49 protein-coding genes and 3 pseudogenes are annotated in these 57671 nt (G+C 72.5%); 43 read left to right on the forward strand and 9 right to left on the reverse strand.

The features are described 5' to 3' along the window. Nucleotides 1-122: 122 nt before the first annotated feature. Entirely contained in the window at nt 123-644 is a 522-nt protein-coding gene (locus WD794_08580; protein ID MEX2290365.1) for a GNAT family N-acetyltransferase, read from the reverse strand. A 44-nt stretch (nt 645-688) separates the two neighbouring features. Between WD794_08580 and WD794_08585 the strand changes: the two genes are divergently transcribed. Both WD794_08585 and WD794_08590 read left to right on the forward strand, forming a co-directional pair. After that, on the forward strand, nt 689-2101 hold the full coding sequence (locus WD794_08585) for an NADP-dependent succinic semialdehyde dehydrogenase (protein ID MEX2290366.1): 1413 nt from the start codon (nt 689-691) through the stop codon (nt 2099-2101). A 33-nt stretch (nt 2102-2134) separates the two neighbouring features. Beyond that, nucleotides 2135-3340 (forward strand): crosslink repair DNA glycosylase YcaQ family protein, encoded by a 1206-nt coding sequence (locus tag WD794_08590; GenBank protein MEX2290367.1) that lies wholly within the window; start codon nt 2135-2137, stop codon nt 3338-3340. A gap of 48 nt (nt 3341-3388) precedes the next feature. On the opposite strand, the gene WD794_08595 is transcribed toward WD794_08590, so the two are convergent. Then, nucleotides 3389-4324 (reverse strand): DMT family transporter, encoded by a 936-nt coding sequence (locus tag WD794_08595; protein ID MEX2290368.1) that lies wholly within the window; start codon nt 4322-4324, stop codon nt 3389-3391. A gap of 156 nt (nt 4325-4480) precedes the next feature. Between WD794_08595 and thyX the strand changes: the two genes are divergently transcribed. The 11 genes from thyX to WD794_08650 all read left to right on the forward strand — a co-directional run bounded on the left by thyX (nt 4481) and on the right by WD794_08650 (nt 16714). Beyond that, nucleotides 4481-5233: an FAD-dependent thymidylate synthase gene (gene thyX, locus WD794_08600; protein MEX2290369.1), complete on the forward strand. Its 753-nt coding sequence runs from the start codon at nt 4481-4483 to the stop codon at nt 5231-5233. A 46-nt stretch (nt 5234-5279) separates the two neighbouring features. Then, nucleotides 5280-6185 (forward strand): 4-hydroxy-tetrahydrodipicolinate synthase, encoded by a 906-nt coding sequence (gene dapA, locus WD794_08605; protein ID MEX2290370.1) that lies wholly within the window; start codon nt 5280-5282, stop codon nt 6183-6185. Beyond that, entirely contained in the window at nt 6182-7870 is a 1689-nt protein-coding gene (locus WD794_08610; GenBank protein ID MEX2290371.1) for a ribonuclease J, read from the forward strand. Before dapA ends, WD794_08610 begins: the two co-directional genes overlap by 4 nt. A gap of 98 nt (nt 7871-7968) precedes the next feature. Continuing rightward, nucleotides 7969-10440 (forward strand): DNA translocase FtsK, encoded by a 2472-nt coding sequence (locus tag WD794_08615; protein ID MEX2290372.1) that lies wholly within the window; start codon nt 7969-7971, stop codon nt 10438-10440. Nucleotides 10441-10506: 66 nt separating this feature from the next. After that, nucleotides 10507-11925 carry a 30S ribosomal protein S12 methylthiotransferase RimO gene (gene rimO, locus WD794_08620; protein MEX2290373.1) on the forward strand — a complete coding sequence of 473 codons (1419 nt, stop codon included), beginning with the start codon at nt 10507-10509 and terminating at the stop codon, nt 11923-11925. Between the two features lie 14 nt (nt 11926-11939). Further along, the gene (gene pgsA / locus WD794_08625; GenBank protein ID MEX2290374.1) at nt 11940-12536 is read left to right on the forward strand and encodes a CDP-diacylglycerol--glycerol-3-phosphate 3-phosphatidyltransferase; all 597 of its coding nucleotides are present in this window, start codon (nt 11940-11942) and stop codon (nt 12534-12536) included. Then, nucleotides 12533-13777, forward strand: coding sequence for a competence/damage-inducible protein A (locus WD794_08630; protein ID MEX2290375.1), 1245 nt, complete (start codon nt 12533-12535; stop codon nt 13775-13777). The genes pgsA and WD794_08630 overlap by 4 nt, the downstream gene beginning before the upstream one ends. 99 nt (nt 13778-13876) lie before the next feature. Continuing rightward, nucleotides 13877-14242, forward strand: a complete 366-nt coding sequence (locus WD794_08635) for a helix-turn-helix transcriptional regulator (protein MEX2290376.1) — start codon at nt 13877-13879, stop codon at nt 14240-14242. A 56-nt stretch (nt 14243-14298) separates the two neighbouring features. Continuing rightward, on the forward strand, nt 14299-15147 hold the full coding sequence (locus tag WD794_08640) for a PspA/IM30 family protein (GenBank protein MEX2290377.1): 849 nt from the start codon (nt 14299-14301) through the stop codon (nt 15145-15147). A 6-nt stretch (nt 15148-15153) separates the two neighbouring features. After that, on the forward strand, nt 15154-15873 hold the full coding sequence (locus WD794_08645; protein ID MEX2290378.1) for a hypothetical protein: 720 nt from the start codon (nt 15154-15156) through the stop codon (nt 15871-15873). Between the two features lie 61 nt (nt 15874-15934). After that, the gene (locus WD794_08650) at nt 15935-16714 is read left to right on the forward strand and encodes an aldo/keto reductase (protein ID MEX2290379.1); all 780 of its coding nucleotides are present in this window, start codon (nt 15935-15937) and stop codon (nt 16712-16714) included. On the opposite strand, the gene WD794_08655 is transcribed toward WD794_08650, so the two are convergent. Continuing rightward, the gene (locus tag WD794_08655) at nt 16671-17492 is read right to left on the reverse strand and encodes a DNA-formamidopyrimidine glycosylase family protein (GenBank protein MEX2290380.1); all 822 of its coding nucleotides are present in this window, start codon (nt 17490-17492) and stop codon (nt 16671-16673) included. The genes WD794_08650 and WD794_08655 overlap by 44 nt on opposite strands. A gap of 196 nt (nt 17493-17688) precedes the next feature. Between WD794_08655 and WD794_08660 the strand changes: the two genes are divergently transcribed. Next, a complete protein-coding gene (locus tag WD794_08660) occupies nt 17689-20937 on the forward strand; it encodes a S8 family serine peptidase (protein ID MEX2290381.1) in 3249 nt (1082 codons plus the stop codon). Nucleotides 20938-21094: 157 nt separating this feature from the next. Here WD794_08660 and WD794_08665 read toward each other — a convergent pair whose 3' ends face one another. Both WD794_08665 and WD794_08670 read right to left on the reverse strand, forming a co-directional pair. After that, entirely contained in the window at nt 21095-25744 is a 4650-nt protein-coding gene (locus tag WD794_08665; GenBank protein MEX2290382.1) for an ATP-dependent helicase, read from the reverse strand. Next, the gene (locus WD794_08670; protein MEX2290383.1) at nt 25741-26013 is read right to left on the reverse strand and encodes a GNAT family N-acetyltransferase; all 273 of its coding nucleotides are present in this window, start codon (nt 26011-26013) and stop codon (nt 25741-25743) included. The genes WD794_08665 and WD794_08670 overlap by 4 nt, the downstream gene beginning before the upstream one ends. Before the next feature lie 115 nt (nt 26014-26128). Here WD794_08670 and WD794_08675 point away from each other — a divergent pair, with 115 nt between their 5' ends. From WD794_08675 to WD794_08715, 9 genes and pseudogenes are all read left to right on the forward strand, one after another. After that, nucleotides 26129-26341, forward strand: a complete 213-nt coding sequence (locus WD794_08675; protein ID MEX2290384.1) for a DUF3046 domain-containing protein — start codon at nt 26129-26131, stop codon at nt 26339-26341. 168 nt (nt 26342-26509) lie between these two features. Continuing rightward, nucleotides 26510-26725 (forward strand): annotated as a pseudogene (locus tag WD794_08680) (DNA recombination/repair protein RecA). Between the two features lie 3 nt (nt 26726-26728). Beyond that, a pseudogene (locus tag WD794_08685) lies at nt 26729-28018 on the forward strand (LAGLIDADG family homing endonuclease). Between the two features lie 3 nt (nt 28019-28021). Then, a pseudogene (gene recA, locus WD794_08690) lies at nt 28022-28849 on the forward strand (recombinase RecA). Next, nucleotides 28849-29469 carry a regulatory protein RecX gene (locus tag WD794_08695; protein MEX2290385.1) on the forward strand — a complete coding sequence of 207 codons (621 nt, stop codon included), beginning with the start codon at nt 28849-28851 and terminating at the stop codon, nt 29467-29469. The pseudogene recA and the gene WD794_08695 overlap by 1 nt, the downstream one beginning before the upstream one ends. Before the next feature lie 221 nt (nt 29470-29690). Then, nucleotides 29691-30050, forward strand: a complete 360-nt coding sequence (locus WD794_08700) for a hypothetical protein (GenBank protein ID MEX2290386.1) — start codon at nt 29691-29693, stop codon at nt 30048-30050. Nucleotides 30051-30613: 563 nt separating this feature from the next. After that, nucleotides 30614-30904: a hypothetical protein gene (locus tag WD794_08705; GenBank protein MEX2290387.1), complete on the forward strand. Its 291-nt coding sequence runs from the start codon at nt 30614-30616 to the stop codon at nt 30902-30904. 124 nt (nt 30905-31028) lie between these two features. Continuing rightward, the gene (locus tag WD794_08710; GenBank protein MEX2290388.1) at nt 31029-32756 is read left to right on the forward strand and encodes an ABC transporter; all 1728 of its coding nucleotides are present in this window, start codon (nt 31029-31031) and stop codon (nt 32754-32756) included. Nucleotides 32757-32784: 28 nt separating this feature from the next. After that, nucleotides 32785-34359, forward strand: a complete 1575-nt coding sequence (locus tag WD794_08715) for a GTPase (protein MEX2290389.1) — start codon at nt 32785-32787, stop codon at nt 34357-34359. 116 nt (nt 34360-34475) lie between these two features. Here WD794_08715 and WD794_08720 read toward each other — a convergent pair whose 3' ends face one another. Continuing rightward, nucleotides 34476-35792 (reverse strand): hypothetical protein, encoded by a 1317-nt coding sequence (locus WD794_08720; protein MEX2290390.1) that lies wholly within the window; start codon nt 35790-35792, stop codon nt 34476-34478. After that, a complete protein-coding gene (locus WD794_08725) occupies nt 35785-36279 on the reverse strand; it encodes a SigE family RNA polymerase sigma factor (GenBank protein ID MEX2290391.1) in 495 nt (164 codons plus the stop codon). Before WD794_08725 ends, WD794_08720 begins: the two co-directional genes overlap by 8 nt. A gap of 110 nt (nt 36280-36389) precedes the next feature. On the opposite strand from WD794_08725, the gene WD794_08730 reads away from it, so the two are divergent. Then, nucleotides 36390-37511, forward strand: a complete 1122-nt coding sequence (locus WD794_08730) for a cysteine--1-D-myo-inosityl 2-amino-2-deoxy-alpha-D-glucopyranoside ligase (GenBank protein ID MEX2290392.1) — start codon at nt 36390-36392, stop codon at nt 37509-37511. A 30-nt stretch (nt 37512-37541) separates the two neighbouring features. On the opposite strand, the gene WD794_08735 is transcribed toward WD794_08730, so the two are convergent. Beyond that, complete coding sequence (locus WD794_08735; protein MEX2290393.1) at nt 37542-39395, reverse strand: S8 family serine peptidase; 1854 nt, start codon at nt 39393-39395, stop codon at nt 37542-37544. Between the two features lie 164 nt (nt 39396-39559). Between WD794_08735 and ectA the strand changes: the two genes are divergently transcribed. The 10 genes from ectA to WD794_08785 all read left to right on the forward strand — a co-directional run bounded on the left by ectA (nt 39560) and on the right by WD794_08785 (nt 49141). Next, a complete protein-coding gene (ectA, locus tag WD794_08740) occupies nt 39560-40069 on the forward strand; it encodes a diaminobutyrate acetyltransferase (GenBank protein MEX2290394.1) in 510 nt (169 codons plus the stop codon). 330 nt (nt 40070-40399) lie between these two features. Continuing rightward, a complete protein-coding gene (ectB, locus tag WD794_08745; protein ID MEX2290395.1) occupies nt 40400-41662 on the forward strand; it encodes a diaminobutyrate--2-oxoglutarate transaminase in 1263 nt (420 codons plus the stop codon). Nucleotides 41663-41683: 21 nt separating this feature from the next. After that, a complete protein-coding gene (locus WD794_08750; protein ID MEX2290396.1) occupies nt 41684-42112 on the forward strand; it encodes an ectoine synthase in 429 nt (142 codons plus the stop codon). Beyond that, nucleotides 42109-43011: an ectoine hydroxylase gene (gene thpD / locus WD794_08755; GenBank protein ID MEX2290397.1), complete on the forward strand. Its 903-nt coding sequence runs from the start codon at nt 42109-42111 to the stop codon at nt 43009-43011. Before WD794_08750 ends, thpD begins: the two co-directional genes overlap by 4 nt. Nucleotides 43012-43045: 34 nt before the next feature. After that, complete coding sequence (locus tag WD794_08760; GenBank protein ID MEX2290398.1) at nt 43046-43594, forward strand: thermonuclease family protein; 549 nt, start codon at nt 43046-43048, stop codon at nt 43592-43594. Between the two features lie 238 nt (nt 43595-43832). Continuing rightward, nucleotides 43833-45305, forward strand: coding sequence for a tRNA (N6-isopentenyl adenosine(37)-C2)-methylthiotransferase MiaB (gene miaB / locus WD794_08765; protein ID MEX2290399.1), 1473 nt, complete (start codon nt 43833-43835; stop codon nt 45303-45305). Nucleotides 45306-45449: 144 nt separating this feature from the next. Further along, entirely contained in the window at nt 45450-45737 is a 288-nt protein-coding gene (locus WD794_08770) for a hypothetical protein (GenBank protein MEX2290400.1), read from the forward strand. Nucleotides 45738-45772: 35 nt separating this feature from the next. Further along, nucleotides 45773-46567, forward strand: a complete 795-nt coding sequence (locus WD794_08775) for a hypothetical protein (protein ID MEX2290401.1) — start codon at nt 45773-45775, stop codon at nt 46565-46567. A 31-nt stretch (nt 46568-46598) separates the two neighbouring features. Beyond that, on the forward strand, nt 46599-48395 hold the full coding sequence (locus WD794_08780; protein ID MEX2290402.1) for a fumarate reductase/succinate dehydrogenase flavoprotein subunit: 1797 nt from the start codon (nt 46599-46601) through the stop codon (nt 48393-48395). Then, nucleotides 48392-49141: a succinate dehydrogenase/fumarate reductase iron-sulfur subunit gene (locus tag WD794_08785; GenBank protein ID MEX2290403.1), complete on the forward strand. Its 750-nt coding sequence runs from the start codon at nt 48392-48394 to the stop codon at nt 49139-49141. Before WD794_08780 ends, WD794_08785 begins: the two co-directional genes overlap by 4 nt. 9 nt (nt 49142-49150) lie before the next feature. Here WD794_08785 and WD794_08790 read toward each other — a convergent pair whose 3' ends face one another. Further along, nucleotides 49151-49360, reverse strand: coding sequence for a dodecin (locus tag WD794_08790; protein ID MEX2290404.1), 210 nt, complete (start codon nt 49358-49360; stop codon nt 49151-49153). Nucleotides 49361-49552: 192 nt separating this feature from the next. Between WD794_08790 and WD794_08795 the strand changes: the two genes are divergently transcribed. From WD794_08795 to WD794_08835, 9 genes are all read left to right on the forward strand, one after another. Then, a complete protein-coding gene (locus tag WD794_08795; GenBank protein ID MEX2290405.1) occupies nt 49553-50293 on the forward strand; it encodes an amino acid ABC transporter ATP-binding protein in 741 nt (246 codons plus the stop codon). A 56-nt stretch (nt 50294-50349) separates the two neighbouring features. Continuing rightward, on the forward strand, nt 50350-51243 hold the full coding sequence (locus WD794_08800) for a glutamate ABC transporter substrate-binding protein (GenBank protein MEX2290406.1): 894 nt from the start codon (nt 50350-50352) through the stop codon (nt 51241-51243). Between the two features lie 33 nt (nt 51244-51276). Continuing rightward, nucleotides 51277-51924 (forward strand): amino acid ABC transporter permease, encoded by a 648-nt coding sequence (locus tag WD794_08805; GenBank protein ID MEX2290407.1) that lies wholly within the window; start codon nt 51277-51279, stop codon nt 51922-51924. Then, nucleotides 51921-52772, forward strand: a complete 852-nt coding sequence (locus tag WD794_08810) for an amino acid ABC transporter permease (GenBank protein ID MEX2290408.1) — start codon at nt 51921-51923, stop codon at nt 52770-52772. Before WD794_08805 ends, WD794_08810 begins: the two co-directional genes overlap by 4 nt. 8 nt (nt 52773-52780) lie before the next feature. Then, the gene (gene miaA, locus WD794_08815; GenBank protein ID MEX2290409.1) at nt 52781-53668 is read left to right on the forward strand and encodes a tRNA (adenosine(37)-N6)-dimethylallyltransferase MiaA; all 888 of its coding nucleotides are present in this window, start codon (nt 52781-52783) and stop codon (nt 53666-53668) included. Nucleotides 53669-53684: 16 nt separating this feature from the next. Further along, nucleotides 53685-54479: a diaminopimelate epimerase gene (gene dapF, locus WD794_08820; GenBank protein ID MEX2290410.1), complete on the forward strand. Its 795-nt coding sequence runs from the start codon at nt 53685-53687 to the stop codon at nt 54477-54479. Further along, the gene (locus WD794_08825) at nt 54464-55204 is read left to right on the forward strand and encodes a hypothetical protein (GenBank protein MEX2290411.1); all 741 of its coding nucleotides are present in this window, start codon (nt 54464-54466) and stop codon (nt 55202-55204) included. The genes dapF and WD794_08825 overlap by 16 nt, the downstream gene beginning before the upstream one ends. A gap of 184 nt (nt 55205-55388) precedes the next feature. Beyond that, on the forward strand, nt 55389-56873 hold the full coding sequence (hflX, locus tag WD794_08830) for a GTPase HflX (GenBank protein MEX2290412.1): 1485 nt from the start codon (nt 55389-55391) through the stop codon (nt 56871-56873). Between the two features lie 92 nt (nt 56874-56965). Further along, nucleotides 56966-57508, forward strand: a complete 543-nt coding sequence (locus WD794_08835; GenBank protein MEX2290413.1) for a DUF6318 family protein — start codon at nt 56966-56968, stop codon at nt 57506-57508. The last annotated feature ends 163 nt before the right edge of the window (nt 57509-57671 follow it).

A 57671-nucleotide genomic window follows, 5' to 3' on the forward strand; every position in this document is an offset into this window, starting at 1 on the left:
GCGCCCGAGGCGGGGAACAGCAGGTCTCTCACAGCAAGAAACGTACGTCCGTCCACCGACAAAATCAGAAGCCGAAAGCGGCTGCGGCGAAAGAGTTTCTCGTCGGGGCCGACCTACGTGGCTCACTCCTCCCGCAGGTCGGTGTGGAAGCGCAGCTGGCGCTGCACGCGCGGCCCGGTGTCCAGCCCGCGGACCATGCCGTCCGGCTCCCAGCCGGAGCTGGCCAGGAACGAGCGCGTCGCGGGGTCGCGCTCCCACGCCCAGGCGACCGCGCGGGTGAAACTGTCGCCGCGCCAGTGCTCGACGCTGGCCGCGACCAGCCGCGAGCCGTGCCCGCGCCGGCCCCAGCGCGGCTCGACCAGCAGCGTCATCAGCTCGACGGTCGTGCCATCCAGCTCTGGATCAGGCCCACTGGCCGCGAAGCCGACCAGCTCGTCGCGCTCCATGGCCACCAGCAGCCGGTGGCGGGGCGAGGGCGGCGACTCCACCGCACCGAGCCACAGGGCCGCCGCCTGCACCTCGGGCACGTCGAGCGCCTCGGCCGGCAGCAGGTCGCCGTACGCGGTGCGCCAGGTGCTGAGCTGGACCCGCGCGACCCGCTCGGCGTCCTCGGGTCGGGCGGGGCGCACGCTGACGTCGGCCACGCCGCAAGCCTAGGGTCGGCAGGACGACCACCCGGAGGAGCAGCATGGCGATCGCGACCATCAACCCCACGACCGGCAAGACGCTGCAGACGTTCGCGCCGCTGACGGACGCCGAGCTCGAGGACCGGCTGGCCCGCGCCGCTGCTGCCTTCGCCGCCTACCGCCGCACGTCGTACGACCAGCGCGCCGGCTGGATGCGCAACGCCGCCGATGTGCTGGACACCGACGCCGACGCGCTGGCCGAGCTGATGACGACCGAGATGGGCAAGACCGTCAAGGCCGCCAAGGCCGAGATCGGCAAGTGCGCGGCCGCCTGTCGGTACTACGCCGACTCCGCCGCCCGGATGCTCGCCGACGCGCCGGTCGACCCGGAGACGGTCAAGGCGACACGGGCGTACGTCCGGTGGCAGCCGCTCGGTCCGGTCCTCGCGGTGATGCCCTGGAACTTCCCGATGTGGCAGGCGATGCGCTTCGCGGCCCCGGCGCTGATGGCCGGCAACGTCGGGCTGCTCAAGCATGCCAGCAACGTCCCGCAGACTGCGCTGTGGATGGAGCAGCTGTTCCGGCGGGCGGGCTTTCCCGACGACGTCTTCCAGACGCTGCTCATCGGCAGCGACAAGGTCGAGCAGGTGATCCGGGACGAGCGGGTGGTGGCGGCCACCCTCACCGGCAGCACCCCCGCCGGTCGCTCGGTGGCGAGCATCTCCGGCGACGCGCTGAAGCCGACGGTGCTCGAGCTCGGCGGCAGCGACCCGTTCGTCGTCATGCCGTCGGCCGACCTGGAGAAGGCGGCTGAGGTGGCCGCCACCGCGCGCTGCCAGAACAACGGGCAGAGCTGCATCGCGGCCAAGCGCTTCATCGTGCATGCCGAGGTCGCGGAGCGCTTCCAGGAGCTGTTCGCCCAGGCGCTGTCGAAGCTGGTCGTCGGCGACCCGATGGACGACGGCACCGACGTCGGCCCGCTCGCGACCGAGCAGGGCCGCGCCGACGTGGTCGAGCTGGTGGAGGACGCCGTGAGCAAGGGCGCGACCGTCGCTCTCGGCGGCGACGTCCCGGACCGGCCCGGCTGGTTCTATCCCCCGACGCTGCTGACCGGCGTCAGGCCGGACATGCGGATGTTCCGCGAGGAGGTCTTCGGGCCGGTCGCCCAGCTGCATGTCGTCGGCGGGATCGACGAGGCGCTGGAGCTGGCCAACGACACCGAGTTCGGGCTGGGCAGCAACGCCTGGACCAACGACGCGCAGGAGCAGGAGCGGTTCGCCCGCGACCTGGAGGCCGGCATGGTGTTCATCAACGGGATGACCGCCTCCTACCCGCAGCTGCCGTTCGGCGGCGTCAAGGCCTCCGGCTTCGGCCGGGAGCTGTCCGACCTCGGGATCCGCGAGTTCTGCAACGCCAAGACGGTCTGGGTGGGCGAGTCGTCCTCCGTCGACACCGGCAGCGCCCGGCCCGAGTAGGGCTCAGCGCCTCGGCTGCGGCACGATGCCGGCGTGCCGCCCGCTGCGTCGTTGTCGCTGCTCACCGCGCGGCGCATCGCGCTGGCGGCGCAGGGCTTCGCCGACCCGCGCCCGGCCGGAGGCGTCGACCGCCGGCACCTCAGGCGCGTCGTCGGCCGCACCGGGCTGCTGCAGATCGACAGCGTCAACGTCTTCGAGCGGGCCCACCACCTGCCACTGTTCAGCCGGCTCGGCCCGTACGACCGCGAGCTGCTGGCGCGCGCGGCGTACGTCCACCGCGACCTGTTCGAGTACTGGGGGCACGAGGCGTCGCTGCTGCCGGTGGACACCCATCGGCTGCTGCGCTGGCGGATGGAGCGCGCCGCCGCCGGGGAGGAGGGCTGGGGCCGCACGGTGCGGATCCTGCGGGAGCGGCCGGACTTCGTCGCGCACGTGCTCCAGCGCATCGTCGAGGAGGGGCCCGCGACCGCCGGCGAGCTGCACGAGGGCGAGCGCCCGACCGGCCCTTGGTGGGACTGGTCGTTGACGAAAGTTGCCCTGGAGCATTTGTTCTGGGCCGGCCGGGTCACGACGTCGACCCGGCGCGGGTTCGAGCGGGTCTACGACGTGCCGGAGCGGGTGCTGCCGCCGCGGGTGCTGGCCGCGCCCACGCCGCCGCGGGAGGAGGCGCAGCGCGAGCTGGTACGGATCGCCGCCCGGGCGCACGGCGTCGCGACCGGGCGCGACCTGCGCGACTACTTCCGGCTCCGGGTCGACGAGGCCGCGGCGGCGGTGCGCTCGCTGGTCGAGGCGGGCGAGCTGCTCGCGGTGCAGGTCGAGGGGTGGCGCGGCCCGGCCTACTTGTGGCCCGGCAGCCGGGTGCCGCGCCGGGTGCGCGCCTCGGCCCTGCTGTCGCCGTTCGACCCGCTGGTCTGGGAGCGCAGCCGCACCTCCCGGCTGTTCGGCTTCGACTACCGGATCGAGATCTACGTGCCCGCGCCGAAGCGGGTGCACGGCTACTACGTCCTGCCGTTCCTGCACGACGAGGCACTGCGCGCGCGGGTCGATCTCAAGTCCGACCGCAGGGCCGGCGTCCTGCGGGTCCTCGCGTCGTGGCTCGAGCCGGGCAGCGATGCCGCGGACACCGCGGAGGCGCTGGCCGCAGAGCTGCGCGAAGCGGCCTGCTGGCAGGGCCTGACGGACGTCGTCGTCGAGCCGCTGGGTGACCTCGCGCCGGCGCTCGCCGCCGCCTGCAGATGACGGCGGGCCGCCCGCAGCGTGCTGCGGACGGCCCGGCCTTTCCTGGAGCTAGACGGGACCGACGTGGGTGACGCCCCCGACCTCCTCGGCGACGTCCTGGTCGCCGGGCCGGCGCGGGCCCAGCTCGACCAGGTACATCGCGCCGAGGACGAGCGCGCCACCGACGACCACCCGCGGGCCGAGCCGCTCGCCGCCGAACAGCACGGCGAACAGCGCCGCCCACACCGGCTCCATCGTCATGATGATCGCGGCTCGGGTCGCGGCCAGGTGCGCCTGCGCCCAGGTCTGGACGACCAGGGCGAGCGCGCCGGCCAGCAGCGCCATGAAGACCAGCGCGGACCAGTCGGCGCCGGTCTGCGGCAGCACGATCCCGCCGGGAGCGGCGGTCACCCCGCACACCGCCGTGATGGTCAGCAGCTGCACCACCGTCAGGCCCAGGGCGTTGTTGCCGGTGCTCCACACGCCCAGCCCGACGATGTGCGCGGCGTACAGCACGGCCGAGGCCAGGGTCAGCGCCTCTCCGCTCCCGATGGCGAGACCCTGCAGGGAGAGCGCCGCGAGCCCTGCCGTGGCCAGGGCGACCGCCACCCACACGATGCGCCCGATCCGGGCCCGCAGCAGCACCGCGCCGAGCAGCGGCGTGAACACGACGTACATGCCGGTGACGAAGCCGGAGACGGACGCCGCGGTCGTCTGCAGGCCGACCGTCTGCAGCAGCTGGGCGAGCCCGTAGACCAGGCCGAGCAGCACGCCGGAGCGGCGCTGGACCGGGGTCAGCCGGGCGACCGAGCGGGGTGCGAGCAACCAGACGGCGAGCGTGGCCAGCGCGAAGCGTGCAGCCAGGAAGTCGCTGACCGGCACCCGCTCGACGACGTCCTTGATCAGGAAGAAGGTGGAACCCCAGGCCGCCGTCACCCCCAGCAGGCCGACGGCGGCCAGCGTCGAGGAGGAGGTGCGACGGCGGACGCGGGCGGTCGTCGGCACGCGGTCGATGTCACCACACGAGCGGCACATCCCGGGCCGCTGGGCGGCGGGACGGGCGGCCCCGGCGGGTCGGGACCCGCACGGGCGCACCGGCGGCTAGCCTGACTCCCGGCCCGGCTTCCCCCGCCACCGAGGGCCTCGTCGTACGGAGAAGACGTGCCCGAGCTCGCCCCGCTGTCGGTCCAGGTCATCGGCTACACCCACTTCGAGCCGCCGGCCGGCGTGCCGTGGGAGACCGACGTCGACGGGGGGCAGGCGCTCGCCGAGTTCGCCGGGCGGGCCTGCTACCAGTCGTGGAACAAACCCAATCCGGCCACGGCGACCAACTCTGGCTACCTGCGGCACATCCTCGAGGTGGGCCACCTGTCGGTGCTCGAGCACGGCAGCGTGACCTTCTACCTCACCGGCATCTCCCGTTCGCTGACGCACGAGCTGATCCGGCACCGGCACTTCAGCTACAGCCAGCTGTCCCAGCGCTACGTCCCCGAGCGGGACGCCGCGATGGTGGAGCCGGCGGTCATCGCGGAGGACCCCGAGCTGCACGCGATGTTCGAGGAGGCCAGCGAGCAGGCCCTCGCGTCGTACACCAAGCTGCTCGAGGGGCTGGAGAAGAAGTTCGCCGACGTCGAGAACCTCACCAGCCGGCGCAAGCAGGCCCGGCAGGCGGCGCGGGCGGTGCTGCCCAACGCCACCGAGACCCGCATCGTGGTGACCGGCAACTACCGGGCGATGCGGCACTTCGTCGCGATGCGGGCGAGCGAACACGCCGACGTGGAGATCCGTGAGCTGGCCATCGCCATGTTGCGCGAGCTGCAGCGGGTGGCACCGAACGCCTTCGCCGACTTCGAGATCACCTCGCTGCCCGACGGCACCGAGGTCGCCTCCAGTCCGCTGGTCGGCGAGGGCTAGGTCCCGGACGGGAAGCCGGGCGGCGGCTGGTGGGTAACCTGACCGCATGACGCTGCCTTTCGCACCTTTCGGTCGGGTGCTGACGGCCATGGTCACGCCGTTCACGGCGGACGGCGCGCTCGACCTCGGCGGGGCCGCCGACCTGGCCCGCCATCTCGTCGACGCGGGCAACGAGGGGCTCGTCGTGTCCGGGACGACCGGCGAGTCGCCGACGACCAGCGATGCCGAGAAGAGCGATCTGCTGCGGGCGGTCGTCGACGCGGTCGGTGACCGCGCAGCCGTCCTCGCGGGCGTCGGTACCGCCGACACGCGGCACTCCGTCGAGCTGGCCCGGGCGGCCGGGAAGGCCGGTGCCAGCGGCCTGTTGCTCGTCACGCCCTACTACAACAGGCCTCCCCAGGCAGGCATCGTCGCCCACATGCAGGCCGTCGCGGGCGCCGGCGACCTGCCGGTGATGCTGTACGACATTCCCGGTCGCAGTGCCATGGCGCTGGAGACGTCCACGATCGTCCAACTGGCGGCCCATCCGCAGATCGTGGCGCTCAAGGACGCCAAGCTGGACCTCGAGGCCACCTCCTGGGTGCTGCGGGAGACCGACCTGGCCTACTACTGCGGGCATGACCCGTGGGTGCTGCCGCTGCTCGCGGTCGGCGCGGCCGGCGTCGTCGGCACCAGTACGCACTTCACCGCCGGTGGCACGCGCCGGCTGGTCGACGCCTTCCTGGCCGGCGACGTCGACGGCGCCCGGGCTCAGCACAGGACGCTGCTGCCGGCCTACTCCGGCATCTTCCGCACCCAGGGCACGATCCTGGTCAAGGCGGGCCTGCGGCGGCGGGGACTGCCGGGCGGGCCGGTCCGGTTGCCCCTCGTCGATGCGACCGACGAGCAGCTGGCGGCGCTGGAGTGCGACTTCGCCCTCGCCGGCATCGCGCTGACGGCGCAGGCCGCATGAGCCACCCGCACCCCGAGCTCGGGCCTCCGCCGACGATGCCGGCCGGCGCGCTGCGGGTCGTCGCCCTCGGCGGCCTCGGCGAGATCGGCCGCAACATGACCGTCTTCGAGCACGCCGGGCGGTTGCTGATCGTCGACTGCGGTGTGCTGTTCCCCGAGGTGGACCAGCCGGGCATCGACCTGATCCTGCCGGACTTCTCCTACATCCGGGACCGGCTGGACGACGTCGAGGCGGTCGTCCTGACGCACGGGCACGAGGACCACCTCGGCGCGGTGCCCTACCTGTTGCGGGAGCGTCGCGACCTGCCGATCTTGGGCAGCCGCTTCACGCTGGCGCTGCTGGCCGCGAAGCTGCGCGAGCACCGCATCGAGCCGGTGCTGCGGCCGGTTGCCGAGGAGCAGACGGTGACCCTGGGGCCGTTCGGGCTCGAGTTCTTCGCGGTCAACCATTCGATCCCCGACGGGCTCGCCGTCGCGATCCGCACCGGGGCCGGGCTGGTCCTGCACACCGGTGACTTCAAGATGGACCAGCTGCCGCTGGACGGCCGGTTGACCGACCTCGGCGGTTTCGCGCGGCTCGGCCGCGAGGGTGTGGACCTGCTGCTGTCGGACTCGACGAACGCCGAGGTGCCCGGCTTCGTCACCCCCGAACGGGAGATCGGCCCGGTGGTCGACGAGGTGATGCGCACCTCGTCGGGCCGGGTCATCGTGGCCTGCTTCGCCTCGCACGTGCACCGCGTCCAGCAGGTGCTCGACGCCGCCGCCGCGCACGGTCGGTCGGTCGCCTTCGTCGGCCGCTCGATGGTGCGCAACATGGGTGTCGCCCGCGACCTGGGCTACCTGCGGGTACCGCCCGGCCTGATGATCGACCTGAAGGACGTCGAGCACCTGCCGGCGAGCAAGGTCGTGCTGGTCTCCACCGGGTCGCAGGGCGAGCCGCTGTCGGCGCTGTCCCGGATGGCCAACCGCAGCCACCACCAGATCCGGATCGCGGCCGCCGACACCGTCGTGCTCGCCTCGTCGCTGATCCCCGGCAACGAGAACGCCGTCTACCGGGTCATCAACGGGCTGTCCCGCTGGGGCGCCCGCGTGGTGCACAAGGGCGTGGCCAAGGTGCACGTCTCCGGGCACGCCCCCGCCGGCGAGCTGCTCTACCTGCTGAACGCCACCAAGCCCAGCAACCTCATGCCGGTGCACGGTGAGTGGCGTCACCTGCGGGCGCACGCCGAGCTGGCCCGGCTGACGGGCGTCCCCGAGGAGCGCATCGTGCTGGCCGAGGACGGGGTCGTGGTCGACCTCGTGGACGGCAAGGCCTCCATCGTGGGCGCCGTGCCGTGCGGCTACGTCTACGTCGACGGTCTCGAGGTCGGCGACGTCGGCGAGAGCACGCTCAAGGACCGCCGCATCCTCGGCGACGAGGGCTTCATCTCGGTGACGCTCGCGGTCGACAGCGTCACCGGCAAGATCGCCGGCGGTCCGGACATCTCCGCGCGCGGCTTCACCGACGACCGGGCGGCCTTCGATCCGGTGCGCGCGCTGATCGAGGACGAGCTGGACCGCTCCGCCGGCGAGGGCGTGGCCGACGCGCACGAGATCGCGCAGAGCGTCCGCCGGATCGTCGGCCGCTGGGTCAGCGACACCTACCGGCGGCGCCCGATGATCGTCCCGGTCGTCATCGAGGTCTGACGGAACAGGCTGCTGCGACCGCGCCGATCCTCGGCCGCTCCGGCGTGTCAGGACCTGTGACAGGTGTGACGGGTGGTAGCGGGCGGTAGCGTCCCGCCATGGCCAGCCGCTCGTCCACGCAGACCCGCCCGCGCACCGGGAGCAGGCCGGCGGCGCGCAAGGCGCCCGGCCGCGCGGCGCCGGCCCGCAAGCCCGCGCAGCAGCGCCGGCCGCCGGCCAGGCGCGGCCCGGGGCTGGTCGCGCGCACCGCGTACGGCATCGGCCTGCTGGTCCGCGCTGCCTTCCGGCTCGTCGTCGGCCTGTTCACGCTGAGCGCACACGCCGTCGGCGGCGTCAGCCGCGCCGCCGGCACCGGCGCCCGCGAGATCGACCCGGCGCACCGGCGCGACGGGCTCGGCCTGCTGCTGCTGGCCGGCGCACTGGTCGCCGCGGGTGGCGCCTGGTGGCACGCCGGGGGTGCCGGGGAGAGCGTCGACGAGCTGCTCACCGTGTTCCTCGGCAAGGGTGCGCTGCTGCTGCCCGTGCTGCTCGCGCTCGGCGCCTGGCGGGTTCTGCGGCACCCGCAGAGCCGGGGCGGGCGGGGCCGGCTGGCCATCGGCTGGGCCGCCCTGGCGCTCGGCGCCCTCGGCATCCTGCACGTCGTCCGGGACGGCGCCCCCGGTGACGAGAAGGGCGGCCTGGTCGGCTTCCTGCTGGGCGATCCGTTGCAGCAGGGCCTCACCGGCTGGCTCGCGGTGCCCCTGCTCACGTTGCTCTCCCTCTTCGGGCTGCTCGTCGTGACGGCCACGCCGCTGCACCAGGTTCCCGAGGGGCTGAAGGCGCTTCGGGACACCCTCCTGCGCCGCAGCCCGGCGCAGGATCCGGCCGCAGCAGAGCCGTCCCCGCCGCTGGAGCCGCTGCGCCGCAGAGGACCGCGCCGCCGGGTCGGCTCGCTGGCCGAGCAGGGCAACCCCGAGGACGCCTCGCCCGTCGTCGTCGAGCCGGTGGCGCTCGCGCCTGATCCCGAGCCGGCTCCGGAGGCCGCCCCTGGTCCGCGGCCGTTCGCCCCGCTGCCCACGACCGCCGAGCAGCTGCAGCTGGCCCCCCTCGAGGGCGGCTACCAGCTGCCGCCGCCGGACATCCTGGCCGCCGGGACGCCGCCGAAGAAGCGCAGCGCGGTCAACGACGAGGTCATCGCCGCCCTCACCGGTGTGCTCGAGGACTTCCAGGTCGACGCGCGGGTCACCGGCTTCAGCCGCGGCCCCACCGTCACCCGCTACGAGGTCGAGCTGGGCCCGGCGGTCAAGGTCGAGCGGATCATCCAGCTGTCCCGCAACATCGCCTACGCCGTGAAGTCCCCGGACGTGCGGATCCTGTCGCCGATCCCGGGCAAGAGCGCGGTCGGCATCGAGATCCCCAACACAGACCGGGAGAACGTCAGCCTCGGCGACATCCTGCGCAGCAACGTCGCCACCAGCGACCACCATCCGATGCTCGTCGCGCTCGGCAAGGACATCGAGGGCGGTTACGTCTGCGCCAACATCGCCAAGACCCCGCACATCCTCATCGCCGGTGCGACCGGCGCCGGCAAGTCGGTCTGCATCAACTCGCTGCTCGTCAGCGTGCTGACCCGCGCCACCCCCGACGAGGTCCGCATGGTGCTGGTCGACCCCAAGCGGGTCGAGCTGACGGCGTACGAAGGAATCCCGCACCTCATCACGCCGATCATCACCAACCCCAAGAAGGCAGCGGAGGCGCTGCAGTGGGTCGTGCGCGAGATGGACATGCGCTACGACGATCTGGCCGCCTCCGGCTTCCGGCACGTCGACGACTTCAACCGGGCCGTACGCGCAGGTGAGCTCGTGGCGCCGCCGGGCAGCGAGCGGGTCTACCAGCCGTACCCCTACCTCATGGTGATCATCGACGAGCTGGCCGACCTGATGATGGTGGCGCCGCGCGACGTCGAGGACTCGATCGTGCGCATCACCCAGCTGGCCCGCGCCGCCGGCATCCACCTGGTCATCGCCACCCAGCGGCCCAGCGTCGACGTCGTCACCGGCCTGATCAAGGCCAACGTCCCCTCGCGGCTGGCCTTCGCGACCTCCAGCGGCACCGACTCCAAGGTCATCCTCGACCAGCCCGGTGCGGAGAAGCTGATCGGCAAGGGCGACAGCCTGTTCCTGCCGATGGGCGCCAGCAAGCCGATGCGGATCCAGGGGGCGCTGGTCACCGACGCCGAGGTCGCGGCGGTCGTGCGGCACTGCAAGGAGCAGCGCCAGCCGGCCTTCCGCGAGGACGTCGTCGCGACCCCCGAGAGCAGGCGCGAGGTCGACGAGGAGATCGGCGACGACCTCGACGTGCTCTGCCAGGCGGTGGAGCTGGTGGTCACCACGCAGTTCGGCTCCACCTCGATGCTGCAGCGCAAGCTGCGGGTCGGCTTCGCCAAGGCGGGGCGGCTGATGGACCTGATGGAGAGCCGCGGCATCGTCGGGCCGTCCGAGGGCAGCAAGGCGCGCGACGTGCTGATCCGTCCGGACGAGCTGGACAGCGTGCTCGTCGTGCTGCGCGGCGGCGACCCGGTCGAGGTCTGAGCCCGCGGCGGGTGCTGTGCCGATCCGGCCGGGTCAGCGGCAGCAGCCCGGCCGTAGACTCGCCGGATGACCGCTCCGCGCCGCGTCTCGCTGGTGACGCTGGGCTGCGCCCGTAACGAGGTCGACTCCGAGGAGCTGGCCGGCCGGCTCGACGCGGCCGGGTGGGAGCTGTCCGACCAGGCCCCGGACGTCGTCGTGGTCAACACCTGCGGCTTCGTCGAGAGTGCCAAGAAGGACTCGATCGACACGCTGCTCGCCGCCTCCGACACCGGGGCGAAGGTCGTCGCCGTCGGCTGTCTGGCCGAGCGGTACGGCGAACAGCTCGCCGAACAGCTGCCCGAGGCGGATGCGGTGCTGGGCTTCGACGCCTACACGGCGCTGCCCGATTCGCTCGGGGCGGTCCTGCGCGGGGAGGCCGTCGCCAGCCACACCCCCGGCGACCGCCGCACGCTGCTGCCGATCAGCCCGGTCGAGCGGGCGAGGGCCGTCGAGCCGGGGGTGATCGACATCGGCCTGCCCGGCCACGCGGGCGGGCCGACCGTCCTGCGCCGCCGGCTGGACGACAGCCCGGTCGCGCCGCTGAAGCTGGCCTCCGGCTGCGACCGCCGCTGCGCGTTCTGCGCCATCCCGAGCTTTCGCGGCTCGTTCGTCTCCCGGCGGCCCTCCGACGTGCTCGCCGAGGCGCGCTGGCTGGCCGGGCACGGCGTCCGCGAGCTCGTGCTGGTGAGCGAGAACTCCACGTCCTACGGCAAGGATCTCGGTGACCTGCGGCTGCTCGAGACGCTGCTCCCCGAGCTGGCGGCGCTGGACGGCGTCGAGCGGGTGCGGCTGTCCTACCTGCAGCCGGCGGAGATGCGGCCGGGTCTGGTCGAGGTGCTGACCGGCACGCCGGGCGTCGCGCCGTACTTCGACATGAGCTTCCAGCACGCCTCGCCGTCGGTGCTGCGCCGGATGCGCCGCTTCGGCAGCACCGAGACGTTCCTGGCGCTGCTGGAGCAGATCCGGGCCGGCGACCCGGCCGCCGCCGTCCGCAGCAACGTCATCGTCGGCTTTCCCGGCGAGACCGAGGACGACGTCGCGGAGCTCGAGCGGTTCCTGGTCGCGGCCCGGCTCGATGCGGTCGGCGTCTTCGGCTACTCCGACGAGGACGGCACCGAGGCCGAGTCGCTGCCGGACCACCTGCCGCAGGAGGTCATCGATGCCCGCGTCACCCGGCTGACCCGCCTGGTCGAGGAGCTGACCAGCCAGCGGGCGGAGGAGCGCGTGGGGGAGGTGGTCGAGGTGCTCGTGGAGTCCGTCGGCGACGGCGTCGTCGAGGGCCGCACCGCCGGCCAGGCGCCGGAGGTGGACGGCGCGACGACGCTGACCGGTCCGGGCCTTGACCGGTTGGCCGTGGGCGACCTCGTGCGCGTCCGGGTCGCCCGCAGCGAGGGCGTCGATCTGGTCGCCGAGCTGGCCGAGCTGCACAGCCCCGCGCTGGCGTGATCGGCCCTGATCCCGTGGCGGCCGCCGCGCCGGTCAGCCCGTGGAACCTGGCGAACTACCTCACCGTCCTGCGCCTGCTGCTCGTCCCGGTCTTCCTCGCCGTGCTGTTCGCGCGCGGCGGTCAGGACGCCGGGTTACGGCTGATTGCCGCCGCGGTCTTCGTCCTCGCTGCGCTGACCGACCGCATCGACGGCCAGATCGCCCGCAGCCGTGGGCTGGTCACCTCCTTCGGCAAGCTGATGGACCCGATCGCCGACAAGGCGCTGATCGGTGCGGCGCTGATCGGGCTGTCGCTGCTCGGCGAGCTGCCGTGGTGGGTGACGGTGCTGGTCCTCGTGCGGGAGATCGGCGTGACGCTGCTGCGGCTGGTCGTGCTGCGCCACGGCGTCCTGCCTTCCGGCCGCGGCGGCAAGCTCAAGACGGCGCTCCAGGGCGTGGCTCTCACGCTCTACCTGCTGCCGCTGAGCGGTGTCCTGCACACCGGGGCCGGCGTCCTGATGGCGGTTGCGGTGCTGCTGACCGTCGTCACCGGCGTCGAGATCGTGGTCCGGGCCCTGGTGCTGCGGGCCACCTCCGAGCGGGCCGAGACGAAGCGGCGACGCCGCGCGTGAGGTCTGCCGTCGTCGCGGTGGGTGACGAGCTGCTGCTCGGCGACATCGTCAACGGCAACGCGGCCTGGCTCGGTGCCGAGCTGGCCGCCGTCGGTGCGCCCGTCGTGCACTCCTCGATGGTCGGGGACGACGCGACCCGCATCGTCACGGCGGTACGACGGGCCCTCGAGGACGCCGACGTCGTGGTCGTCACCGGCGGCCTGGGGCCGACCGTCGACGACCTCACCCGGCACGCGGTCGCCGAGGTCGCGGGCGTGCCGCTGGATCGGCAGGCCCACCTCGAGGAGCGGCTGCGGGGTCAGTTCGCGGCCTACGGCTACGACCTGCCGGACGCGGCCCTGCAGCAGGCCGACCTGCCGCGGGGCGCGACCGCGCTGGAGAACCCGGTCGGCACCGCCCCCGGGCTGCGGGTGGAGCTGGGGGACCGGCTGGTCTTCGCCCTGCCCGGCCCGCCGCACGAGCTGGCCGCGGTCATGAGTGGCGGGGTGCTCGCCGAGATCGCCGCCCGCAGCGGCCAGGTGGTGCTGACCCGGACGTTGCACTGCGCCGGGCTCGGCGAGAGCGCCGTCGCCGGTCTGGTCGATGCGGCCGTTCCCGTGCCCGCCGGAGTCGCGCTGGCCTACCTCGCCGCAGGCGGCATCGTGCGGGTCCGCCTGACGACGGCTGCGGCCGGTGCGGCGGAGGCCGACCGGGTCCTGCACCCGCTGGTGGAGGCCGCCCGCGAGGTCCTGGGTGACAGCGTGTTCGGCCACGACGCCGACAACCTCGCGGCGGTCGTCGTCCGGCGGCTCGCGGCGGCCGGCGCCACCCTGGCCGTGGCCGAATCGCTGACCGCCGGGCTGCTGGGCGCGGCCGTGACGGAGATCCCCGGCAGCAGCGCGGTCTTCCGCGGCGGGGTGCAGGTCTATGCGAGCGACCTCAAGGTGAGCCTGGCCGGTGTGCCGGAGCAGGTGCTCGCCGCGCACGGCGCGGTCTCCTCGCCGACCGCCGCCGCCCTGGCCGACGGTGTCCGCGCGCGGCTCGGTGCGACGTACGGCCTGGGGCTCACCGGCGTGGCCGGGCCGGACCTGCAGGAGGGGCAGCCGGCCGGGACGCTGCACGTCGGCCTGTCCGGGCCGGCCGGCACGACGATCCGCTCGCTGCGCGTGCCGGGGGACCGGTCCAGGGTCCGGCTGCTGGCGGTGACCGCCGCCCTGGACCTGCTGCGGCGGGCGCTCCCGGCGGAATCCGGCGGCGGCTGAGCGGGTTCTTACGCTGGCAGCGGACGCAGGCGCATCCGCACAGCTCTCGCTGGGCAGGACGGCGGCGAGTAACGTGGCGGCGGACGAGGAGGTGGGAACGTGGCGGTGCTCCGCACCCTGCTGGGCGAGGCCCTGCGCACCAGTCGACTGAGCCAGGAGCGCACCCTGCGCGAGGTCTCCTCGGCGGCGCGGGTCAGCCTGGGCTACCTCTCGGAGGTCGAGCGCGGACAGAAGGAGGCCTCCTCGGAGCTGCTGGCCAGCATCTGCCGTGCGCTGGGCGTCCGGCTGTCCGATGTCCTGCGCGAGGTCAGCGAGAGCCTGTCGGTGCTGGAGCCCGAGCCGGCGCCCGGCCCGCAGACCCTCCCCGCCCGGCTGCCGGCGCTGGAGCCGGTCGGTGCGCACGGCCCGCCCGTGCCGCGGCGCGCCGGCGTGCCCGCGGTGCACGACGTGGTCGCCGCTGCCTGAGGCGGCCGGGCTGCCAGACTGCGCACCAGGTAGTACGAGCGAACAGGAGCACCGAGATGGCCAACCCCTTCGTCAAGGGCTGGAAGTACCTGATGGCGCTGCTGTCCGGGAAGCTGGACGAGTACAGCGATCCCAAGATCCAGATCCAGCAGGCGATCGAGGAGGCCCAGCGGTCGCATCAGCAGCTGACACAGCAGGCGGCGGCCGTCATCGGCAACCAGCGCCAGCTGGAGATGAAGCTGGCCCGCCAGATGAGCGAGGTCGAGAAGCTGCAGGGCTCCGCGCGCCAGGCGCTCGTGCTGGCCGACCAGTCCCGCGCCGCGGGCGACGAGGCCAAGGCACAGCAGTACGAGCAGACCGCCAACACCTTCGCCACCCAGCTGGTCGCCGGGGAGCAGTCGATGGAGGACCTGAAGAGCCTGCACGACCAGGCGCTGCGGGCCGCGGAGCAGGCCAAGACGGCCGTCGAGCAGAACGCCCAGCACGTCCAGCAGAAGCTGGCCGAGCGCAGCCAGCTGCTCACCCAGCTCGAGCAGGCCAAGATGCAGGAGCAGGTCTCGGCCAGCCTGTCCTCGATGTCGGAGCTGTCCGCGCCGGGCAGCACGCCGAACCTCAACGAGGTGCGCGACAAGATCGAGGCGCGCTACGCCAAGGCCCTCGGCACCGCCGAGCTCGCCCAGAACAGCGTCGAAGGGCGGATGCGCGAGGTGCAGACCTCCTCGCTGGAGATGGCGGGTGCCTCACGGCTGGACCAGATCCGCGCCAGCATGGCCGGTCACCAGCTCAGCGCCCCGCCGGCCGCCTCCCCGTCGCTGACCAGCGGGACGCCCACCGCCGCACCGGCCGACAGCGGGACGCCCAGCATCGCACCGGCCACCGAGGCCGACCCCGACAAGGCCCCCTAGAGCGCCGTGCTCCCGGGAGCCGGCGACCGGCAGCTGGCCTGGCGGCTGTCGCGTCGTGCGCGGGTCGCCTCGCGGGCGCAGGCTCGCACCGAGGCGGCCCTCGCCCGGGCCGCGCAGCGGCGCGAGCGCCGGCGGGACAAGGCCCGCGCTGCGCTGCCGAAGCAGGCGGCCGCCTTCGCGGTGCTCGGGCTGGCCAGCATTGCGCTCGACGGGGGGCCGCAGGCGCTCGTGGGCGGCGTCGCGTTCTTCTCCGGTCTGGCCGCCGCGCGGTCCTTCAGCATCCTGTACAGCCCGGAGCCGCTGCTGTTCCGGGCGCTGCCGGCGGCCACGGCCCCCGCTGCGCCCGTACCGCTGCCGCCGGCGGTGGGGAGTGTGGCGTTCCCCTTCGTCCGCCGGCTGGAGGTCGTCCGCGAGGAGCTGCGCCGGCTGGTGCCGCTCGTCTCGCCCGCCGGTCGGGAGGCCGCCGAGGAGGCGTGGCAGGCCGCGGCCGAGGCCGACACCGCGCTGCGCTGGCAGGCGGTGCGGCTGGCCGCCGTCGAGCCGCACCGCGGCGCCGACCCGGCGCTGCTGCGTGCCCTCGAGGAGGGCGTGGGCTGCCAGGAACGGCTGGTGACCGCGGTCGCCGACCTGGTCGCCGCCAGCGCGGACCCGCTCGCGACCAGCCGGCTCCAGGAGGCCGCCGACCGGCTGCACGGGCTGGCGCAGGGCCTGCGCGAGGTGTCCTGACCCGGCGCGCCGGAAGTGCGCGGACGTTTTCCGTCCGCCGGCTGCCGGGCAGGGACGCGGGATGACTCCTGCCGTCCCCGCCCTGTCCGCGTCGCTCCCGTCCGGCGGCGCCATCCCGCTGCTGGGCTTCGGGACCTGGCGGCTCGAGGGCCCGGCCGCTCAGCAGTCGGTCGAGCAGGCGTTGGAGGCGGGCTACCGGCACCTGGACACCGCCACGATCTACGGCAACGAGCGGGAGGTGGGCGCGGGGCTGCGCTCGTCGGGAGTGCCCCGCGAGGAGGTCTTCGTGACCACGAAGTGCCCGCCGGACAGGGCCACCGAGGCGCGGGTCGTGCTGGAGCAGTCGCTGGAGGCGCTCGGCCTGGACGCGGTGGACCTGTGGCTCGTCCACTGGCCGCCTGCGGCGCCGGTGCCGCTGTGGGAGCACTTCCTGCACGCTCGTGAGCACGGGCTCGCCACGGACGTGGGTGTCAGCAACTTCAGCCTGGAGCAGCTGGACGAGCTGGAGCAGGCGACGGGGGTGCTGCCGGCCGTGAACCAGGTCAAGTGGAGCCCACTGCTGTACGACCAGGCCGTCGAGAACGGCCACCGCGAGCGGGGCGTCGTCCTGGAGGGCTACAGCGGCCTCAAGGGCGGCACCCTGGAGCACCCCGTCGTCACCGGCACCGCCGCGCGGCTGGGGCGGACCCCGGCGCAGGTCGTCAACCGCTGGCACCTGCAGCACGGCGTGGTCACGATCCCGAAGTCGTCCACCCCGGAGCGGATCCGGTCCAACGCCGACCTCGACGGCTTCTCGCTCAGCCCCGAGGACCTGGCCGCGCTGGACGCTCTGGGCCGATAGGGCCCAGCTGGCAGCGCGGGCACCAGTAGGTCAGCCGTGCGGCGGGCGGCTCGCCCTGCTCCGCCGACAGGACGCGGGTGCCGCAGCGCCGGCACGGACGACCGGCCCGTTCGAACACCCAGTGCTGCTCACCGCCCCGCAGCGAGCCGGTCGTGGACTGCTCCCAGTGCTCGCGGTTGGCCAGCATCAGCCGGCGGCCCTTCTCCACCAGCCCGGGCAGGTCGGGCACGTCCCCGACGGCCACCCACGGCGTCAGGCCGCGCAGGAAGAGCACCTCTGTGCGGTAGAGGTTGCCGAGCCCGGCCAGGTTGCGCTGGTCCAGCAGCGCCAGCCCCACCTCACGCGCCGGGTCGGCTCTGAGCCGGTGCAGCGCCTCCTCGAGGTCCCAGTCCTCGGCGAGCAGGTCCGGGCCGAGGTGCCCCACCGCGGCGCTCTCGTCGGTCACCAGCTCGACGACCGGCAGCCGGTAACCGACCGCCTGCCGGTCGGCGGTCTCGAGGACCACGCGCACCTGCCAGGCCGGCCCGCCGGTCCACCGGTCGCCCGGCCGGTAGAGGTGCCAGGACCCGTCCATCCGGAAGTGGGTGTGCAGCGTCAGCCCGCCGGACAGCCGGGTGAGCAGGTGCTTGCCCCGGGGCACCACCGCGAGCACCGTCCGGCCCGCCAGGTCCACCGTCGCCAGTGACGGGACCCGGAAGTCGCTGCGCGTGAGCCGCTGCCCGGCGAGCGCCTCGTGCAGCCGCTTCGCCGCGAGCCAGACGGTGTCGCCCTCAGGCACGTGCGGATCTCATCGGCCCATCCTGCCGCCCCTGCCGCGCCCCGGAGCCGGAGCAGGCCCGGGCGAGCTTTCCGGGAGTCTCCTCGACCGGTCACCGGGACCGCCGACGCCACAGCAGCAGGAGGTCGGGGGTCCCGCGTCGAACACCACCGGGTGCGCGGCTCGCGCGCCGCACGTTGTGGAAGGACCTCCCTGCATGTCCCGACGCCCCGTCCTGCTCATGGTGGTGGCAGCCTCGCTGCTCGCCGCGGCGCTCACCGTGCCGGCCGTCGCGCACCCGGCCAAGCCGGCCGGCCGGGCAGCCCCGGCGCCGCTGGTCGCCGACGCCGGTGACAGCGCCTTCGTGCAGGCCGGGGAGGTCGTCACGCTGCTCGGCAACGGCTACGGCGGGGCCGGCGGCTACTCCTACGCCTGGACGGCCGACGCCGGCACGCTCCGTATCGGCGACCAGCCGGCCGCCGCGCTCGACACGACGAAGGTCGAGCCGGGCCGGCACACCGTCACGCTCGCCGTGCGGGACTCCTCGGGCCGGAAGGCCACCGACACCGTCACCGTGGTCGTCGCCGAGGCCGCCGGCGAGCGGACCGAGCTGGCGAGCCAGACGGTGGCCGATCCCACGCCCGGGACGTTCGCCACCGGTTCCAGCCGGGAGTTCCCGCTGGTCGTGCCGGCCGGCCTGTCGTCGCTGCGGGTCGCGCTGAAGTGGGCCAACCCGGCCAACGACTACGACCTGGTGCTGCGTGACCCGACCGGCGAGGAAGCTGCCTCCAGCGGCAACGCCCCGCCGGACTTCGAGGAGGCAGAGGTCGCCTCCCCGGTCGGGGGCACCTGGACCGTGCTCGCGACCCGTTGGGCCACCACGGGTGATCCGGCGCTGACGATGACGGCCTCCGTCACGACGGTGGCCGGCGGTGACCCGCGACCGGTCGTCGACGCCGGCGGCCCGTACCGCTTCGTGGACGGCGCGAAGCAGCAGCTGGCGGCGACTCTGACGGGCGGCACCGGGCGGGTCACCGCCGGCTGGGACCTCGACCAGGACGGCGTGACCGACCTGTCCGGGACCACCGTCCGGCCGTCGCTGCCGGCCGGCCGCCACCTGGTGACCTTCCGCGCCAAGGACAGCACCGGCCTGGAGCGCCAGCGCACCACGTCGGTCTTCGTCGGCACGGCCGAGCAGGTCCGCGAGCAGCAGGTCCCGATCACCGTGATCGGGATCGCCGACAGCGGCATCAACCCCTACCACGCCGAGTTCTCCGCCGGGGCCTACCCCGACCCCGAGGTGCTGGAGTTGACCCGCAACTTCACCCGGCACCCGTCGGAGTATCTCCCCGGTTACCCGAAGGACGCCCGGGCGCTGCCGGTCAGCACCGACGCCGGCTACTTGCCCGAGCGTGACGAGTTCCTGTTCGACGGCAACCGGGTCATCTCGCCCGGGCAGCTGTACTGGATCCCCGGCACAAAGATCATCGGCGCGTACGACGCCGGTGGCTCCACCGGTGCGACCAGCGGCGCGGACACCCACCCGATCCTGGACGACAACGGCCACGGCACCGGCTCGTCGTCGGTGTCGGCCGGCAACCGCTACGGCTACTGCCCGACCTGCCTGCTGGTGCACGTCGAGGCGCTCGACGAGAGCGTCGTCGCCGGCTTCGACTGGGTCGACATCAGCTCCAACAGCTTCGGCTACATCGGCGGCCTCCCGATCGGCCCGCTGGTCGGCGACGACGTCACCAAGAAGGCCGCCGAGCGCGGGCAGACGACGCTGTTCGCCGCCGGCAACGGCGTCGGCAACGCCTTCGACGTGCCGATCGTGACCTACGGCTCGGACCAGACCGGCCCGGACTGGAACGTCACCGTCGGCGCGCTGCGCCGCGACAACCAGGGCGCCATCGTCGGCGACGGCATCCCCGCCGACGTCTCCGCCTGGGGCGACGGCAACCTGCCGTCCGCCTGCCGTACGACGATCGTCGGCCAGTGCGCGTTCGGCGGGACCTCGGCGGCCACGCCGTACACCGCCGGCGTCTTCGGCAGCGTGCTGACCGAGGTGCGCGACCGGCTCGGTGACGGCGCGCCCGGGCAGAAGGGCAAGCAGGTCGTGGCCCAGGGCGCGGCGGTCGGCGGCAGCACGTTCCTCGCCGACGGCAAGCTGACCCGCGAGGAGCTGCGCGGCGTGGTGCTCAAGACCACCCAGGCGCTCGAGGAGCCCGGCGCGCAGAGCCGGTTCCCGTTCCCGGCCACCTACACCGGCACCCAGTCGCGGTACGCCTTCGAGGGCTACGGCGCGGCGACCCCGAACAGCGCGACCCGGGCGCTGGCCGTGTTGCTGGGGGAGCAGGGCCTGCCCGACCGGAGCGAGGAGGACGCCTTCTTCCGTGAGGTGTGCGAGCAGCGCTACGACGTCTACGGCGACTTCGACCGCGACGGCGACGGCAAGCCCGACGCCTGCAGCACCGGCTACACCACGGACGAGCGCTTCGACGGCACCGGCGAGCCGACGACCGCCCCGGCGGCTCCCGGGCTCACCGCCTACGACCGGAACCGGGCGCGCTTCGTCCAACCGGCGCCGACGGAGGGTTTCACCTACCAGCTGCACCGGACCAGCGAGCTCGGCGGCGCGAAGCCCGGCGCCGGTGCCGACGGTCCCTGCGCGGCCTCGGACAGCGAGTACATGACGCGGACCGACGCCACGGGTGATCGCGAGCCCTGCTACGGCAGCCGCATCACCTCGGTGGCCGCGGCGTACCGCCCGATTGGCATCTGGGCCGCTGCGGACATGCTCGACGCGCCGCTGCCCGCCGGCTCGAAGGTCACCGCGACCGTCTACCTCGCCACCGAGCAGGCGGCGGCGGAGGTCACCGGCGTGCTCGTCGCGACCGACCGCGAGATCGGGCGGGGGTCCGGCGGGCTGCAGCCCACCCGGCCGACCGCCGACGCCGCGGTCTGCGAGGCGCTCGGTGAGCAGTGCTGGACGAAGTTCGAGATGACCTTCACCACCGACCGGCCGGCCGTCGCGGGGGAGCAGCTGACCTTCCAGGCCGAGCACCTCGGCGTCCGGACCTGGGCCTACGGCTACGAGGGTGCGCACGCCTCGCAGCTCACCGTCACCCCGGCGAAGCTGCCCAGGACCGGGCTGGAGTTCGGCGCGACCATCGACCAGCTCACCGGCGGCACGCGCGGTCGGCCGGTGGTGGCCGGCGGGGCGGTGGCCTTCCCGGATCTGGGCGCCGACCCGCAGGCCGCCGGCTTCCACCCCAGCGTCGAGCACGTGCAGGTGTCCGTCGGCGACCCGACGTTCGCCCGGCCCGTCCACGCGATGCTGGACGCGGCCACGGGGTCCTGGAGCGTCCAGCTGCCGGACGTCGGCGTCGGCTCGCGGGTCTACGTCCGGGCGGTCCGTGACGGGCTGCCTTCGCCGGCCGGGTCGAGGATCCTGAAGCGGCGCTGAGGGGTGCGCCCCCTCCGGTGATCCACACGACCCCCTCCATGATCCACGCGAGCTTTGAGGTGGAATCCCGGGCCGATGCCGCGTCAAACTCCCCGTGGATCACCGGCGGGCTCGCGCGGTGCGTCACCGGAGGGGGTGCGCGGGGTGGAGCTGCCGATCACGCGCGCAGGCGCAGCCCCCGCGGGGTCGGGCGGAACCCGGCGGCCTCCAGCGCCAGCCCCAGCGGGGAGGTCAGCGCCGCCTCGCCGTCGGCCTTGGTCACGGTGAGCCGACCGAGGGCGCCCTCGCGTACGGCCAGCGCGAGCGCGTCGACGGCGGGTCCGAGGCAGCCGTCGTCGTCGCGGAAGCTGAGTAGCGTCCTGCCGCCGCGCTCGACGTAGAGCACCAGCGCGCCGTCGACGAGCACCACCAGCGCCCCGGCCTTGCGGGCCGGCCGGTGCCCGCCCTCGGCCTCCCGCTCCGGCCAGGGCAGCGCGCCGCCGTATGGGTTCGCCGGATCGGTGGCCGCCAGCACCACCGCCCGCGCCTCGTCCCGGCGCCGGCGCTGCTGCGTTGCGTACGCGGAGCTGCCCCGGCCGCCGGGTACCGGCGTCTCCCACGGCGGCTCGTCGCCGGCCGGCTGCGCGGCGGCCAGCGCCCGCATCCGGTCCACGGCTCCCGGTGCGGCGAACTGGGCGGCGCCCAACCCCTCGACGAAGTAGCCGCGGCGGACCCGGCCGGCCTCCTCGAGCGCCTTGAGCACGGCGTAGACGGCGGCGAAGCCGCCCGGCGCGCGCTCGGCCATGACCGCGCCCCGGGTGACGATGCCGTGCCGGTCGAGCAGCGCCACGGCCAGCGCGTGCGTACGACGCGTCGTGTCGACGTCGCGGTCCGGGCGCCGCGACCACCGTCCGGCCACCGTCGGCGGACCGGTACGGGTGGGCAGGACCGACCGGCCGTAGCGGGACCGCTGGCGGACCGGCGCGCGCTTGGAGCTGTGGGCCGTACGGCCTGTGCCGAGCAGCGCGCGCAGCGGGCCGAGGGTGTCATTGGTGAGGTGGCCGGCCCAGACCAGGTCCCACAGCGCGGTCTGCAGCTCGCTGTCCGCCGGCGACTCGACCCGGTCGGCCAGCTGCCGGAAGAACAGCGCCTGGCCGCCCTCGAGCTCGGCCAGCACCCGGTCGTGCAGGGGAGTGGACGACCTCTCCAGCGGCGGCGGGAGCAGCAGGTCGGCGCTGTCGGCCAGCTGCAGCGACACCCACCCGTCGTTGCCGGGCAGCGAGCCCTGGCCGGCCCAGAGCACCTCGCCGGAGGCGGTCAGCTCGTCGAGCATCGAGGGGGTGTAGCCGGCGACGCGGGAGGGGAGCACCAGCGTCTCGAGCGAGGACGCCGGCACAGAGGCGCCCTGCAGCTGTTCGATCGCCCGGAGCAGCGCGTCCGTGCCTCGGCCGCTGGAAACCGAAATGCCCTGCCACTGTGGCAGGAAGCGCGCAAGCGCCTCCGGTGGGACCGGTTCGACCTCCTTGCGCAGCTTGGCCAGTGACCGGCGGCGCAGCGACCGCAGCACCTCGGTGTCGCACCACTCCAGGCCGCTGCCACCTGGACGGAACTCGCCGTGCACGACCCGTCCGCTGACGGCCAGCCGCGCGAGAGCGCCGTCCACCACGGCGATCCCGAGGCCGAAGCGTGCCGCCACCTCGGCCGGGGAGAACGGGCCGTGCGTGCGGGCGAAGCGCGAGACCAGGTCGCCGACCGGGTCCTGCACCGGCTCGAGAAACGCCTCAGCCACCCCGACCGGCAGAGCCGTGCCCAGCGCGTCCCGCAGCCGGCCGGCGTCCTCGACCGCGACCCAGCGCTCCTCACCGGCGATCCGGACCCGCAGCGCCCGGCGCTGGCCCTCCAGCTCGACCAGCCACCCCGACTCGCCGCCACGCTGCTCGACCTCTGCCGTGGTGAGGTCACCGAGCATCCGCAGCAGGTCCGCGACGCCCTCGTGGTCCTTCGCGCGCCGGCCCTCGGCCAGTCGTTGCACCTCGGTCTCGACCTCGGCCAGCGCGTCGGCGTCGATCAGCTCGCGCAGCTCCGCCTGCCCCAGCAGCTCGGCCAGCAACGCGCTGTCGAGCGAGAGTGCCTGGGCGCGCCGCTCCGCCAGTGGGGCATCCCCCTCGTACATGAAGGCGCCGAGGTAGCCGAACAGCAGCGAGCGGGCGAACGGCGATGGCTGGGACGTCTCCACCTCGACGAGGCGGACCCTGCGCGCCTCCACGTCCCTCATCAGCTGGACCAGGCCGGGCACGTCGAACACGTCCTGGAGAACCTCCCGCATCGTCTCCAGGACGACCGGGAAGCTGCCGTACTGCGACGCCACGCCGAGCAGCTGGGCCGACCGCTGCCGCTGCTGCCACAGCGGGGTGCGGCGGGCCGGGTTGCGGCGGGGGAGCAGCAGCGCCCGGGCTGCGCACTCACGGAAGCGGCTGGCGAACAGCGCGCTTCCGCCGACCTCGGTCTGCACGGCCGGCTCGACGTCGTCGGGGGCGAAGACCGCGACCGACCCGTCCGGAGCCTCCTCGGTCTCGGGGAGGCGCAGCACGATGCCGTCGTCGGAGTGCATCGACTGCACGTCCACGCCGTAGCTCTCGCGCAGCCGCGCGGCCAGGGCCAGCGCCCACGGCTGGTTGACCTGTGCGCCGAACGGCGAATGGATCGCCAGCCGCCAGTCGCCGAGCTCGTCGCGGAAGCGCTCGACCAGGATCGTGCGGTCGTCGGGCAGCGTGCCTGTCGCCTCCCGTTGTTCGGCCAGATAGGCGAGCAGGTTCTGTGTCGCGTTCAGGTCCAGCCCGGCGTCGGTCAACCGCGCCGTCGCCTCGTCCGGCGTCATCGCCGACAGCTCACGCAGGAACGCGCCGAGGGCGCGGCCGAGCTCGACCGGCCGGCCGGGTGCGTCGCCGTGCCAGTACGGCATCCGCCCCGGCTGTCCCGGCGCCGGTGTGACGAGGACCCGGTCGTGGGTGATGTCCTCGATCCGCCACGCGCTGGATCCCAGCAGGAAGATGTCGCCGACCCGCGACTCGTAGACCATCTCCTCGTCGAGCTCGCCGACGCGGGAGCCCTTGTCGCCGACCAGGAACACGCCGAACATCCCGCGGTCGGGAATGGTCCCACCGGAGGTGACCGCCAGCCGCTGCGCACCGGGCCGCCCGGCGAGGGTGCCGGTGACGCGGTCCCAGGTGATGCGCGGCCGCAGCTCGGCGAAGTCGTCGCTGGGGTAGCGGCCGGACAGCATGTCGAGCACCGCCTCGAGCGCGCTCTGCGGCAGGGCGGCGAACGGCGCCGCGCGGCGCACGACGGCGGCGAGATCGTCGAGCTGCCAGGCCTCCAGCGCGCACATGGCCACGATCTGCTGGGCCAGCACGTCCAGCGGGTTGCGCGGGTAGGTGGTGGCCTCGATACCGCCGCCCGTCATGCCTTCCGCGACCACGGCGCACTGGACCAGGTCGCCCCGGTACTTCGGCAGGATGACACCCCGGCTGATCGCGCCCACCTGGTGGCCGGCGCGGCCGATCCGCTGCAGACCGGAGGCCACGCTCGGCGGCGACTCCACCTGTACGACCAGGTCGACCGCGCCCATGTCGATGCCGAGCTCGAGACTGCTCGTGGCGACCACCGCCGGTAGCCGGCCGGACTTCAGCGCCTCCTCGATCGACAGCCGCTGCTCACGCGACACCGACCCGTGGTGGGCGCGGGCGATCTCGAGGACCTCCCCGCCTGCGGGCGTGCCGTTGCCCCATGGCGCGCTGCCTGCGCCGACCCCGCCCTGTCCGGGATGTGCTGCGGGACAAGCCCTTGCGTCATGCTCGATGAGCGGCAAGACGCTCCCCTCAGCATGACGCAAGGACTCCGTCCGCTCGGTCGCGATCTCGTTGAGCCGGCTGGTGAGCCGCTCGGCCTGCCGGCGGCTGTTGCTGAACACGATGGTCGCCCGGTGGGATGCGATCAGGTCGACGATGCGCTCCTCGAGCGCCGGCCAGATCGAGGAGCGCGGCTCGCTGCCGGCCGCCGAGCCTCCGCGTACCGGACCGGTGCTCTCGCCGAGCGCGCTCATGTCCTCGACCGGGACGACGATCTGCACCTCGATGGTCTTGTTGCTCGGCGGCTGCACCACGACCACCTCGCGGGTGCCGCCGAGGAAGCGCGCGACCTCGTCGACCGGGCGGACCGTCGCCGACAGCCCGATGCGCTGCGCCGGCCGGTCCAGCAGCTCGTCCAGCCGTTCCAGCGACAGCGCGAGGTGCGCCCCGCGCTTGCTCCCGGCGACAGCGTGCACCTCGTCGACGATGACCGTCTGCACGCCGCGCAGCGATTCCCGGGCAGCGCTGGTCAGCACCAGGAACAGCGACTCCGGCGTGGTGATGAACACGTCCGGCGGGACCCTGTTGAACCGGCGTCGCTGCTCGGCCGGGGTGTCACCGGAGCGGATCCCGACGGTGATGTCGGGCACCGGCAGGTCGAGCCGCTGGGCGGCCTGCCGGATGCCGGTGAGCGGGGCGCGCAGGTTGCGTTCGACGTCGACGGCCAGCGCCTTGAGCGGGCTGACGTACAGCACCCGGCAGCGGTGCCGCGGCTCCTGCGCAGGCGGGGTGGACGCGAGCCGGTCCAGCGACCACAGGAAGGCGGACAGCGTCTTACCGCTGCCGGTCGGCGCGACGACCAGGGTGTCCCGGCCGCTGGAGATGGCGTCCCACGCGCCTTCCTGAGCGGGCGTGGGCGCCTCGAAGGCGTCGTGGAACCAGGCCCGCGTCGCGGGGGAGAAGCGGGCGAGCGCGGTCACGTCCCCATTGTCGACCGGCCGTTCTTCTGGAGCCAGGAGCGGACGTACGAACACTGCGGCTCGATGCTGAGCCCCTCACCGCGGGCCCAGTTGGCGGCGGTCTCCACGATGCGGCCGGCGATGCCGCGTCCCTCGAGGTGACGCGGGACCACGGTGTGGGTCATGACCGCCGTCCCGCCTGTCCGCTCGTAGGTCAGGAAGGCGACGGCGCCCTCGACCTCGGCCTCGAAGCGGGAGCGCTCGGGCAGGTGCACCACGTCGACGTCCATGCCTCGCGCCCTGCCCCGGCGGGCGGGTGCTCAGCCGTGCGGATCGTCCTCGAGTTCCACCCCGGCGACTCCCGCCAGCAGCACGGTCCGTCGGCACCGGGTGCTCGTCCGGTCGGTGCCTATCGTGGATCGGGTGCGGCTGAGCGAGTTCTGGAAGCGGATGGAGAGCCGGTTCGGCGTGTCGTACGCCCGCTCCTACGCCACCGACCAGGTCCTCGCGACGCTCGGCGGCCGTACGGTCGAGCGGGCCCTCGCGGACGGCGACGACGCGAAGACGGTCTGGCGGGCGGTGTGCGAGGCGACGCAGGCGCCGGCTTCCGAACGATGAGCCCGGCGTGTCGCCCGGTTTCGAACGGGCGTTCGGGCTAGCGTCTGCCTCGTCCGGGTGTCCACAGAGCGGCTGCACCTCCTTCCGAAGTGTCGGGGGTCGCTCCTAGCGTCACCGCCGATCGGACCGCAGCTACGGGCGCCAGCTCGTCGACCAACGGAGAAGCAGATGGCAGGACCGGATCGCGAGAAGGCGCTGGAGATGGCGCTGGCCCAGATCGACAAGAGCTTCGGCAAGGGCTCGGTGATGCGTCTGGGCGACGAGGTGCGGGTGCCGATCGGGGTGATCCCGACCGGCTCGATCGCGCTCGACGTGGCCCTCGGGATCGGCGGCCTGCCGCGCGGTCGGGTGGTGGAGATCTACGGACCGGAGAGCAGCGGGAAGTGCCTGACGGCCGATACCCACGTGTGGACGGACATCGGCCTGGAGACGGTTGCAGAACTCTTCACGCGCGCCGGCATGAAGGCCAGTTGCACGTCGCGCGTCACGGACGTCCAGGAGCTCGGACTGCGTGCGGTCAACGAGCGCGGCGAGCTCGAGAGCGTGGCCGCACTGACCCACAACAATCGCAAGCCGGTGCTCGACGTGAGACTTGCCTCCGGCCGAGGCGTCAAGGCGACGCACAACCACCCGCTGCGTGTCGTGAGCGAGCGTGGCTTCGTCGTGTGGCGCAACGCCGGTGACATCAAGGTCGGCGACACGGTGGTGTCCGCAACCTTCGGTGCGGTGGAGGCCGCGAGCGGGGACGGCGTCAGTGAAGGGCTCGCCGTGTTCCTCGGCTACCTCATCGCCGAGGGCACCCTGACGAGTCGCACGAAGATCCGCTTCACGAACAAGGACGCTGACGTCGCCGCCGAATACCTCTCCCTTGTCGAGCAGCACTTCCCCGGCATGGAGGTCCGCTGCTACAACGACCAGGAGTACGACATCCTCAAGCCGACCGTGCTGCGGGAGTCCCTCCGGCACGAGTACGGCCTGGATCTCGTGACGGCGCACCACAAGACGGTGCCGTACGTCATCCGAACCGCGGGCCACAAGGCGCAGCGTGCCTTCCTGTCGGCGCTGTTCGAAGGCGACGGTTGGATCGACGTCTCGTCCACGGTCGGTCTCGGAACCGCGTCGGAGCAGCTCGCCCACGAGGTTCAGCTCCTGCTGCTCGGCCTCGGCGTACCGAGCACGGTGGCGGCGACCTGGCGCGAGGACTATCAGCGCCACTACTGGTCGGTGACGATCAATCCTGCTTCGGCGCAGCGTTTCCTGGACGAGGTCGGCTTCCGATCCCCACGTCGTCGGGCCCAGGTGGCGCGCAACTTCCGGGCTTCCGTTCGCGACCCGCAGTTCGAGAACATCCCGCATCTGTCAGGTCTCATCAAGGACCTGCGCGACGACATCGGCGGCGACCGTGACTTCGACCGCATCGCCGGCGACCTCTTCCGCACGGAGATGGACCTCAGTTGTTCGCGTACCAGACTGGCCCGCATCGTCGCCTGGGCCGACCTCCACCGCGAACGGCTGTCCTCCGGGGGGCGTGCTGTGCTCGAGCATCTTGCCGGTCTCACCGCGGCGCGGCAGACGTACGAGAAGGTCGTGGCGGTCGAGGACGCCGGCCTGCAGCCGACCTTCGACCTGATGCTGCCGCAGACGCACAGCTTTCTGGCCAACGGCGTGCTGTCCCACAACACCACGGTGGCGCTGCATGCGGTGGCGAACGCGCAGGCGCTGGGCGGTATCGCGGCGTTCATCGACGCCGAGCACGCGCTTGATCCGGACTACGCCAAGAAGTTGGGCGTCGACACCGATGCCCTGCTGGTCTCGCAGCCGGACACGGGGGAGCAGGCCCTCGAGATCGCCGACATGCTGGTCCGCTCCGGTGCACTCGACATCATCGTCATCGACTCGGTGGCCGCCCTCGTGCCGCGAGCCGAGATCGAGGGGGAGATGGGTGACAGCCACGTGGGACTGCAGGCCCGCCTCATGAGCCAGGCGCTGCGCAAGATGACCGGTGCGCTGAGCAACACGAATACCACCGCAATCTTCATCAACCAATTGCGGGAAAAGATAGGAATTATGTTCGGTTCGCCCGAGACGACCACGGGCGGAAAGGCTTTGAAATTCTATGCGTCTGTGCGGATCGACGTCCGCCGGATCGAAACCCTCAAGGATGGTACGGACGCCGTCGGAAACAGAACCCGTGCAAAAATCGTCAAGAACAAGGTCAGCCCCCCTTTCAAAATTGCGGAATTCGACATCATCTACGGCCACGGCATCAGCCGCGAGGGCTCGCTGGTCGACATGGGCGTCGAACACGGCATCGTGCGGAAGAGCGGTGCCTGGTACACCTACGAGGGCGACCAGCTCGGCCAGGGCAAGGAGAACGCGCGCGCCTTTCTGCGCGACAACCCCGACCTCGCCGACGAGATCGAGAAGCGCATCAAGGAGAAGCTCAACATCGGTCCGCAGCTCGATGCAGAGGCCGAGATGCCCGCGCCGGTCCCGGTCGACCTTTAGTGGGCTTCGCCTCGCGGCCGTCGCCGTCCCGCTCCTCCTCGCGAGCGCGCGGGCGAGACGGCCGCGACGGCGTTCCCGACCAGGGGACTGCCTGGACCACGCCCCCCGCCGACCCGGTCGACACCGCTCGGCAGATCTGCCTGCACCAGCTGGAGTACGCCCCGCGTACCCGCGCCGAGCTGGCCGTTGTGCTCCGCAAGAAGGGTGTCGAGGACGACGTCGCTGAACAGGTGCTGAGCCGGTTCACCGAGGTCGGCATGATCGACGACGCGCTGTTCGCGCAGATGTGGGTCACCTCGCGCCACCGCGGCAAGGGGCTGGCCGGCCGTGCCCTGTCCCAGGAGCTGCGCCGCAAGGGGGTGGCCGACGGCGACGTGGCCGAAGCTGTCGCCATGATCGATCCCGACGTGGAGCTCGCGACCGCCCGCGCGCTGGTGGACCGCAAGCTGCGGACCACCGCCGGTCTGGCCACCGACGCCCGGGTGCGCCGGCTCGCCGGCATGCTCGCCCGCAAGGGTTACCCGGCGGGCCTCGCCTTCCGGGTGGTCCGGGAGGCGCTGGCTGCCGAGGGCGAGGAGGCCGAGCTGGGCTTCGACGAGCTGCAGGTGCTGGACGAGTGATCGCTTGCTGGGCACTCAGCTCTAGCGTCTGAACCACGCAGCTGCCCGGGGCCGATCTCCTGGACGACCTCAGGATCAGGCAGGTGGCCGCCAGGGTGGATCCACATATCTGCAGGCACACCTGCCTGCTCGGCTGCCCACGCCTGCGCCCATCCTCGCTCGGGGCAACCTGTTTCTCCGTAGTTCAGAAGCATCGGCGTGCGCCGTGCTGCAGCCTGCAGGTGACGATGCGGGAGCGCGGCCGCGGCGACCTGAGGCTGGATGAGAAGGGCACCTATGTGGCGTCGGCTCGTCGGCAGTTGATCTTCTGGATGCTGGATTCGCAGCAGACGCGCCGGCGTGTCCGCTGCCGATCCAGCAACCAGAAGATCACCAGGCGTGAAGATCTTGGTCGGCCCGCACGGGTAGTGGCGGCGCGCGCCTGTTGCAGAACGGCTTCTGCATCGTCCGCGAAGAGCACCTATGTGACGTCGACGCTTTGCCCGGTCGTCCTAGGGAAACTGCCTGTCGTCGTTCTCATGGTGCTGCTGCCACCCAGACGCCTCGCGATGCGCCTGCCGGTTCCGGCGTTGACGCCGTAGCGAACCCTCAGTCGCGCGGTACTCGGCGAGGGCGAAGCCCGCCGTGAGGGCGAGAACTGAGCCGATGCCCAGCGCGGCGACATCCACGCCCAGGGCCGCCAGCAACAACACGAAACCGAGGCAGACGACCAGCGCGGTCAGCCAGTTGAGCGTCGTCCCGTTTCGCATCTGTCAACCCGTCGCAGCGGTTGGTGGTCCTAAACAGTCCCGTCGCAAGACCGCAGCCTAGTCCTGATGCTCTGAGACGTTGCAGGCCTTGCGATCGGGCAGCCGCTACCGGCGCGTCAACCGCGCCGGGGTGGGCCGACATGAGACCAAGATCTTCGGAACATCCACAGGGCCAGGGTCCTGTGGATGTTCCGAAGATCTTGCTCCGGCCTCGGCGGCACGTTGTGCCACAGTCAGCGGAGTCAGACCGACGCGTTGCTGAGGGGGACGACTGCCGTGACCCCCCGACAATGGCCGGCGCTGTGCCGCCGCCGCCCGCTGCGCCGCCGCCGCCCGCTGCGCCGGCCCCACCCGCTGTGCCACCCGCTGGGCCACCCGCTGCGCCACCGAACGCCATGAAGCGCCGTCGGTTCTCCCTCGCCCTCCTCGCCCTGGGCGTGGCCGCGGCGTCGGCGGCGTTCGTCTTCCCGGTCACCGCGGACGGCTACGGCTCCTGCGGACCGGCCGGAAGCTGGTTCCCGTACCTGGGGGATCCCTCCGGCCCGACGGACCTACCGGAGATCTACGCCGAGCACGTCGCCTGTGGGCAGGCCGCGGCCGTGCCGCACCTCGTCCTGGTCATCAGCCTGCTCGTCGTCGTGGTCTGTCTGGCTGCCCTGCTCGTCCAGCGATCCCGGCTGCCGTAGCCCAGACCGATCAGCGCACACCTGCCAGCGCACACCTGCCAGCGCACACCTGCCAGCGCACACCTGCCAGCGCACGTATGTCACCGCACGCATGTCGTACTCCGCCTCGGGCAGGATCGGCCCCATGATTGCTCCGGCCGAGCCAGGCGCCCTCCGGCTGCCGGAGGCGCTGCAGGTGCTGCGCGACGAGGTCGACCGGGTCGAGCTCGCCCTGGCCACGCCGGACCGTGACGCCGCACACAGCGCCGCGCGGGCGGTCGTGGACCAGGTCGACGACTACCTGCTGCCGCGGCTGCGGGACCTCGACGCCCCGCTGCTGACCGTCGTCGGCGGTTCCACCGGCGCGGGCAAGTCGACCCTCGTCAACAGCATCCTGGGCGCGACGGTCACCGCGCCCGGCGTGCTGCGCCCGACCACCCGGGCCCCGGTGCTCGTCTGCGCCGCGGCCGATGTGTCGTACTTCTCCGACGAGCGCGTCCTGCCCGGCCTGGCCCGCACCACCGGCACCGGTCCCGACGCCGGACCGGGCGCCCTCCGGCTCGTCCCGCACCCCGACCTTCCCTCGGGCCTGGCCCTGCTCGACGCCCCCGACGTCGACTCGGTCGTCGAGTCCAATCGCGCGCTGGCCGGGCAGTTGCTGGCCGCCGCCGACCTGTGGGTCTTCGTCACCACAGCTGCCCGCTACGCCGACGCCGTCCCGTGGGACCTGCTGCGTACGGCTCAGGAGCGCGGCACCGCGCTGGCCGTCGTGCTGGACCGGGTGCCGCCCGAGGCGGTGACCGAGGTGCGCGACGACCTGGCCGCCATGCTGCACCGCGCCGGCCTCGACAGCGCCCGGCTGTTCGTTGTCGAGGAGCGCCCGCTCGTCGCCGGTCTCCTGCCGCCGGACCAGGTCGCGCCGCTGCGCGACTGGCTGCACACGCTGGCCGCCGACCAGGAGCAGCGTGCCGCTGTCGTGCGCCAGACGTTGTCCGGTGCGCTGGACAGCCTCACCGGCCGGGTCGAGCAGCTCGCCGTTGCCGTCCACGCGCAGGACGTCGCGGCGGGCGCACTGGCCGACGCGGTGCAGGCGGCATACGACACGGCAGTCGCGGGTGTCGACGACGGCATGCGCAGCGGCATCCTGTTGCGTGGCGAGGTGCTCGCGCGCTGGCAGGAATTCGTCGGCACGGGGGAGTGGATGCGCAGCCTGCAGGCGCAGGTGGGGCGGCTGCGTGACCGGGTCGCGGCTGCGGTCACCGGTCGGCCGGCGCCCGGTGAGGGACTCAAGGTCGCGCTCGAGAGCAGCGTCGGGCAGCTGCTGCGTACCGAGGCCGACCGTGCCGCGGAGCGCGCCGCCACCTCCTGGCGCGGTCTGCCCGGCGGCAGCGGGCTGCTCGGCGACCGGCTCCGCGAGCTGGAGACCGTCAGCCCCGGCTTCGCTGCAGCCGCGCAGGACGAGGTGCGCGACTGGCAGGGTTACGTCCTCGACCTCGTACGCCGCGAGGGCGCGGGCAAGCGCTCGACCGCAAGGGTCCTCAGCCTCGGCGTCAACGGGGCCGGACTCGTCGTCATGGTCGCCGTCTTCGCGCACACCGGAGGCCTGACCGGCGGTGAGGTGGCGGTGGCCGGGGGCACCTCGGCGCTGGGCCAGCGGCTGCTCGAGGCGGTCTTCGGCGACGCCGCCGTGCGATCGCTGGCGGCCAAGGCCCGGGAGGACCTGCGCGACCGGACCAGCCGGCTGCTCCGCAGCGAGCAGGCCCGCTTCGACGCGCTGCTGAACGCGGCCACGCCTGTTCCGGGCAGCGCCGGGCGGCTCCGGGCGGCTGCGGCGGCGCTGGCCACCGCCCGCCGCGCACAGGCGCCCGCGTGAGGCGGCCCGGCCCGTGCAGGAGGGAGCGGTGAGGCGGCGTGAGCTGCCGCTGACCGACCGGCTCGCCGCGCTGCGTGAGGCGGTCGAGCTGGCCGAGGAGCGCCTCGACGTCCCCGAGGTCGGCTCCGCCCGTGCGCTGCTGGCCAAGGCCGGCGCCCGCGAGGCCCTGGGCGACGCGACCGTCGTGGCGCTGGCCGGCGCGACCGGCAGCGGCAAGTCGACGCTGTTCAACGCGCTCGTGGGTGCCGAGGTCTCCACGCCGGGCGTACGCCGGCCCACGACCGGCGTGGCCCATGCCGCCGTGTGGGGCAGCGACCCGGCCGACCGGCTGCTCGACTGGCTGCAGGTCCCGCGACGGCACCTGGTCGAGGCCCGCGACGAGCAGCTCGACGGCCTGGTGCTGCTCGACCTGCCCGACCACGACTCCACCGTCGTCGAGCACCGGCTGGAGGTGGACCGGCTGGTGCAGCTGGTCGACGTGCTGGTGTGGGTGCTCGACCCGCAGAAGTACGCCGACGCGGCCGTCCACGACCGTTACCTGGCGCCGTACGCCGACCACGCCGGCGTCCTGCTGGTCGTGCTGAACCAGGCCGACCGGCTCGACGAGGCGGCGGCGAAGGCCTGCCTGAGCGACCTGCGCGGCCTGCTGGACGCCGAGGGGCTGCAGGCCACGCCACTGCTGGCCGCCGCCGGACGCACCGGCGCCGGCCTGCCCGAGCTCCGCGCCGAGCTGGGCCGGCGGGTGAGCGCCCGGCGCGCCGCCACGGACCGGCTCGTCGCCGACGCCCGCACTGCCGCGCGCGCCCTGCAGGCGCATTGCGGCGAGAGCGGCGACCCGCTGGCCGAGGCCGATCGCCGCCAGCTGATCGGTGCCCTCGCCGGCGCGGCCGGTGTGCCGACGGTGGTCGGCGCTGTGGAGCGCTCGGCTCGCCGTGACGGCCGCGCGCACACCGGTTGGCCGCTGGTCCGCTGGACGGCCAAACTCCGCCCGGACCCGCTCCGCCGCCTGCACGTCGGCAGCGCCGAGTCCCGCACCAGCCTGCCGCCTGCCACCGGCGCGCAGCAGGTGGCGGTCAGCAGCGCCCTGCGCCGGGTGCGCGACGCCGCCGGCGACCGCCTCCCGCAGGCCTGGCGTGACGACCTGCGTCGCACCGTCGAGGCGCGCGAGGAGCGGCTGGCCGACCGGCTCGACCGCGCCGTCGCCGGTGCCCAGCCCACCGCGGGCCGCACCCCGCTCTGGCAGCGGGTCGTGGGCGGCCTGCAGTGGCTGCTGGCGCTCACGGCCCTGGCCGGCGGCCTGTGGCTGCTGGCCCTGGTCGGTCTGGGCTTCCTGCAGCTCGCCGACGTCGTCCCCCTGCCGCGGGTGGAGGGCATCGCGCTGCCGACGCTGCTCCTGGGCGGCGGGCTGCTGTGCGGCTTCCTGGTGTCGGTGCTGGCACGGCCGTTCGTGCGGGCCTCAGCGCGCCGGCGGGCCGGACGGACCGAGCGCCGGCTGCACCAGGCCGTGGAGCAGGTCACCGAGCAGGAGCTGCTCGAGCCGCTGGCGCGGGAAGTGGCTGCCCACAGCGACTTCTGCGCGGCCCTGCAGCGCGCAGCGCAGTAGTCGCCGCGCCGCCGCCGCAGCCGCGTGCTCCCACACCGTGATCAACGCCGGTTTTCGTACGGTCCTGGTCGACGATTTTCGTACGAATCCCGGCGTTGATCAGCCTGTGGGGGAGCTCATCTGGTAGCGCGCAGTCGCGCGTTCGCTGCGCCCATGACGCCCCGTGCCAACGCCGCGGGGTCAGCGTCGTCGGCCACCGGAAGGTTCAGCACCGTCAGCCACGGCCCCGTCCGCATGACGGCCAGGTAGCTCGCGCGCCCGCCGCACGACTCGCAGGCGTAGGTGGTGCGCACCAGCACCAGGTCCGGCGACTGTTCCACCACCTCGTGCGTCGCAACGCTGAGCACGACGCGCGGCTCCGCCGGCCAGTCCAGGATCTCCTCTTCTGGGCAGGCACGAATGGCCTCGACATGCGCCGCGAGCTGCCTTGCTGCTTCGGCGTCATCCGGGTGGCGGACCGTGGACTGCTGCACGAGCGCACCATCCGCGTCGCGCACCAGCCGGGCCCATCCGCCCACGTCCGGGTAGCCCTGCGGCAGCCCGGTCGTCGCGGCGCGCATGCACTCGGTGAGGCCGCCCTCCGGGTCGGTGAGCTCGTCGACGCTCCACGCACCGAGGCCGGCGGCCGCCAGGTCCTGTGCCCGGAGCAGGCCAGCCGCACCGACTGCGGTCGGGTCGTCCGCCGCCGCCGGCTCGGGCGCGGCAAAGGGGCCGCCCGCCACCTCGGCCGCGGCAGCGTCGGCGAGCGGAGGGATGCCGTCCAGCTCGAAGGAGCGGATCGCGACTCCGCTCAGCACCGCGCCGATGCGCTCGATCGCGAAGACGACCGTGTCGTCTCCCTGACGGGACGTGCCGTACCTGCGCGACGGTCCCGAGCCGGGCACACCCGGCTGCAGCTGATAGGCCGGCATCGACTCGCCACATGACTCGATCGAGGAGATGACCCGGCGAAAGGCGTCCTGGGCCTCCGCCCCGTTGCTGTAGGCCTTCAACGAGTGGGCGAAGGTCTCCGGCGGAGGGCCGTCCAGGAACCGCAGCGCCGTCTCGGCAGGAGATCCGAACACTGCCGGACCGTCAAAGCAGCCGGCCGGCAGCGGATCGAACGGCAGGTCGTAGGTCGCGCGCAGCCGCCAGTTGCCGCCGCGGATCTGTGCGACGTCCTCGGGGTCGAGCAGCGAGGCGGACAACCCCTCCTTCTCGCCAGGTCCAGGATCCCCGACCGGCGGCACGACGCGATCCGCGCCTCCGGTGAGGGCCGCCCCGGCCGTGACGGCAAGCGCCAGCACCAGAGCACCGGTGAGGGCGAGCACAGCGCGGCTGCGCCTGGCCCGCTGCGCACCGCGGGCGCGGGCGGCCGCGGCGCCCGGCAGTGGCCCGCTGGGCATCCGGTCGAGGGCCGCCAACCGGTCGGCGAGCTCGTCGTACTCAGGCATCGCTGTGCTCCTCGTCGCGCAGCAGAGAGGCGAGCGTGGCGCGCCCGCGGGACAGCCGGGCCTTCACGGTGCCGTCCGGTACGTCGCACTCGACGGCGACCTCGGCGACCGACAGACCCATCACGTGGTGGAGCACGATCGCTCGCCGCTGCGGCTCCGGGATCTGGCGCAAGGCAGCCACGAGCGCGACGTGGTCCGGCTGCAGCGGCGGCACCTCCGGAGGCGGCCCGTGTCGGCGCAGCTTGCCCAGTCCCACCTTCGCCCGCCGAACCCGGGACACGGCCAGCCGCCAGGCGACCTGCCGCACCCATGCCTCGGGAGAGTCGTACGTCCGGATCGTGCCCCAGCGCTGCCAGGCCCGGGCGTAGGCCTCCTGTACGACGTCCTGCGCCTCGGCGACATCGCCGGTCATCGCGTGCAGCGCCCGCGTCACCCGCTCGGACGACGACGCGTAGAACATGTCGAAGTCGGTGTCGGCGCCGCTCACGCTCTGCACATCCTCCACACGCACGGCACACGGCAACGGTTGCATGGACGGGCCTTCGACGTGGAGTGGCAGGCTGAGCGCAACCCGTCCGCGAACCCCCTGGAGCGACCGTGCACTCCGCGTCCGTCCCCGTACCGCCCCGCCTGCGCCTCGGCGGCCGATCGCTGTCGGTGGTCGGCCGCGCCCGGATCTACGTCTGCGGCGTGACGCCCTACGACGTGACGCATCTTGGCCACGCCGCCACCTTCGTGTGGGTGGACGCCGCCGACCGGCTGCTGCGGCGGCTGGGTGTGCAGGTCGAGGTCTGCCGCAACGTCACCGACGTCGACGACGTGCTCTTCCAGGCCGCCTCGCGGGCCGGCGCGCAGTACGACCGGTTCGCGGCTGTGCAGCAGTGGCACTTCGAGCGCGACATGGACGCCCTCGGCGTCCGGCGGCCGGCGTACGAGCCACGCGCCCACAGCTACGTCACCCAGGTCGTCGAGCTGGCCGCCGCCCTGATCGACAACGGTGCGGCCTACGTCTCCGCCGGCAGCGTCTACTTCCGCGGCGCCGCGGTCCCGGGCGGGCACGGCCTGCTCCGGGACGAGGCGGAGAAGTTGCTGGCGGCGGGCGGCGGGCGCAACGACGACCCGGCGAAGGCCGACGTGCTGGACCAGGCGGTCTGGCAGGCCAGCGCTGCGGGCGAGCCGGCCTGGCCGTCCCCCTGGGGCCCGGGCCGCCCGGGCTGGCACGCCGAATGCACCGCGATGGCGCTGTCGACCTACGGCTCGTCGCTGGACCTGCACGCCGGCGGCGCCGATCTGCGCTTCCCGCACCACGCGTACGAAGCGGCGCAGGCCGAGGCGGCCACCGGAGTGACGCCGTTCGCCCGCTCCTGGCTGCACGTCGGGACGGTGCGGCTCGAAGGCGAGAAGATGGCCAAATCGGTCGGCAACCTCGTCTTCGCCGCCGACCTGGTCGAGCGGACCAGTGGGCCGGCCGTCCGGACCCTCCTGCTCGACCGGAACTACGCCACCCCGTGGGACTACACCGACGCCGCGCTCGAGCAGGCGGGTGTCCGCCTCGACGCGCTGCGGTCCGCGGCCGGCAAGCCACACGGCATCGAGACCGGGCCGCAGGCCGTTCTCGACGCGCTGGTCGACGACCTCGACGTCCCGCGCGCGCTCGACATCGCGATTGAGGACGGCGGCCAGGCCGCACGCGACCTGATCGGCCTGCTGGCGCTCTGACCGCGCACCTGTCCGGCCGCGGCCCGGGCATCAGATCGTCGTGCTCCCCGAGGCGCATCGGGTGCTGCCCGTCTCGCAGATCGTGTACGTGACGGTGCCCGTACCGCTCCAGTTCTCGGTCAGGCTGCCGTCGTTGGCGGTGGCGAAGGTGCTGCCGCTGCGGGTCACGTCGACCTCCGCGCCGGCGAATCCCTTCCACGTCACGGTCACCGGTGTGACGCCGCGCTTCTTCTGCCCGGCGGTGACCGTCACCTCCGGCACGCTCTCGCTGACCGTGACGTCCTGCGTGCGGCTGTCGGAGCCCAGCGCATTGGCCACCGCCAGCGTCACCTCGTAGGTCCCGGCCGCAGCGAAGGTGTGCGTGTACGTCGGGGTGGTCGCGACCTGCTGCCCCTCGATCGACCAGGTCCAGGAGGTGGGGGTCCCGGTGCTGGTGTCGGTGAAGGTGCAGGACAGGCCGCTGCAACTGCTCGTGAAGTCGGCGCCGGGCGAGGCGGGCGCCGGTGGCACCAGCAGTGCGCCGGCGTCCAGCCGCCCTCCCGTCACGGTCCGGCCGGCCAGCGAGGCGGTGGCGGCGGTGGAGGACAGCAGCGCCTGCCGGACGTCCGCGGCGCTGCTGCCCGGGTTCGCCGCCGTGTACAACGCCACCGCCCCGGTGACGTGCGGGGTCGCCATCGACGTCCCGTTGTAGGAGGAGTAGCCGTTGTACGCGGTGGTGGACCAGATCCCGACCCCCGGCGCACCCAGGTCGACGGTCTGCGCTCCGTACTGGCTGAACGACGCCAGTTCACCGGTGCTGTCGATCGCGGCGACCGCGACGACCGCGTCGTAGCCGGCGGCCGCCGTCGTGTCGTAGTTCGAGGGGTAGGAGGCGTCGGTGTCGTTGTCCGTGCCGCTGTTGCCGGCGGCGGCGACGAACAGGATCTCCCGCTCGGCTGCCCGCACGATGGCGTCGAGCATCGCCTGCGAGAAGCCGCCGCCTCCCCAGCTGTTGCTGGTGGCGACCAGGTTCAGCCCGTGCCGCGTCTTGAGGTCGGTGAAGTAGTCGACGGCCTGTACGGCGTCGGCCAGCGACCCGCCGCGCCGGCCGAGGAACTTGCCGCTGATCAGCTGGGCGCCCCAGCTGACGCCGACGACGCCCTCCGTGTTGCTGGCTGCCGCGATCGTCCCGGAGACGTGGGTGCCGTGGTCGTCCAGGCTGCCCCGGGTGCCGCCGTCGTAGACGGTGTTGTCGTCACCGTCGAAATCCCAGCCGTGCACGTCGTCGACGTAGCCGTTCCCGTCGTTGTCGACGCCGTCGCCAGGCGCGTCGTAGGGATTGGTCCACACCTGACCGGCCAGGTCCGGGTGGTCGTACTGGATGCCCTCGTCGATGACGCCGATCAGGACCGTGCCCGTCGCCGGTGCTGTGCCGAGGTGCCCCGCGGCCCAGGCCTCGGCCGCCTGGCTGCCGTAGCGGTTCGAGGGTGCGCCGGCGTCGCCGTACATCCCCCACAGCCGGCCGTCGGTGAAGTAGGGGTCGCTGGAGGTCGCCTGGTGCGTGTAGAGCCAGTTCGGCTCGGCGTAGGCCACCGCCGGGTCGCTCTCGAGCTCACCGATGGCCTGCTCACGGTCCTTGCCCCTCGGCAGGCGGACCAGCTCGACAGCGGTGCGGTCGGCGCCCGCCTGCACCACCTGCTCCTGCCGCTGTGCGCCGGCGCGGCTGCGGGCCCGCTCGCGGTCCTGGGCGTTCGCCCCGGCGACGTAGCCGACCAGCAGCTCGTCCGGCACGGCGGCAGCGGCCTGGCCGGCCGGCGGTGGCGGCGCGGCGACAGCCGGCCCGGAGACCGCCAGTCCGGTCGCGGCCAGGGCGGCGATGCACAGCAGGGACAGCGGACGGCGCACGGGAACTCCTGACGAGGGCCGGGAGCCGCACTGTGACAGCTGACGGCGAACTTGGTGGGACTTCGCGAGAAGCGACCCGAACGGACCAGCGCCGGTCGGTCCGCGGGCGTCGCTCACGCCGCGGACGCCCCCTTCCGCTGGTCGGTCCGCTACCGTCCTCGCACGTGGACGAGCACCCCGGCGACGAGCGGCCGGAGGTGGTGTTCGAGCGGCCGACGGTCGCCGACGGCGGCGCGCTGTGGCGGATCGCCCGCGACTCCCGGACGCTGGACCTGAACTCCTCCTACAGCTACCTGCTCTGGTGCCGGGACTTCGCACACACCTGCGTCCTGGCCCGCTGCGGCGGCGAGGCCTGCGGCTTCGTGATCGGCTACCGGCGGCCGGAGGCCGGCGACACGCTGTTCGTCTGGCAGGTCGCCGTGGACGCGGAACGGCGCGGCCAACGGCTGGCCCGCCGGATGCTCGACCACCTGGTCGACCGACCTGCGCCGCAGCCGGTCCGCTGGCTGGAGACCACCATCACGGCCGACAACGCCGCTTCCGTGGCGCTGTTCACCGGCTTCGCGCGGGCTCGCGGCGCGTCGCTGAGCAGGGACGTGCTGTTCTCTGCGGCGCACTTCCCGGACGGCCACCAGGCCGAGCTGCTCTTCCGGATCGGTCCGCTGGGCGAGTAGCCGGCTGCCGGTCCCGTAGCACATGGCTGATGCGACAACGGTGTGACGGTTCTGTGCGAAAGCCGTGACACGCCCCTTCCCAGGGTGAGCTGGCTGTGTCTGTTTCGCTAGGTTGTCCCCAGTCAGTGGCGCACCCGGCTGCACTACGGGTCAGGGGCGACGCGCCACCGTTCATGTAGCGGTCGAAGATCACGACGCAGTCCGCTGCGCCGGTCTTCTCGAGGTGGAAGCGGTCGCCCCGCCACCTCGCTCAGCCTCCTCGCGAGGGGGAGCGCCGGCGCCCGGAGCCCGGCCTCCACGGGCAGGCCGCTGCTGAACCCCTGGAGGATCATGAATATTTTCGAGTCACTCGAGTCAGACGTACGCAGCTACTGCCGCGGCTGGCCGGTCGTCTTCGACCGCGCACAGGGCAGCGAGGTCTTCGACGAGTCCGGCCGCGCGTACCTCGACTTCTTCGCCGGCGCCGGTGCCCTCAACTACGGCCACAACCCGCGTCCGCTCAAGCAGGCGCTGCTCGAGTACCTCGGGCGGGACGGCATCACCCACAGCCTGGATCAGTACACCGTGGCCAAGCGGACCTTCCTCGAGCGCTTCTCCGAGGTGGTCCTGACCCCCAGAGGCCTCGACTACAAGGTCCAGTTCCCCGGGCCGACCGGCACCAATGCGGTGGAGGCGGCGCTCAAGCTCGCCCGCAAGGTGACCGGCCGCGAGTCCGTCGTCAGCTTCACCAACGCCTTCCACGGCATGACGCTGGGTTCCCTCGCCGTGACGGGCAACTCGATGAAGCGCGGCGGCGCAGGTATCCCGCTCGTGCACGCCACGCCGATGCCGTACGACAACTACCTCGACGGACGTACGCCGGACTTCCTGTGGTTCGAGAGCCTGCTGAGCGACAGCGGGAGCGGGCTGAACAAGCCGGCCGCCGTGATCGTCGAGACCGTGCAGGGCGAGGGCGGCATCAACGTCGCGAGCCCGGAGTGGCTGCGCGCCCTGGCCGACCTCTGCGCACGCCACGACATCCTGCTCGTGGTGGACGACGTGCAGGCGGGCTGTGGTCGCACCGGCCCGTTCTTCAGCTTCGAGTCGGCCGGCATCACGCCGGACATCGTCTGCCTGTCCAAGTCGCTCAGCGGCTACGGGCTCCCCCTGGCGCTCACGTTGTTCAGGCCGGAGCTCGACGTCTGGGAGCCGGGCGAGCACAACGGCACCTTCCGCGGGCACAACCCGGCCTTCGTCACCGGCGCCGCCGCGCTGGACTTCTGGGCCGACGGCACCCTGGAGGTCGACACGTCGGTCAAGGGGGAGCAGGTGTCGACCGGGCTGGCCACCATCGCCTCGCGGCACGAGAGTGACATCGTGGACGTGCGCGGTCGCGGGCTGCTGTGGGGTATGGAGTTCGCCGACCGGGCCGTGGCGCCGGCGGTGTGTGCCGATGCCTTCGACAGCGGGCTGCTGGTCGAGACCTCGGGCCCGGACGGCGAGGTGGTCAAGGTGATGCCGCCGCTGACCACCACACCCGAGGAGCTGGAGCGGGGTCTGGACATCCTCGCCAGGTCGATCAAGCAGGTCTGCTCTGCGGCTCCGGCCGCCTGACAGCGCGAAGGAAGAACCACTGTGATCGTACGAACCATCGACGAGCTGGACGGGACGGACCGTGACGTCCGGCACGGCAACTGGCGCAGTCGCCGGATTCTGCTCGCCGGTGACGGCGTGGGGTTCTCGCTGCACGAGACCGTCCTCTACGCGGGCACCGAGACGACGATGTGGTACGCCCACCACGTCGAGGCCGTCTACTGCGTGGAGGGTGAGGCAGAGCTCACCGACCACGAGACCGGTCAGACCCACCGCATCGTGCCCGGCACGATGTACCTGCTCGACGGGCACGAGCGGCACACGGTGCGGGTGACGAAGGAGCTGCGCACCGTGTGCGTGTTCAACCCGCCCGTGACCGGACGGGAGGTCCACGACGAGCGCGGTGTCTACCCGCTGATCATCGAGGAGCCCGCCGGACCCGGACGCGACAACCTGGAGGTGACGGCATGACCGCCGTGCAGGACCGCAGGATCGACCGCTATCCCACCCGGCAGGCCGCTGAGCCCAGCCTGCTGCCACGCACGGACCCGGTGGTGTGGGGTGGCGCAGGCGACGGCCCGATCGACGAGGCCGGGCTGGCCGGCTTCGACGCCGACGGCTACCTGGCCGTGGACGCGCTGCTGCGCCCGGACGAGGTCGACCGCTACCGCGCCGAGCTGGTCCGGCTCTCGGCCGACCCGGCGATGCGGGCCGACGAGCGCACGATCATCGAGCGGAACTCCCAGGAGGTCCGGTCCATCTTCGAGGTGCATCGCAGCAGCGAGATCTTCGCCGAGCTCGTCGCGGATCCGCGGGTCGTCGGCCGGGCCCGGCAGCTGCTCGGCTCGGACGTGTATGTCCACCAGAGCCGGGTCAACGTCAAGCCGGCCTTCTCCGGCAACGGCTTCTACTGGCACTCCGACTTCGAGACCTGGCACGCCGAGGACGGCATGCCGGCGATGCGGGCCGTGAGCATCTCGATCGCGCTGACCGAGAACCATGTCCACAACGGCGCGTTGATGATCATGCCGGGCTCGCACCGGACGTACGCCTCCTGCGTCGGCGAGACTCCTGCCGACCACTACCGGGAGTCGCTGCGCAGCCAGGAGATCGGCACGCCCGACACCGGCAGCCTGACGGCGCTCGCCGAGCCCCGCGGGATCCAGCTGTTCACGGGGTCGGCAGGTTCCGCCACCCTCTTCGACTGCAACTGCATGCACGGCTCCGGCAACAACATCACGCCGTACGCGCGGTCGAACGTCTTCATCGTGTTCAACAGCGTCGAGAACGCCTGCCAGGAGCCCTTCGCCGCTCCGTCGCCCCGCCCGACGTTCGTCGCGAGCCGGGACTTCATGCCGGTCGGCGGCTGACCGTTCGTCGGGCCGGCCCGGCAGACTCGGCGGCGTGCGAAGGCCACCGGTCCTGCGGACGGGACCATCAGGTGTCCTGCTGGGCGCGCTGCTGCTCGCGGGCTGTGCCGCCGAACCGGCGCCGACCCGCACCACCGCGCCTACCGGGCTGCCGGTGCCACCCGACGCGCAGGAGGCCACCGTCGTCCGGCTCGTCGACGGCGACACCGTCCAGCTGCGCGGCCGGGGTGTCGGCCCGCTGCCAGCCGGGCCGACGCGCGTACGCCTTCTGCTCATCGACACTCCGGAGGTGCACGCTGAGCAGGAGTGCTTCGGCGAGCAGGCCTCCGACCGGGCGGCGCAGCTGTTGCCGGCCGGCTCCCGCGTCCGGGTTCAGGCCGACCGTGACCCGCAGGACCGGTTCGGACGCGCGCTGCTACACCTCTGGAACACCGACGGCGTGAACGTGGGCGAGGCGCTGGTGCGTGAGGGCTTCGCCGAGGTGCTGCTCGTGCGGCCGAACGAGCGTTACCTCGGCGCCTTCGAGCAGGCCGAGCGGGAGGCCCGCGACGCCGGCCGGGGGCTCTGGTCGGCCTGCGGTTGATCAACGCCGCCCTTCCGCAGATTCTGAGCCGCGAAAATGTGCGCCAAGCCGGCGTTGATCATGACCAGGGGCGTCAGCCGGCGCCCGCCTCGCGCCCTCGGTCCCGGCTCCGCACCGCCGGTAGGATCGGCGTCATGTTGCCGTTCCCTTCGCTGCTGCTCATCGCGGTGATCCCGTCCGTCGCGTGCACGCATCGGGCGGCCGACCGGTCAGGGCCGGGGAAGCGACGTCACCGCTAGTGCCGGTCACCAACGAGGAAGCTGCACGCACGTACGAGGTGCGCACCTACGGCTGCCAGATGAACGTGCACGACAGCGAGCGCATCGCCGGCCTGCTCGACGCCGCCGGTTATCGACCGGCGCCACCCGACGCGACGCCCGACGTCGTGGTGTTCAACACCTGTGCGGTGCGGGAGAACGCCGACAACCGGCTCTACGGCAACCTCGGCCACCTCAAGCCGGTCAAGGACGGCAAGCCGGGCATGCAGATCGCCGTCGGTGGCTGCCTCGCGCAGAAGGACCAGGGGCTCATCACCCGCAAGGCGCCGTGGGTCGACGTCGTCTTCGGCACCCACAACGTGGGATCGCTGCCGGTGCTGCTCGAGCGGGCCCGCATCGAGGAGCGGGCGCAGGTCGAGCTGCTCGAGTCGCTCGAGGTCTTTCCGAGCACGCTGCCCGCCCGCCGCGAGTCGACCTACAGCGCCTGGGTCTCGATCAGTGTCGGCTGCGACAACACCTGCACGTTCTGCATCGTGCCGAGCCTGCGCGGCAAGGAGGAGGACCGCCGGCCCGGTGACGTGTTGCGCGAGGTCGAGGTGCTGGCAGCGCAAGGGGTGCTCGAGGTGACCCTGCTCGGCCAGAACGTCAACTCCTACGGCCGCTCCTTCGGCGACCGCGGCGCCTTCGGCAAGCTGCTGCGTGCCGTCGGCGCCGTCGAAGGCATCGAGCGGGTCCGCTTCACCAGTCCGCACCCCCGCGACTTTCCCTCCGACGTCATCACCGCGATGGCGGAGACCCCGGCGGTCTGCCCGAGCCTGCACATGCCGCTGCAGTCCGGCAGCGACGCGGTGCTCAAGGCGATGCGCCGCAGCTACCGCAGCGAGCGTTTCCTCGGCATCCTGGCGCGGGTGCGTGAGCAGCTGCCGGCCGCCGCGATCACGACCGACATCATCGTCGGCTTTCCCGGCGAGACCGACGCCGACTTCGAGGACACCCTGCGCGTGGTGGAGGCCAGCCGCTTCGCCGGCGCCTTCACCTTCCAGTACTCCCCACGCCCCGGGACCCCCGCTGCCGACCTGCCGCCGCTGCCCAAGGCGGTCGTGACCGAGCGGTACGACCGCCTCGTCGCGCTCCAGGACCGGATCTCGTACGAGGGGATGCAGTCGCAGGTCGGCCGGACCGTCGAGGTGCTGGTCAGCCGGGGGGAGGGGCGCAAGGACGCCGATGGCAGGCGAACCGGACGCGCGCGTGACAACCGGCTGGTGCACCTGGCTGCCGCTCCGGGCGTACGGCCCGGGGATGTCGTCGAGACGGTCGTGACCAGGGCCGGCCCGCACTACCTGGTCGCCGACGGGCCGCTGCTGTCGCACCGGCGCACCGCCGCCGGCGACGCGTGCGAGACCGGCCGCACCCCGCGTACCGCCGGCGTCGGCCTCGGCATGCCCGGGGTCGGCGCGCCGCCTCCGCTGCCGGTCGCGACGGCCTGCGGGTGAGGGGCCGGCAGCCCTTCCTGGCGTGCCCGGCGGCACCGCCCGCCCGGCTGCACCCGGGCGGGTGCTTCCCACCGACCGCCTTCCCGGTGTTGACTGCTCCCGTCCGCCCCGATCCCGGGGCGCAGCACCCGGGAGGTCGGTCGGATGCCCGTCAAGGACGACGCTGCTGCTGCTCGGCGCACCGTGCAGGCCCTCAAGCAGGCCGTGGCCGGGCTCACGCGGCACTACTCGGATTCCGTCGACGTGCGCCGGCTCCAGACCGATGTCGGGCGGCTCGACGCCGACCTGGACCTGCTGTGCGGGACGGCGCTGCCCCGGGAGGTCGACGATGCGCCGCGCGAGCCGCTGGAGGTCATCGCGGACCGGGAGTACTCGCACGACTTCTGGATGGACGCCGAGGACGAGGGGCTGGGCAGGTCCGACATCCGCTGATCCGCGTCCGCCCCGAGTAGAGGAGCCCGTCCCGCATGACCACCACCGTTCCGTCGGGAACCGACGCGCCCGGCCGGGCGAGCATCGCCGCGAGGACCCTGCGCACGGACAGGTGGTGGCTGCAGCCGCTGATCACCGTCACGGTCTTGGTGCTGTTCATCGCCTACTCGACCTGGCGGGCGTTCGAGAACGCGCACTTCTACATCTCGCCCTACCTGTCTCCCTTCTACTCGCCGTGCATCGCCACCGGCTGCGAGGACACGGCCTTCCCCGTGCTGATCCCGGGACCGTCGTTCATCAGCCCGGCGCTGTACATCCTGATCATCCCGCTGGGCTTCCGGTTGACCTGCTACTACTACCGCAAGGCCTACTACCGGTCGTTCTGGCTGTCGCCGCCGGCCTGCGCGGTCGCCGAGCCGCACACGACCTACACCGGGGAGACCCGCTCCCCGCTGATCTTCCAGAACCTGCACCGGTACTTCTTCTACCTCGGCCTGCTCTACCCGGTGGTCCTCACCTACGACGCGGCACACAGCATCTGGGCCCGCGACGACGGCAACTGGCTGGGCCTGGGCACGATCATCCTGTTCGTCAACGCCGCGCTGCTGGCGCTCTACTCGCTGTCCTGCCACTCCTGCCGGCACCTGGTCGGCGGGCGGCTCGTGCACTTCTCCAAGCACCCGGTCCGCTACCGGTTGTGGACCTGGGCGTCGAAGCTCAACGGCTCGCACATGAAGTGGGCCTGGGTCAGCCTGGTCTTCGTCGCGCTGACCGACCTCTACGTGCGGCTGCTGTCCACCGGTGCCATCTCCGACCCGATCCTCTTCTGAAACCACCTACGACGACAGGGACTCCCGCTCGATGACAGACCTCGAACGCCGCTCCTACGACGTCGTCGTGATCGGTGCCGGCGGTGCCGGACTGCGTGCGGCCATCGAGGCGCAGGAGCAGGGGGCACGTACGGCCGTCGTCTGCAAGTCGCTGCTCGGCAAGGCGCACACCGTCATGGCCGAGGGCGGCATCGCCGCGGCGATGGGCAACGTCTACGCCGAGGACGGCTGGCAGGTGCACTTCCGCGACACGATGCGTGGCGGCAAGATGCTCAACCACTGGCGGATGGCGCAGCTGCACGCGCAGGAGGCGCCGGACCGGGTCCGGGAGCTGGAGGACTGGGGCGCGCTGTTCGACCGCACCCCCGAGGGGCTGATCTCCCAGCGCGACTTCGGTGGGCACCGCTACGCGCGACTGGCCCACGTCGGCGACCGCACCGGACTCGAGCTGATCCGCACCCTGCAGCAGCGGACGGTCGCGCTCGGCATCGACGTCTACATGGAGTGCACCGTCACCCAGCTGCTGACCGGGGAGGACGGCAGCATCAACGGCGCGTTCGGCTACCGCCGGGAGAGCGGGCGCTTCGTGGTCTGGCAGGCACCGTCGGTCGTGCTGGCCACCGGCGGCATCGGCAAGTCGTACAAGGTCACGTCGAACTCCTGGGAGTACACCGGCGACGGGCACTCGCTGGCGCTGCAGGCCGGCGCGACCCTGGTGAACATGGAGTTCGTCCAGTTCCACCCGACGGGGATGGTCTGGCCGCCGTCGGTGCGCGGCATCCTGGTCACCGAATCGGTGCGCGGTGACGGCGGGATCCTCAAGAACTCCGCCGGCAACCGCTTCATGTTCGACTACATCCCGGACTTCTTCCGCAAGGAGACGGCCGAGACCGAGGCGGAGGCGGACCGCTGGTACACCGACAAGAAGAACAACCGCCGCCCGCCTGAGCTGCTGCCGCGTGACGAGGTCGCCCGGGCCATCAACAGCGAGGTCAAGGCCGGCCGTGGCTCACCGCACGGCGGGGTCTTCCTCGACATCGCCTCCCGCCACGACGCGGACTACATCCGCAAGCGGCTGCCCTCGATGTACCACCAGTTCATGGAGCTGGCCGAGGTCGACATCACGAAGGAGCCGATGGAGGTCGGCCCCACCTGCCACTACGTGATGGGCGGCGTGGAGGTCGACCCGGAGAGCGCCGCGGCGGTCGTGCCGGGGCTCTACGCCGCCGGCGAGGTGGCGGGCGGCATGCACGGCAGCAACCGGCTCGGCGGCAACTCGCTGTCGGACCTGCTGGTGTTCGGCCGACGCGCGGGCACCGCCGCCACCGAGCGGGCGAAGACGACGAAGGCGTCGGTGCTCCGGGAAGAGGCCATCTCGGTCGCGGCGCGCGCCGCGCTGGAGCCGTTCGAGCGGGAGGGCGGGGAGAATCCCTACACGATCCACCAGGAGCTGCAGACGGCGATGAACGACCTGGTCGGCATCATCCGGACCGCCGACGAGATCCGGCAGGCCCTCATGCGCATCGAGGAGCTGAAGGTCAGGACCAAGGCGCTGACCGTCGAGGGGCACCGGCAGTACAACCCGGGCTGGCACCTGGCCCTGGACCTGCCGCACATGCTGCGCGTGTCCGAATGCATCGCCAAGGCGGCGCTCGAGCGCGAGGAGAGCCGGGGCGGGCACACCCGCGACGACTTCCCCGGACCTCGCGACGAGTGGGGTGCCCTCAACGTCATCTGCACCGCCGACGGCGAGGGCATCGCGCTGTCGCGCAAGCCGTTGCCCGTGATGCCCGCCGAGCTGGCCCAGATCTTCGAGGAGAGCGTATGAGCTACGAGGCCACGCTGCGGGTCTGGCGCGGGGACGCCACCGGTGGAGAGCTGCGCGACTTCACCGTGCCGGTGAACGAGGGAGAGGTCGTCCTCGACATCATCCACCGGCTGCAGGCCACCCAGGCGCCGGACCTCGCGGTGCGGTGGAACTGCAAGGCGGGCAAGTGCGGCTCGTGCAGCGCCGAGATCAACGGCCGGCCGCGGCTGATGTGCCTCACCCGCATGGGCACCTTCGCCGAGGAGGAGGTCATCACGGTCACGCCGCTCCGCGCCTTCCCGGTCATGCGCGACCTGGTGACCGACGTCGGCTTCAACTACGAGAAGGCCGCGCAGATACCGGCGTTCGCGCCACGACAGCGCGACACCGACGGCAACCACAGGATGCAGCAGGTGGACGTCGAGCGGTCCCAGGAGTTCCGCAAGTGCATCGAGTGCTTCCTGTGCCAGGACACCTGCCACGTCGTGCGCGACCACGAGGAGAACAAGAGCGCCTTCGCCGGTCCGCGCTTCCTCATGCGGGTCGCCGAGCTCGACATGCACCCCCTCGACACGGTCGACCGGCGCCAGCTCGCCCAGGACGAGTTCGGACTCGGGATGTGCAACATCACCAAGTGCTGCAGCGAGGTGTGCCCGGAGGGGATCCACATTACCGACAACGCCCTCATCCCGCTGAAGGAGAGGGTCGTCGACCGCAGGTTCACGCCACGCACCTGGCTCGGCCGGACCATCCGCCGCCGGGAGTGACGCAGCCGTTCAGCCGTCCAGGCGGAAGCCGACCTTCAGCGTGACCTGGAAGGCGGCGATCTGGCCCTCCTCGACGCGGCCACGGATCTCCGTAGCTTCGAACCACTCGACGTTGCGCACGGTCCGCGACACGCGCGAGATCCCGTTGCGGATCGCCTGCTGCACCGACTCGTCCGACGAGCCGACGACCTCGGTGACCCGGTAGATGTGGTCGCTCACGGGGACCTCCTCCTAGATGGTGAAACCGCAGGATGCCACTCCGCCGGGCGTTCGCGCACGTGGGCGGCCCGGATCCTGCCGGCGCTAACGGTCGGGTCACGATCCCGCTCCCCCGCCCGGCGGGTGCGTTGCCGCCAGGCGTAGCGGCGATAGGGTCTCTCGACCTCATCCCGACCGGACAGGAGAGCTGGCGTGCCGGAGCCGCTCGTTGTCCTGTCGGGGGTCAACAAGCACTTCGGTGACCTCCACGTCCTGAAGGACATCGATCTGACCGTGGACCGCGGTGAGGTCGTGGTCGTCATCGGCCCGTCCGGTTCCGGCAAGTCGACGCTGTGCCGGGCCATCAATCGGCTCGAGACCATCGACGACGGCACCATCGCCATCGACGGCGAGCCGCTGCCGGCGGAGGGCAAGCAGCTCGCCCAGCTGCGGGCGAAGGTGGGCATGGTCTTCCAGTCCTTCAACCTGTTCGCACACAAGACCGTGCTGGAGAACGTGACGCTCGGGCCGGTCAAGGTGAAGGGCGTCAAGAAGTCCGAGGCCGAGCGGCGCGGCAAGGAGCTGCTCGACCGGGTCGGGATCGGCAACCAGTCCGACAAGTACCCCGCGCAGCTGTCCGGCGGTCAGCAGCAGCGCGTCGCCATCGCGCGGGCGCTGGCGATGGACCCGATGGTCATGCTCTTCGACGAGCCGACCTCGGCCCTCGATCCGGAGATGATCAACGAGGTGCTGGACGTCATGACGTCGCTGGCCAAGTCCGGCATGACGATGGTGGTGGTGACCCATGAGATGGGCTTCGCCCGGCGTGCCGCGGACCGGGTGGTGTTCATGGACCAGGGCAGCATCGTCGAGCAGGCGAGCCCGGAGCAGTTCTTCTCCCACCCTGAATCCGACCGCGCACAAGACTTCCTGTCCAAGATCCTGTCCCACTGACCGTCCCACCCGGAGGGCCGGCGCTGCCGAGTCCCGACAACCAGAAGGACACGTCCATGCGAACTCTGCGCTTCAACTCGCTCGCCCTCGCGGCGGCGCTCTCCCTGACCCTGGCCGCCTGCGGAGGGGGCGGCGGGAACGACGACGACACGGCGGCGCCGGTCGACACCGAGGCCAGCTTCGAGGCCGGCACCCGGATGGCCGAGCTGGCCGCGGCCGGCAAGATCCGGGTCGGCACGAAGTTCGACCAGCCGCTGTTCGGTCAGAAGGGACTGTCCGGCGAGCCGGAGGGCTTCGACGTCGAGATCGCTAAGATCATCGCCGCCAAGCTCGGCATCTCCGAGGACAACATCGAGTTCATCGAGGCCGTGTCGGCCAACCGCGAGCCGTTCCTCCAGCAGAACCGGGTGGACATGGTCGTGGCGACCTACACCATGAACGACAAGCGCGACGAGGTCGTCGACTTCGCCGGGCCGTACTTCCAAGCCGGCCAGGACATCCTGGTGGCCAAGGGCAACCCGAAGGGGATCAACGGCCCCGAGGACCTCAAGGGCAAGAAGACCTGCTCGGTCAGCGGCTCCACCCCGGCCGCCACCGTCCAGGAGGAGTACGGCATCACCACGGCCGAGCTGACCCTGTTCGACACCTACACCAAGTGCCGCGACGCGCTCGGCAACGGTCAGGTGGACGCCGTCACCACCGACAACGTCATCCTCGCGGGCTATGCCAGTGAGGCCCCGGACAAGTACGAGCTGGTGGGCGCGCCGTTCACCGAGGAGCCGTACGGCATCGGCATCCCGGAGGGACAGGAGGAGTTCTGCGACTTCATCAACGACACGCTGGCCGAGGCTGCCGAGGACGGTTCCTACGCCAAGGCGTTCGAGAGCACGGCCGGCACCGTCATCGAGGACACACCGGAGCTGCCGGAGCCCAAGGGCTGCGAGAACTAGCCGTTCCCGTCTGACAAAGGGGTCGATCGGTCCGTGGACGCTGTCCTTGACAACCTCGACGTCTTCGCCGAGGGCTTCAGGACCACCGTCTCGCTGACGTTGCTGGCGGCGATGGGGGCGCTCGTGCTGGGCACCCTCATCGCCGCCATGCGCGTCTCGCCGGTCCCGCCGCTGAGGTGGGCGGGCGCCACCTACGTCAACCTGGTCCGCAACACCCCGCTGACCGTGGTGTTCTTCCTCGTGGTGTTCGGCCTGCCCGAGGTCGACGTCATCGTGTCCTTCTACCGGTTCGCCGTCATCGCGCTGTCGCTCTACACCGCGGCCTTCGTGGCCGAGGTCGTGCGTTCGGGCATCAACAGCGTGGCCGCCGGCCAGGCCGAGGCGTCCCGTGCCGTCGGGATGACCTTCGGTCAGACACTGCGGCTGGTCGTCCTGCCGCAGGCCTTCGTCAACATCGTCCCGCCGATGGCGAGCGTCTTCATCGCGCTGTTGAAGAACACCTCGATCGCTTACGCGTTCGGCGTGTTCGAGGCGACGCAGGCGATGAACCGGCTGATCACGGCCAACGGCGCCGACGTCATCGCGATCGTGGCGACCGCCGCCCTGACCTACCTCGCGCTCGCGTTGCTGGCCAGCGCCGCCTTCGGCTTCCTCGAGCGTGCCGTGACGGCCAGCCGATGACGACGCCGGTCCTCTACGACGTCCAGGGGCCGCGCGCGCGGCGCCGGGTGCTCCTCAGCAGCCTGGTCGGCGGCGTCGTGCTGCTCGGCCTGCTCGCCCTGGCGGCCCGCCGGCTGCATGCCAACGACCAGTTCGAGTACGCGAAGTACGAGCCCTTCCTCACCGAACCGCTGCTCTACGAGCGGCTGCTGGAAGGGCTGCAGAACACGCTCACCGCGGCGGCGTACTCCCTGGTCCTGGCGCTGCTGTTCGGGGTGGTGTTCGCCTTCGGGCGGCTGTCGCACGCCTGGTTCGTACGGCTGCCCGCCACCGCGGTCATCGAGTTCTTCCGCGGCGTACCGCTGCTGCTGCTCATCCTCGCGCTGTTCCTCGCCTTCCCGCTCGTCGTCGGCGTCGAGCTGCCCGCGCTGTGGGCGCTGGTCATCGCCCTCACCCTGTACAACGGCTCGGTCATCGCCGAGATCATCCGCGCCGGCATCCAGGCGATTCCGAAGGGCCAGACCGAGGCGGCGTACGCGACCGGGCTCGGCCGCGGGCAGACCCTGCGCCTGGTGCTGCTGCCGCAGGCGGTCCGGGTGATGCTGCCGGCCCTGGTCAGCCAGCTGGTCGTGTTGCTCAAGGACACCTCGCTCGGCTTCGTCATCGGCTACGCCGAGCTGCTGCGCACCGGGGGTCAGCTCGTGCAGGTGCTCAACAACCCGATCCAGCTCTACCTGGCCATCGCGCTCATCTACATCGTGCTCAACTCCTCGCTGTCCGCGCTGGCCGGTTACCTGGAGAGCCGCCAGCGCCGCACCGTGGGGGCGACCGCGGCGCTCGCGCCGACCGAGAGCGGCGCCGTCCTCTGAGTCCGCACGTGCTCGCCGTCGTCGGCCCGACCGCCGCCGGCAAGTCTGACCTCGGCATCGCGCTGGCCCGGGCGGTCGGCGGCGAGGTCGTCAACGCCGACTCCATGCAGCTCTACCGCGGCATGGACGTCGGCACGGCGAAGCTGACCGCCGAGGAGCGGCAGGGCGTGCCGCACCACCTGCTCGACGTGTGGCCGGTCACCCGTACCGCCACCGCCGCCGACTACCAGGCGCTGTGCCGGGGCGTCGTCGACGACCTGCTCGCCCGCGCCGTGGTGCCCGTCCTGGTCGGCGGCTCCGGGCTGTACCTGCGGGCGGCGCTGGACGACCTGCACTTCCCCGGCACCGACCCCGCGCTGCGTGCGGAGCTCGAGGCCGAGCTCGAGCGGGACGGCCCGCTCGCCCTGCACCGCCGGCTCGCCGCGCTGGATCCCGACGCCGCCACCCGGATGGAGCCCAGCAACGGCCGGCGGGTCGTGCGGGCGCTCGAGGTCGTGCTGCTCACCGGCTCGATGCCCGGGCAGTTGACGTCCTACGGCGAGCACTATCCGACGACGTACGTCGGTGTCGACCGGCCCGACCTCGCCGACCGGATCGCCACCCGCGTGGACCGGATGTGGGCGGCAGGGCTGGTGGCGGAGGTGCGCCGGCTCGAGGGTGAGGGGCTGCGCGAGGGAGTCACCGCCAGCCGCGCGCTCGGTTACGCCCAGGTGCTCGGTGTACTCGACGGCCGGTGGGACCAGGCGCACGCGCGCGAGCTCACGGTCACCGCGACCCGGCGGTTCGCCAGGCGGCAGCGGGCGTGGTTCCGCCGGGACCCGCGGGTGCACTGGCTGGACCCCGCACAGGACCTGCTGCAGCAGTCGCTGGCCCTCGTGCCGGGCGCCGTAGGCTGATGCGGTGACCGCCGGCCTGCACTTCCTCAAGGGGCACGGCACCGAGAACGACTTCGTGCTCCTGCCCGACCCCGACGGCCGGATCGACCTGACCCCCCGGCTGGTGCAGCGGCTCTGCGACCGGCGTGCCGGGCTCGGAGCCGACGGGGTGCTCCGCGTCGTGCCGAGCGCGCTGGAGCCCGATGCCGCGCCGTACGCCGACCAGGCCCACTGGTTCATGGACTACCGCAACGCCGACGGCTCGGTCGCCGAGATGTGCGGCAACGGGGTGCGGGTCTACGCCCGCTACCTGCTGCACGCCGGCTTGGCCGCGCCCGGTCACCTGCGGCTGGCCACCCGCGGCGGGATCAAGGAGGTCGACGTCTCGGCGGGGGACGGGCCGGTCAGCGTCGACATGGGGCCGGCTCTGGTCGGCGAGCCGGTCGACGTGGACGGGGTCCCGGCGACCGCGGTCGACATGGGCAACCCGCACGCCGTCGTGCCCGTCGCGTCCGTCGCCGCCCTGGGGGAGCTGAAGACCTCCCGGCTGGACCTCAACGTCGAGTACGTCGAGGACCTCTCGGCCACCGCGATCCGGATGCGGGTGCACGAGCGCGGGGTGGGGGAGACCCGCAGCTGCGGCACCGGTGCGTGCGCGGCCGTGGTCGCCACCGCGCTGCGGACCGGCGCCCCGCGCGACACGCCGTACGACGTCGACGTGCCCGGCGGCTCACTGACCGTGACCTGGCGCGAGGACGGGCACGTGGTGCTGACCGGGCCGGCGGTCCTGCTGGCGGAGGGAACGGTGAGCGAGCAGTGGCTGACGGCCTGACACCGGCGCAGGCGGCCGCGGCCGTGAAGGATGCCGTCGGCGGGTGGGGTTTCACCTGGATGAGCGACGCCGGGGTGCGCGCCCGCGGCAAGGCCGAGCTCGGCCTGCGCGGTCGCCCGCTCTACCACCTGGGCCGCGGCGGGGCGCTCGGTGACGTGCCGGTCGAGGTGGTCGTCGCCGCCGAGGCCTTCTTCCCGCCGGAGGTGGTGCGCGCCGCCTGGGAGCAGGGGCGGGCGGTGGTGGAGCCGCTGGCCGCGGCGGTGGCCTACGCCGGCTTCTGTGCCGATGTCTTTCGCGAGCGGCACGGCGACCGGGCCGGGCTGCCGCGTCTGGTCGAGCTGCTCGAGCCGGTGGTGGACGGCGCCGAGGCCGCCGGCCTGCCGCTGTTCGCCGGCTGGCGGGCGCTGCCACGCCCCGACGACGCCGCCGGACGGGCCGGCCTGCTGCTGAACGTGCTGCGCGAGCACCGCGGGTCGGTGCACGCGGCCGCCTGCGCGGCGGTCGGCCTCGGTCCGCTCGAGGCGATCATGGCGGGGTCGTACGGGGAGGCGAACGCACGGTTCTTCGAGTGGCCGGAGCCCTATCCGGATCCGGCGCCGTACCGCGCGCGGTGGGATGCGGCGGAGGAGCTGACCGCCGCGGCCGCCGGCCCTCCGTACGACATGGTCAGCGCAGCCGAGCGGGTCGAGCTGGTGGACCTGGTGAACGGCACGCTCGCGGGGTGATGCGGGGCGCGGGCGGTGTGGGTGTCGGGGCAGTGCGGGGTGTCGCTATACGTGGTGCCGGTGCCGCGGTGACTGTCCGGCGTGGTCGTCATACCCGAGGCCACCCGTACGTGCTGCCGGTGCCTCGGTGGAGGCCGGGACAACTGCGTAGCCGCGTCGCGCCGGGCGTGGCACGCTGACGGGGATGACCGAGCCTGCCGCGCGCGTTGACCAGTCGATGACTGCTGAACCCGCCTCCCTTCCCTCCGACGGCGCCGTCCGTCTCGACGACGACCTGCTGCCCTCGGAGTTCCACGAGATCGAGGGCGAGGGCTTCGACCTCGAGCAGCGCCAGGGGCTGCGCCGGGTCGCCGGCATCCGTACCGATCTCGAGGATGTCAGCGAGGTCGAGTACCGCCAGCTGCGCCTCGAACGGGTCGTGCTCATGGGCGTCTACGGCTACGGCGACGCGATCGGGGCCGAGAACTCCCTCGCCGAGCTGCAGGCCCTTGCCGAGACGGCCGGCTGTGAGGTGCTCGAGGGCTTGGCACAGCGGCGCGAGAAGCCCGACCCGAAGACCTACGTCGGCTCCGGCAAGGCCAGGGAGCTGCGTGACGCGGTGCTGGCGTCCGGCGCCGACACCGTGATCTGCGACGGGGAGCTCTCGCCCGGCCAGCTGCGGAGCCTCGAGGAGATCGTCAAGGTCAAGGTCATCGACCGGACCTGGCTGATCCTGGACATCTTCGCCCAGCACGCCACCTCGCGGGAGGGCAAGGCGCAGGTCGAGCTGGCGCAGATGACCTACATGCTGCCGCGGCTGCGCGGGTGGGGTGAGTCGCTGTCCCGGCAGGGTGGCGGCGCCGGCGGGTCGGGCTCCGGCGGTGTCGGCACGCGTGGGCCCGGTGAGACCAAGATCGAGACCGACCGACGCCGGATCCGCAACCGCAAGGCCAAGCTGGCCGGCGAGATCAAGCTGATGAAGACCGCGCGCGACACCAAGCGCCAGGAGCGTGAGCGCAATGCCGTCCCGTCGGTGGCGATCGCCGGCTACACCAACGCGGGGAAGAGCTCGCTGCTCAACCGCCTGACCGGCGCCGGCGTGCTGGTGGAGAACGCGCTATTCGCCACCCTGGACCCGACCGTCCGCAAGGCCGCCACTCCCTCCGGCCGGGAGTTCACGCTGTCCGACACCGTCGGATTCGTCCGGATGCTGCCGCACCAGCTGGTCGAGGCCTTTCGCTCGACCCTCGAGGAGGTGGCCGGCGCCGACCTGATCCTGCACGTCGTGGACGGCTCGCACCCGGACCCCGAGGGGCAGCTCGCCGCCGTCCGTGAGGTCTTCGCCGAGATCGACGCGCACCGCATCCCAGAGGTGGTCGTCATCAACAAGTGCGACCTCGCCGACCCGGTGGTGCTCGGGCGGCTGCAGCGTCGCGAAAAGCACGTGGTGGCGGTGTCGGCGCTGACCGGCGAGGGTCTGCCGGAGCTGCTGCAGGTGCTCGAGCAGGAGGTGCCGCACCCGGACATGCTGGTCCGCGTGTTGCTGCCCTACGCCGAGGGAGGCCTCGTCTCTCGGATCCACAGTGAAGGCGAGGTGCTCGCGGAGGAGCACACGGAGACGGGGACCCGGCTCGAGGCGCGCGTCGGTCCGTCGCTGGCGGCCGAGCTGAACGGGTACCTCGTCGCCTGAGCTCCTGCCCCGCGAGGGGAGGGCGGCGCTGCTGGTGGCTGCTTGTCCACAGCGGCCCCTGCGGCGGGTGATCCGCCGCTACTCTCCCGGTCGTGAGGATCCGGGCCGCCGCTGCCGCGCTGGTCATGGCGACCGCCGTCGTGGCCTGCAGCAGCGATCCCGCGCCCAGTCCGCTGCCGACGCTGCCGACGTCGTCGCCGACGCCCAGCCCGCTGTCGGTGCCGGCTGAGGCGCTGGCCGAGACGCCGCATGGAGCTGCGGCGTTCACCCGGTACTTCTTCGACCAGGTGAACCGGGCCTATGTCGCGCGCGACGCAACTGTTGTCCAACGGCTGAGCACATCCGCCTGCGGCTCATGTGCTGCCGTGGTCGGCGACATCCAGCGCTTGAGGCGTGAAGGTCATCAGGTTGCTGGCCAGCGCTACAAGTTGACGTTCTCAGAGGCGGCACCAGCAGACAGCGAAGGCCGGATGATTGTCGACTTCGGCTTCACTGCTGACCCATACGTGGAGAGGGACAGCAGCAGCGCCATCGTCAAGGAGTTTCCAGAGAAAGGGCCACAGGAGGGTCAGACGATGTTGGTCCGCGTCGATGACCAGTGGAGAGTCGCGGCAGTGCGCTTGGTAACCGCATGAAGAAGAGCCGGGCTTCGCGACTGGCGTTCGCCCTCCTGCCTCTGACCTCCTTCCTCTGTTCTTGGATGGAGCAGGAGGCGGTTGCCACTCCGTCATGCCCGCCTACTTGCCTCGACGTAGATGAAAATGCATTTAGCGTCACGGTTGAGCAGGTTTCACATGG

This window comes from Mycobacteriales bacterium (genome assembly GCA_040902655.1).
GTDB lineage: Bacteria > Actinomycetota > Actinomycetes > Mycobacteriales > SCTD01 > SCTD01.

What these genes read in the sequence shown, in the direction of transcription:
- WD794_08720 (MEX2290390.1), bottom strand. Translation starts at nt 35,792, where the DNA reads ATGCCTGAGTACGACGAGCTCGCCGACCGGTTGGCGGCCCTCGACCGG.
- WD794_08660 (MEX2290381.1), top strand. Translation starts at nt 17,689, where the DNA reads ATGTCCCGACGCCCCGTCCTGCTCATGGTGGTGGCAGCCTCGCTGCTC.
- WD794_08710 (MEX2290388.1), top strand. Translation starts at nt 31,029, where the DNA reads ATGATTGCTCCGGCCGAGCCAGGCGCCCTCCGGCTGCCGGAGGCGCTG.
- WD794_08800 (MEX2290406.1), top strand. Translation starts at nt 50,350, where the DNA reads ATGCGAACTCTGCGCTTCAACTCGCTCGCCCTCGCGGCGGCGCTCTCC.
- WD794_08650 (MEX2290379.1), top strand. Translation starts at nt 15,935, where the DNA reads ATGACTCCTGCCGTCCCCGCCCTGTCCGCGTCGCTCCCGTCCGGCGGC.
- WD794_08640 (MEX2290377.1), top strand. Translation starts at nt 14,299, where the DNA reads ATGGCCAACCCCTTCGTCAAGGGCTGGAAGTACCTGATGGCGCTGCTG.
- dapA (MEX2290370.1), top strand. Translation starts at nt 5,280, where the DNA reads ATGACGCTGCCTTTCGCACCTTTCGGTCGGGTGCTGACGGCCATGGTC.
- WD794_08780 (MEX2290402.1), top strand. Translation starts at nt 46,599, where the DNA reads ATGACAGACCTCGAACGCCGCTCCTACGACGTCGTCGTGATCGGTGCC.
- WD794_08670 (MEX2290383.1), bottom strand. Translation starts at nt 26,013, where the DNA reads ATGGACGTCGACGTGGTGCACCTGCCCGAGCGCTCCCGCTTCGAGGCC.
- WD794_08610 (MEX2290371.1), top strand. Translation starts at nt 6,182, where the DNA reads ATGAGCCACCCGCACCCCGAGCTCGGGCCTCCGCCGACGATGCCGGCC.
- hflX (MEX2290412.1), top strand. Translation starts at nt 55,389, where the DNA reads ATGACCGAGCCTGCCGCGCGCGTTGACCAGTCGATGACTGCTGAACCC.
- rimO (MEX2290373.1), top strand. Translation starts at nt 10,507, where the DNA reads ATGACCGCTCCGCGCCGCGTCTCGCTGGTGACGCTGGGCTGCGCCCGT.
- thpD (MEX2290397.1), top strand. Translation starts at nt 42,109, where the DNA reads ATGACCGCCGTGCAGGACCGCAGGATCGACCGCTATCCCACCCGGCAG.
- WD794_08705 (MEX2290387.1), top strand. Translation starts at nt 30,614, where the DNA reads ATGAAGCGCCGTCGGTTCTCCCTCGCCCTCCTCGCCCTGGGCGTGGCC.
- WD794_08615 (MEX2290372.1), top strand. Translation starts at nt 7,969, where the DNA reads ATGGCCAGCCGCTCGTCCACGCAGACCCGCCCGCGCACCGGGAGCAGG.
- WD794_08585 (MEX2290366.1), top strand. Translation starts at nt 689, where the DNA reads ATGGCGATCGCGACCATCAACCCCACGACCGGCAAGACGCTGCAGACG.
- WD794_08785 (MEX2290403.1), top strand. Translation starts at nt 48,392, where the DNA reads ATGAGCTACGAGGCCACGCTGCGGGTCTGGCGCGGGGACGCCACCGGT.
- WD794_08810 (MEX2290408.1), top strand. Translation starts at nt 51,921, where the DNA reads ATGACGACGCCGGTCCTCTACGACGTCCAGGGGCCGCGCGCGCGGCGC.
- WD794_08770 (MEX2290400.1), top strand. Translation starts at nt 45,450, where the DNA reads ATGCCCGTCAAGGACGACGCTGCTGCTGCTCGGCGCACCGTGCAGGCC.
- ectB (MEX2290395.1), top strand. Translation starts at nt 40,400, where the DNA reads ATGAATATTTTCGAGTCACTCGAGTCAGACGTACGCAGCTACTGCCGC.
- WD794_08775 (MEX2290401.1), top strand. Translation starts at nt 45,773, where the DNA reads ATGACCACCACCGTTCCGTCGGGAACCGACGCGCCCGGCCGGGCGAGC.